This window comes from Maribacter spongiicola, assembly GCF_004364165.1.
Taxonomy (GTDB): domain Bacteria; phylum Bacteroidota; class Bacteroidia; order Flavobacteriales; family Flavobacteriaceae; genus Maribacter; species Maribacter spongiicola.
Window position 1 is genome coordinate 692,057 of the sequence record NZ_SOAY01000011.1, and the last position, 57,671, is coordinate 749,727.

General features: G+C 34.0%; 54 protein-coding genes (2 of these 54 running past the window's edge). 39 read left to right on the top strand and 15 right to left on the bottom strand.

The window, feature by feature from the left end:
- Nucleotides 1-619, bottom strand: partial view of a vWA domain-containing protein gene (locus CLV90_RS11270; protein WP_133687577.1) — the 5' portion only. The gene continues 473 nt to the left of window position 1, outside the view; the window shows 619 of its 1,092 coding nt (coding positions 1-619); its start codon is at nt 617-619; its stop codon lies beyond the left edge, outside the window.
- A gap of 210 nt (nt 620-829) precedes the next feature.
- Here CLV90_RS11270 and CLV90_RS11275 point away from each other — a divergent pair, with 210 nt between their 5' ends.
- The 3 genes from CLV90_RS11275 to CLV90_RS11285 are packed head-to-tail and all read left to right on the top strand — an operon-like array spanning nt 830 to nt 3,556.
- On the top strand, nt 830-1,840 hold the full coding sequence (locus tag CLV90_RS11275; protein ID WP_133687578.1) for an XdhC family protein: 1,011 nt from the start codon (nt 830-832) through the stop codon (nt 1,838-1,840).
- A complete protein-coding gene (locus tag CLV90_RS11280; RefSeq protein WP_133687579.1) occupies nt 1,837-2,463 on the top strand; it encodes a nucleotidyltransferase family protein in 627 nt (208 codons plus the stop codon). The genes CLV90_RS11275 and CLV90_RS11280 overlap by 4 nt, the downstream gene beginning before the upstream one ends.
- Nucleotide 2,464: 1 nt before the next feature.
- Complete coding sequence (locus CLV90_RS11285; protein ID WP_133687580.1) at nt 2,465-3,556, top strand: amidohydrolase family protein; 1,092 nt, start codon at nt 2,465-2,467, stop codon at nt 3,554-3,556.
- 1 nt (nt 3,557) lies between these two features.
- Here the strand turns inward: CLV90_RS11285 and CLV90_RS19270 are convergent, their stop codons facing one another.
- Nucleotides 3,558-3,704 (bottom strand): hypothetical protein, encoded by a 147-nt coding sequence (locus CLV90_RS19270; protein WP_166638571.1) that lies wholly within the window; start codon nt 3,702-3,704, stop codon nt 3,558-3,560.
- A 145-nt stretch (nt 3,705-3,849) separates the two neighbouring features.
- Between CLV90_RS19270 and CLV90_RS11290 the strand changes: the two genes are divergently transcribed.
- Both CLV90_RS11290 and CLV90_RS11295 read left to right on the top strand, forming a co-directional pair.
- A complete protein-coding gene (locus tag CLV90_RS11290) occupies nt 3,850-4,338 on the top strand; it encodes an RNA polymerase sigma factor (RefSeq protein WP_133687581.1) in 489 nt (162 codons plus the stop codon).
- Nucleotides 4,339-4,340: 2 nt separating this feature from the next.
- A complete protein-coding gene (locus tag CLV90_RS11295) occupies nt 4,341-4,940 on the top strand; it encodes a hypothetical protein (protein ID WP_133687582.1) in 600 nt (199 codons plus the stop codon).
- Nucleotides 4,941-4,945: 5 nt separating this feature from the next.
- On the opposite strand, the gene CLV90_RS11300 is transcribed toward CLV90_RS11295, so the two are convergent.
- Entirely contained in the window at nt 4,946-5,575 is a 630-nt protein-coding gene (locus tag CLV90_RS11300; protein WP_133687583.1) for a GntR family transcriptional regulator, read from the bottom strand.
- A gap of 1,444 nt (nt 5,576-7,019) precedes the next feature.
- Between CLV90_RS11300 and CLV90_RS11305 the strand changes: the two genes are divergently transcribed.
- Both CLV90_RS11305 and CLV90_RS11310 read left to right on the top strand, forming a co-directional pair.
- Nucleotides 7,020-7,478 carry a cold-shock protein gene (locus CLV90_RS11305; RefSeq protein WP_027067021.1) on the top strand — a complete coding sequence of 153 codons (459 nt, stop codon included), beginning with the start codon at nt 7,020-7,022 and terminating at the stop codon, nt 7,476-7,478.
- A 15-nt stretch (nt 7,479-7,493) separates the two neighbouring features.
- Nucleotides 7,494-8,441 (top strand): EamA family transporter, encoded by a 948-nt coding sequence (locus tag CLV90_RS11310; protein ID WP_133687584.1) that lies wholly within the window; start codon nt 7,494-7,496, stop codon nt 8,439-8,441.
- Here the strand turns inward: CLV90_RS11310 and CLV90_RS11315 are convergent.
- Nucleotides 8,422-9,006, bottom strand: a complete 585-nt coding sequence (locus CLV90_RS11315) for a pseudouridine synthase (protein ID WP_133687585.1) — start codon at nt 9,004-9,006, stop codon at nt 8,422-8,424. The genes CLV90_RS11310 and CLV90_RS11315 overlap by 20 nt on opposite strands.
- A 120-nt stretch (nt 9,007-9,126) precedes the next feature.
- On the opposite strand from CLV90_RS11315, the gene CLV90_RS11320 reads away from it, so the two are divergent.
- The gene (locus CLV90_RS11320) at nt 9,127-10,680 is read left to right on the top strand and encodes a DEAD/DEAH box helicase (protein ID WP_133687586.1); all 1,554 of its coding nucleotides are present in this window, start codon (nt 9,127-9,129) and stop codon (nt 10,678-10,680) included.
- 94 nt (nt 10,681-10,774) lie between these two features.
- On the opposite strand, the gene CLV90_RS11325 is transcribed toward CLV90_RS11320, so the two are convergent.
- The 5 genes from CLV90_RS11325 to CLV90_RS11340 form a co-directional block, all read right to left on the bottom strand.
- Nucleotides 10,775-11,161 carry a hypothetical protein gene (locus CLV90_RS11325; protein WP_133687587.1) on the bottom strand — a complete coding sequence of 129 codons (387 nt, stop codon included), beginning with the start codon at nt 11,159-11,161 and terminating at the stop codon, nt 10,775-10,777.
- A 63-nt stretch (nt 11,162-11,224) separates the two neighbouring features.
- The gene (locus tag CLV90_RS11330; RefSeq protein ID WP_133687588.1) at nt 11,225-11,758 is read right to left on the bottom strand and encodes a carboxymuconolactone decarboxylase family protein; all 534 of its coding nucleotides are present in this window, start codon (nt 11,756-11,758) and stop codon (nt 11,225-11,227) included.
- Between the two features lie 120 nt (nt 11,759-11,878).
- A complete protein-coding gene (locus CLV90_RS19275; RefSeq protein WP_166638572.1) occupies nt 11,879-12,055 on the bottom strand; it encodes a hypothetical protein in 177 nt (58 codons plus the stop codon).
- Nucleotides 12,056-12,145: 90 nt separating this feature from the next.
- Complete coding sequence (locus CLV90_RS11335; RefSeq protein ID WP_133687589.1) at nt 12,146-12,988, bottom strand: helix-turn-helix domain-containing protein; 843 nt, start codon at nt 12,986-12,988, stop codon at nt 12,146-12,148.
- Between the two features lie 79 nt (nt 12,989-13,067).
- Nucleotides 13,068-15,320, bottom strand: a complete 2,253-nt coding sequence (locus tag CLV90_RS11340; RefSeq protein ID WP_133687590.1) for a TonB-dependent receptor — start codon at nt 15,318-15,320, stop codon at nt 13,068-13,070.
- 210 nt (nt 15,321-15,530) lie between these two features.
- Between CLV90_RS11340 and CLV90_RS11345 the strand changes: the two genes are divergently transcribed.
- Nucleotides 15,531-16,631 (top strand): alkene reductase, encoded by a 1,101-nt coding sequence (locus tag CLV90_RS11345; protein WP_133687591.1) that lies wholly within the window; start codon nt 15,531-15,533, stop codon nt 16,629-16,631.
- Nucleotides 16,632-16,688: 57 nt separating this feature from the next.
- Here CLV90_RS11345 and CLV90_RS11350 read toward each other — a convergent pair whose 3' ends face one another.
- Entirely contained in the window at nt 16,689-16,970 is a 282-nt protein-coding gene (locus CLV90_RS11350) for a hypothetical protein (RefSeq protein WP_133687592.1), read from the bottom strand.
- Nucleotides 16,971-17,172: 202 nt separating this feature from the next.
- Between CLV90_RS11350 and CLV90_RS11355 the strand changes: the two genes are divergently transcribed.
- From CLV90_RS11355 to CLV90_RS11375, 5 genes are all read left to right on the top strand, one after another.
- Nucleotides 17,173-17,796: an SDR family oxidoreductase gene (locus CLV90_RS11355; protein ID WP_133687593.1), complete on the top strand. Its 624-nt coding sequence runs from the start codon at nt 17,173-17,175 to the stop codon at nt 17,794-17,796.
- A 138-nt stretch (nt 17,797-17,934) separates the two neighbouring features.
- Entirely contained in the window at nt 17,935-18,435 is a 501-nt protein-coding gene (locus CLV90_RS11360) for a pyridoxamine 5'-phosphate oxidase family protein (protein ID WP_133687594.1), read from the top strand.
- Nucleotides 18,436-18,538: 103 nt separating this feature from the next.
- A complete protein-coding gene (locus CLV90_RS11365; RefSeq protein ID WP_133687595.1) occupies nt 18,539-19,729 on the top strand; it encodes a PQQ-dependent sugar dehydrogenase in 1,191 nt (396 codons plus the stop codon).
- 121 nt (nt 19,730-19,850) lie between these two features.
- Nucleotides 19,851-20,750: a sugar phosphate isomerase/epimerase family protein gene (locus CLV90_RS11370; protein WP_208295122.1), complete on the top strand. Its 900-nt coding sequence runs from the start codon at nt 19,851-19,853 to the stop codon at nt 20,748-20,750.
- Nucleotides 20,751-20,755: 5 nt separating this feature from the next.
- Nucleotides 20,756-21,595 (top strand): aminotransferase class IV, encoded by an 840-nt coding sequence (locus tag CLV90_RS11375; RefSeq protein WP_133687596.1) that lies wholly within the window; start codon nt 20,756-20,758, stop codon nt 21,593-21,595.
- Between the two features lie 4 nt (nt 21,596-21,599).
- Here CLV90_RS11375 and CLV90_RS11380 read toward each other — a convergent pair whose 3' ends face one another.
- Complete coding sequence (locus tag CLV90_RS11380; RefSeq protein WP_133687597.1) at nt 21,600-22,442, bottom strand: hypothetical protein; 843 nt, start codon at nt 22,440-22,442, stop codon at nt 21,600-21,602.
- 321 nt (nt 22,443-22,763) lie between these two features.
- Between CLV90_RS11380 and CLV90_RS11385 the strand changes: the two genes are divergently transcribed.
- A complete protein-coding gene (locus tag CLV90_RS11385) occupies nt 22,764-22,955 on the top strand; it encodes a cold-shock protein (RefSeq protein ID WP_027067037.1) in 192 nt (63 codons plus the stop codon).
- A 57-nt stretch (nt 22,956-23,012) separates the two neighbouring features.
- On the opposite strand, the gene CLV90_RS11390 is transcribed toward CLV90_RS11385, so the two are convergent.
- Nucleotides 23,013-23,768: a helix-turn-helix domain-containing protein gene (locus CLV90_RS11390; RefSeq protein WP_133687598.1), complete on the bottom strand. Its 756-nt coding sequence runs from the start codon at nt 23,766-23,768 to the stop codon at nt 23,013-23,015.
- 242 nt (nt 23,769-24,010) lie between these two features.
- Here CLV90_RS11390 and CLV90_RS11395 point away from each other — a divergent pair, with 242 nt between their 5' ends.
- From CLV90_RS11395 to CLV90_RS11470, 16 genes are all read left to right on the top strand, one after another.
- Complete coding sequence (locus CLV90_RS11395) at nt 24,011-24,406, top strand: type III secretion system chaperone family protein (protein ID WP_133687599.1); 396 nt, start codon at nt 24,011-24,013, stop codon at nt 24,404-24,406.
- Nucleotides 24,407-24,418: 12 nt separating this feature from the next.
- Entirely contained in the window at nt 24,419-25,132 is a 714-nt protein-coding gene (locus tag CLV90_RS11400) for a PspA/IM30 family protein (protein ID WP_133687600.1), read from the top strand.
- A gap of 74 nt (nt 25,133-25,206) precedes the next feature.
- Nucleotides 25,207-25,848, top strand: coding sequence for a hypothetical protein (locus CLV90_RS11405; protein ID WP_407943383.1), 642 nt, complete (start codon nt 25,207-25,209; stop codon nt 25,846-25,848).
- 7 nt (nt 25,849-25,855) lie between these two features.
- Nucleotides 25,856-27,922, top strand: a complete 2,067-nt coding sequence (locus CLV90_RS11410; protein ID WP_133687602.1) for an SPFH domain-containing protein — start codon at nt 25,856-25,858, stop codon at nt 27,920-27,922.
- A 158-nt stretch (nt 27,923-28,080) separates the two neighbouring features.
- Nucleotides 28,081-32,970 carry a DNA repair ATPase gene (locus CLV90_RS11415; protein ID WP_133687603.1) on the top strand — a complete coding sequence of 1,630 codons (4,890 nt, stop codon included), beginning with the start codon at nt 28,081-28,083 and terminating at the stop codon, nt 32,968-32,970.
- Between the two features lie 96 nt (nt 32,971-33,066).
- A complete protein-coding gene (locus tag CLV90_RS11420) occupies nt 33,067-33,513 on the top strand; it encodes a KTSC domain-containing protein (RefSeq protein ID WP_133687604.1) in 447 nt (148 codons plus the stop codon).
- A 31-nt stretch (nt 33,514-33,544) separates the two neighbouring features.
- Nucleotides 33,545-34,846 (top strand): DEAD/DEAH box helicase, encoded by a 1,302-nt coding sequence (locus tag CLV90_RS11425; RefSeq protein WP_133687605.1) that lies wholly within the window; start codon nt 33,545-33,547, stop codon nt 34,844-34,846.
- Nucleotides 34,847-34,883: 37 nt separating this feature from the next.
- On the top strand, nt 34,884-36,434 hold the full coding sequence (locus CLV90_RS11430) for an SDR family NAD(P)-dependent oxidoreductase (protein ID WP_133687978.1): 1,551 nt from the start codon (nt 34,884-34,886) through the stop codon (nt 36,432-36,434).
- 37 nt (nt 36,435-36,471) lie between these two features.
- Complete coding sequence (locus CLV90_RS11435) at nt 36,472-37,407, top strand: DUF1963 domain-containing protein (protein WP_133687606.1); 936 nt, start codon at nt 36,472-36,474, stop codon at nt 37,405-37,407.
- A gap of 281 nt (nt 37,408-37,688) precedes the next feature.
- Complete coding sequence (locus CLV90_RS11440) at nt 37,689-39,578, top strand: hypothetical protein (RefSeq protein WP_133687607.1); 1,890 nt, start codon at nt 37,689-37,691, stop codon at nt 39,576-39,578.
- Between the two features lie 3 nt (nt 39,579-39,581).
- Entirely contained in the window at nt 39,582-40,415 is an 834-nt protein-coding gene (locus CLV90_RS11445; RefSeq protein WP_133687608.1) for a DUF2490 domain-containing protein, read from the top strand.
- 21 nt (nt 40,416-40,436) lie between these two features.
- Nucleotides 40,437-41,273, top strand: a complete 837-nt coding sequence (locus CLV90_RS11450; RefSeq protein WP_133687609.1) for an MORN repeat-containing protein — start codon at nt 40,437-40,439, stop codon at nt 41,271-41,273.
- A gap of 169 nt (nt 41,274-41,442) precedes the next feature.
- Entirely contained in the window at nt 41,443-44,433 is a 2,991-nt protein-coding gene (locus CLV90_RS11455) for a WD40/YVTN/BNR-like repeat-containing protein (protein ID WP_133687610.1), read from the top strand.
- Between the two features lie 134 nt (nt 44,434-44,567).
- Nucleotides 44,568-45,074 (top strand): GreA/GreB family elongation factor, encoded by a 507-nt coding sequence (locus tag CLV90_RS11460; RefSeq protein WP_133687611.1) that lies wholly within the window; start codon nt 44,568-44,570, stop codon nt 45,072-45,074.
- A 163-nt stretch (nt 45,075-45,237) separates the two neighbouring features.
- Complete coding sequence (locus CLV90_RS11465) at nt 45,238-47,364, top strand: catalase (RefSeq protein WP_133687612.1); 2,127 nt, start codon at nt 45,238-45,240, stop codon at nt 47,362-47,364.
- 137 nt (nt 47,365-47,501) lie between these two features.
- Nucleotides 47,502-48,140: a fasciclin domain-containing protein gene (locus CLV90_RS11470; protein WP_133687613.1), complete on the top strand. Its 639-nt coding sequence runs from the start codon at nt 47,502-47,504 to the stop codon at nt 48,138-48,140.
- A gap of 68 nt (nt 48,141-48,208) precedes the next feature.
- Here the strand turns inward: CLV90_RS11470 and CLV90_RS11475 are convergent, their stop codons facing one another.
- The 3 genes from CLV90_RS11475 to CLV90_RS11485 form a co-directional block, all read right to left on the bottom strand.
- Nucleotides 48,209-48,766, bottom strand: coding sequence for a DUF4494 domain-containing protein (locus tag CLV90_RS11475; protein ID WP_133687614.1), 558 nt, complete (start codon nt 48,764-48,766; stop codon nt 48,209-48,211).
- Nucleotides 48,767-48,933: 167 nt separating this feature from the next.
- Nucleotides 48,934-49,608 carry a LytR/AlgR family response regulator transcription factor gene (locus CLV90_RS11480; protein ID WP_133687615.1) on the bottom strand — a complete coding sequence of 225 codons (675 nt, stop codon included), beginning with the start codon at nt 49,606-49,608 and terminating at the stop codon, nt 48,934-48,936.
- Nucleotides 49,601-50,677, bottom strand: a complete 1,077-nt coding sequence (locus CLV90_RS11485) for a sensor histidine kinase (protein ID WP_133687616.1) — start codon at nt 50,675-50,677, stop codon at nt 49,601-49,603. The genes CLV90_RS11480 and CLV90_RS11485 overlap by 8 nt, the downstream gene beginning before the upstream one ends.
- A 190-nt stretch (nt 50,678-50,867) precedes the next feature.
- On the opposite strand from CLV90_RS11485, the gene CLV90_RS11490 reads away from it, so the two are divergent.
- From CLV90_RS11490 to mddA, 8 genes are all read left to right on the top strand, one after another.
- Nucleotides 50,868-51,149 carry a CREC-EF hand family protein gene (locus CLV90_RS11490; protein ID WP_133687617.1) on the top strand — a complete coding sequence of 94 codons (282 nt, stop codon included), beginning with the start codon at nt 50,868-50,870 and terminating at the stop codon, nt 51,147-51,149.
- A gap of 27 nt (nt 51,150-51,176) precedes the next feature.
- Nucleotides 51,177-52,655: a CotH kinase family protein gene (locus tag CLV90_RS11495; protein ID WP_243835393.1), complete on the top strand. Its 1,479-nt coding sequence runs from the start codon at nt 51,177-51,179 to the stop codon at nt 52,653-52,655.
- Nucleotides 52,656-52,747: 92 nt separating this feature from the next.
- Complete coding sequence (locus CLV90_RS11500; protein ID WP_133687618.1) at nt 52,748-53,500, top strand: hypothetical protein; 753 nt, start codon at nt 52,748-52,750, stop codon at nt 53,498-53,500.
- A gap of 211 nt (nt 53,501-53,711) precedes the next feature.
- Entirely contained in the window at nt 53,712-54,491 is a 780-nt protein-coding gene (locus tag CLV90_RS11505; protein WP_133687619.1) for a YHYH protein, read from the top strand.
- Nucleotides 54,492-54,494: 3 nt separating this feature from the next.
- Entirely contained in the window at nt 54,495-55,115 is a 621-nt protein-coding gene (locus CLV90_RS11510; RefSeq protein WP_133687620.1) for a toxin-antitoxin system YwqK family antitoxin, read from the top strand.
- Complete coding sequence (locus tag CLV90_RS11515) at nt 55,112-55,786, top strand: SCO family protein (protein ID WP_133687621.1); 675 nt, start codon at nt 55,112-55,114, stop codon at nt 55,784-55,786. The genes CLV90_RS11510 and CLV90_RS11515 overlap by 4 nt, the downstream gene beginning before the upstream one ends.
- Before the next feature lie 202 nt (nt 55,787-55,988).
- A complete protein-coding gene (locus CLV90_RS11520; protein WP_243835395.1) occupies nt 55,989-57,047 on the top strand; it encodes a nickel-binding protein in 1,059 nt (352 codons plus the stop codon).
- A gap of 118 nt (nt 57,048-57,165) precedes the next feature.
- Nucleotides 57,166-57,671: the 5' portion of a methanethiol S-methyltransferase gene (gene mddA, locus CLV90_RS11525; protein WP_133687623.1), read on the top strand. The gene runs 271 nt beyond the window's last position; the window shows 506 of its 777 coding nt (coding positions 1-506); the start codon lies at nt 57,166-57,168; the stop codon falls past the right edge of the window.

The following is a 57,671-nucleotide window of genomic DNA, read 5'->3' on the forward strand; positions in this document are numbered from 1 at the left end:
TAGATGGGTCATTACTAATATCATTGGTAATACCATCAACAGCATCTTTAAGTTCTGCTCTTGAGGATGTCAATGCATTTAATAAATGAAGCTCGTCTTCTCCATCAAACCAGTAAATAGCCATTTTTACAGACTCTTGTGGGGTAGATGGCATAACTGCATCAATAAAACTTGTTGATGCTAACTTCAACTCATCTAAACTACTGCTCAATACGCTATTACTTAAATCTAATACCAATAGAGTATTGTTAGAAAATATCTGCGAGTTCGGGGAAATACGTGCCGATGATTCTGACGTAGATATGGTTTTAAAACAATCGTCGTTTCTGCCTTGCTCGTAAATGGTGAATTGATTTGCTGTTAAACCCGGAACCGGATTACCGCCTGTATCCGATACTCTAAAGAAGATAGATACTTTACCTGGTAGTGTGGTATATTGTTCTTGAATAGATAAAACTAACTCTCCATCTTCAAGTCCTAAACAATCATCAACTTCAGTTCCTTTTCCTAAGCCATCGCCTGTAATCAAATCCAAATTCACATCATCATCTGCATTGCCACAAGAAAAAAGTAGTGTTAAGATAAATAACACACTAAAGGACTTCAAAAAATTTTTCATATTAATTAATTATAGGTTCAACTAGCAGAACGGACAAAGTTTATTTAAATTATGGGGATTAAAAAAATAAATGTTAAAGATTGTTAAAGCGGAAACTGATCCTTTACTTAACTTATCAATTGTCCTATATTTCCTTAGGTTCAAGACATATACACTTTAGAAATATTAGCCTTAATTTTACTAAATTAGAAGGTGTAAAAACTAGTATCAATGACCCATGAATTTAAGAAAATTATAAAAGAATATATCATAGCTGCATCTGCAAATATAAAATGCGTTTTGGCAACTGTAGTCGATTTAGATGGGTCTTCGTATCGTAAGCCTGGTGTACGCATGCTTATTCGTGAAGATGATGTTATGATAGGTGCGGTCAGTGGTGGCTGTGTTGAGAAAGAAGTATTGTTTCAGGCACAATCTGTTTTTGAAAATCAAACCGCAAAATTAATGACCTATGATGGTCGATTTAGATTAGGCTGTGAAGGTATTTTATACATATTGTTAGAATCTTTTTCCCCAAACGAAGCGCTCATTGAAGATTTTAACTCCGTTATTAAAAATCGTCAATCTTTTGAGCTTCGTACCTCATATGAAAAGGAATATGGTATTTTGGACGGATATGGCAGCTTTATAAACCTTTCTTCCAAGTCCTACACTTTTAATAAAAATACCAAAGAACAGTCAAAGGCTTTAGTCTTTACTCAATTCATGGAACCGTGCCAACGCTTATTATTAATAGGAGGAGAGCATGACGCTGTTCAATTGGCACATTTCGGATTAAGTATGGGTTGGGAAGTTAATGTTGCCGTAACTCCGAAAGAAAATAAATCAATTTCAGATTTTCCTGGCATTGATGCTTTACTGGACTGTGAACCCGAAGATTTTCCGGTTGAAACAATAGACAAGAATACAGCCATTCTCTTAATGACACATAGTTATGTTAAAGATTTAAAGTATTTAATGATGCTTAAAAATAGCAGTCCGACCTATTTGGGAGTATTAGGACCAATAAAACGCAGAGAAAAATTGTTGTCAGAATTGCTGGAGCATGATATGGATATTGATTTAGATTTTATAGAAGGTATTCACGGACCGGCAGGATTGAATATTGGTGCTGAAACTCCGCAAGAAATAGCAATATCAATTCTTGCAGAAATTTTAACCGTTATTCGTAAAACAAAACCGGTAATGTTGAAAGACAGATTGAAACCAATTCATAATTGAAAACAAATTTAGATATAGCAGTACTAATTATGGCAGCTGGCGCCTCTAGAAGAATGGATGGCATCAAGCAATTAATGCCTTGGAGAGATTCTAACTTCTTATTAGAAACCATTAAAACTGTTCAAAATACCAATGCAAAATCATTGCATGTTGTCTTAGGCTCAAACGCTGATTTTATTACTACTCAGTGTAGTTTAGAAGAAAAAAATATAGATATTATCGTTAATGCAAATTGGGAAAACGGTTTGGGTGATAGCATAGCACACGGAGTTAAAATTTTACTTCAGCAAAGACCTGCCTTAGACGGAGTCTTAATTTGCCTTGCTGATCAGCCTTTATTGAGTTTTGAATATTTAAATTCCTTAATTGCAGAGTTCATAAAACATCCATCAAAAATTATAGCTACAAACTATGGTAAAAAGGTAGGTGTACCTGCATTGTTTCCTAAATTGCTTTTTGAAGAGTTGTCTGTATTGAAAGGAGATTTCGGTGCTAAGGAAATTCTAAACAATAAAAGCAATGTAATTATCTCATTAGACGCGGCAGATCAAATTGCTGATGTAGACACAAGCCTAGAATACCAAAATCTTATAAATAGAACCAATAACACGCTTAATTCGTAATATGATCAAATTAAAATATACATTCATTGTCCTTCTAACTACCTTACTATTCTCTCCATTACTAGCCCAAGAAATGGGTTTTGAAGAATATAATCCGACATCTACCTTGGTTGTGCCCGGTGGTGAAATCACAAAAGCAAAATTCCCTTTTATAGATGTACATAGCCATCAACGAGATATGTCAGTTAAGGCTTTAAATGGATTAATTTCTCATATGGATGCTATGAACGAAGCGATAATGGTGAACTTGAGCGGAAGGTCTGGTGAAAGTCTTAAAGAGAAAATTGATAATATTAATAAAAGCTATCCAAATAGATTTGTTGTCTTTGCCAATGTAGATTTTGAAGGAGCAAAAGATATGGAATGGGGAAAACAGGCTGCTGCCCAATTAGAACAAGACATAAAGAATGGAGCTAAAGGTTTAAAGATTTTTAAAAGCTTAGGATTACGAAATAAGGATGCAGCCGGTAATCGCTTGGCAATAGATGATTCTCGTTTGGATCCTATTTGGGCTAAATGTGCTGAAATGGGTGTACCAGTATTAATACATGCTGCAGATCCAAAGTCCTTCTGGGATGATATGGATTCAGATAACGAACGTTGGTTAGAATTAAAAACGCACCCTAGAAGAAAACGGTCAGCTACAGACCCTGCGCCATTCGAACAAATTATTCAAGAACAACATAACGTGTTCAAAAAACATCCGAATACCAAATTTATAAATGCTCACATGGGTTGGCATGCGAATAACCTTGAAAAACTAGGTGAGTTATTAGATGAAATGCCAAATATGAATGTGGGTATATCTGCTGTTATCGCAGAACTTGGTAGGCAACCGCAAAATGCTAGAGCCTTTTTTATTAAATATCAAGACAGGGTCTTATTCGGAAAAGATAGTTGGAAACCAGAAGAGTTTCCTACATATTTTAGGGTATTGGAAAGCAACGATGAATATTTTCCGTATTACAAGAAATATCATGCTTTTTGGTCAATGTATGGCTTGAACCTACCTGACGATGTGTTGAGAAAATTGTACTATAAAAATGCCCTAAACCTTATTCCTGGATTAGATACATCGTTATTTGAAAAGTAGATTATACTTTTTTAAGTACTACCGTTTCTGCCTTAACAGGAATATCTTTTACATCTTGAAAAATGCCGCATGATACTTGCTTTTTAGCTAGTGCTGGGGTATTTTTTCTTTTTGTCAAAGCCTCAATTTCTGGATTTAAAAACTGCATATCAGAATATTTTTTTAATAAAACGCACATATTCACCTCATGTTGTATGAGTTAGGGTTATTTTACTCTAATTTAAAAAAGAATTTACATTGAAGTGTGACAAATTATATAAATCTCATACTAATGGGTAAATAGGTTTTTATAAATGCAAAAAGAAGCAGTCTTTACTGATTTAATACGAGCGCATCAGGCGCTATTATATAAGGTGACTTCAATTTACACCGATAATAAAGAGGATCAAGAAGATTTGTTTCAAGAAATTGTCTACCAACTATGGAAGTATTTTGACTCGTTTCGTAACGATTCAAAAATAACAACTTGGATGTATCGTGTAGCGATGAATACAGCAATCACATTTATCAAGAAAAAAAAGAGAAGACCAGATTCCGTTCCCATTGCAGATATTTTTATCAAGCAATCAGATACTAATAATGATACTTATGAAGAGCGATTGCGATTGCTATATCAGCATCTAAAACATCTAAATACCTTAGAAAAAGGACTCATTTTTCTTTTACTTGAGGGTAAAAGCTATAAAGAGATAGCACAAATTACAGGACTAAACGATAGTAATGTAGGCACTAGAATATCTCGAATTAAGAAAAAATTAAAAACTAACATGACAAAGCATTAATCATGGAACTAGAAGAACTACAGTCTGCATGGACACAAATGAGCGATGAACTCAATCATCAAAAAAAATTGACGAACCAAATAATATTAGATATGACAAAGCAGAAATATCAAAATAAATTCTCAACCATTACCAAATACGAAACCTTAGGTGCCTTAGTTTGTTTTGCTATAGCATTATTTGTGCTGCTAAACTTTGGTAAATTAGATACCTGGTATTTACAGATTTGCGGAGTACTTACCCTTTCTTTTCTAATTGTGTTACCTGCAATGGTGCTTATAACTTTAAAAAGAATAAAAAATATAGATATTTTAAAAGGGACTTATAAAGAAAATTTAAAGTTTTACTTGAAGACAAAGAATAGACTTTTAAGATTGCAACAAATTGGTATAGCAGTTGGTTTTATTGGACTATTATTTATAGTTCCGGTAACATCTAAAATTATCTCGAACAAGAATGTATTTTTAACCAACTTAAAAACAGAACAATACGTAGTATTTGCTTTAACATTAATAGTAATGGTGTTTTTCTGTAGATGGGCATATAAAGGATACCTTAAAGTAACACAATCTGCCCAAGAGTTGATACAAGAATTAGAGTAAATTCTCTATTCAGTAAGTTTCTTTTGAACGTAATTTAAAATTAACATCCAATTCATTTTTAATAGGAGGGAAGCTGTCGGCACATTGTCATCGGCAATTGCTGAAATAATAGAATCATGTTGATTATCAGATTTATTGTAGAAAGAATCATCATTTGTAAAAGCACGTTCATAAAAAAAGATGCGTGTCTTTAAGTCATGAAGAATTTTAAGCGCCAATTTGTTTTTATAACCTTGGGTCAATAATCTATGAAATTCTAAATCAGCCTGAATTCTATCGATAGCATTTGTTGCATTTTCAAAAACCTCTTGTTGATTTTTTAAATTAACGATATCTTCTTGACTAAACTCCGTATTTTCAATAGCCATCACCTCTAAGTTCGCTACTAGTTCATACAATTCTTCTGCCTCTTCAACATCAAGTTCAGCTATTATGAATCCTCTATTGGGTATCGCCTTAATAATATGTGCTTGTTGCAACTGTGTTAACGCCTCTCGTATTGGAGTTACGCTAACATTCAAATGACGTGCAAGTGCAGCTAAGTTGATGGTTTTACCTGTTTTCAAATTTCCCGTAATCATCTCTGACAACAAGTAATCGCGCACTTGATCTCTTAAATTTATTTTAACCAGCATACTTCAAATATAATATATCGTATACGATTATAACCAAATTACAGCGTATTTAGTGCCTTAATTATCTACAAAATATGCATGTAAAAAAGATATGAATGATGAATTCATATCTCTTATACTATTTAGTATGCTAAATGTCTTTCAATAGATAATAGCTTTCTCTGCTTGTCTTTTATAGCATTTAATAACTTATACTTGGCAGAAGTTATAGGTAATATTTTTTGAAAATTTTTCATGATGTTCGTTTTTAGGTTCGATGATTAGCCGAGTGATTGATGAATGTTTGTTGTAATAAACTTAATGGGTATGATTTCTTGATGATGCCCATTGTACTCTTTTACTATTCTTAAAACTTGAAAAGAATGAATTTCTTCTTGTTTCTGTCGGTGTGTTTCTGATAAAAGTTCTCATGATGTTTGTTTTTAGGTTCGGTGATTAGCCGAGTGATTGATGAATGTTTGTTGTAATTATTTTAATGAGTATGATTTCTCGATGATGCCCATTGTACTCTTTTACTGTTCTTAAAACTTGAAAAGAATGAATTTCTTCTTGTTTCTGTCGGTGTGTTTCTGATAAAAGTTCTCATAATGTTTGTTTTTAGGTTCGGTGATTAGCCGAGTGATTGATGAATAATTATTGTAACTATTTTAATGAGTATGATTTCTTGATGATGCCCATTGTACTCTTTTACTGTTCTTAAAACTTGAAAAGAATGAATTTCTTCTTGTTTCTGTCGGTGTGTTTCTGATGAAAGTTCTCATAATGTTTGTTTTTATTTTCGGTGATTAGCCGAGTGATTGATGAATGTTTGTTGTAATTAATTTAATGCGTATGATTTCTTGATGATGCCCATTGTACTCTTTTACTGTTCTTAAAACTTGAAAAGAATGAATTTCTTCTTGTTTCTGTCGGTGTGTTTCTGATAAAAGTTCTCATGACGTTTGTTTTTAAATTGCTGATTAATAATTTTCTTATACTTACAAGACGAGGGTATTTGAAATTTGTTACAGTACTATGCATAAAAAGGTACTATTTTTAACAAAATTCATTCTACATAATACTCTAACTATATGTTTTTTAGCTTATTAAGCACTATTAGAATTATTCCATTTTAACAATAATTCTACTAATAGAATAAAAATTAAAACGATTAGAGTATAAGAGGAGCGTGTAAATTCTAGAATTATGGTATGTAATAAGATATAAATCTGAGTTATAAATTATCTCTATTAAAAGATTAATAGAATGAGTCATTATAATGCTAAATAATTGAAATACAAATCATATCTTTGTAGAACTTTAAAGGGATGCAGATGATTCTTGCAATGACCTTACAACAAATAGGATAATTAGTTTTACTCAAAAAACTTACCATTTGTTTTACATGTCACCACGTATTTCAATTCCTTTACTGCAAAATCTATTATTATCATTAAAATTACGAATGGCAAAATCGCAACAAACATTTAATAAAACTGAAAAAGAAAAAAAACGCTTAAAAAAGCGTGAAGAAAAGAAGAAAAAAATGCTTGCTCGTAAAGCAGCTGCAAAAGAAAGTGGTACTTCTGGTATTCCACTTGCTTATGTAGATTTCAACGGAAACTTGGTAGATACTCCGCCAGATCCGGCAATGAAAGTCGAAATTGAGGCAGAAGATATCGTTTTAGGTATTCCAAAGAAAGAAGAAGGTGATGTGGAAGAATTCGATCCAGTAAGAAACGGTAAAGTTTCTTTCTTCGATACTACAAAAGGATTTGGTTTCATTATAGACGCTGAGAACAACGAAAAGTACTTCGTTCACGTTAGTGGCCTTATCGATGAGATTATGGAAAACGATAAAGTATCTTACGAGTTAGAAAAAGGCATGAAAGGTATGAACGCCGTTCGTGTAAAGAAAATTTAGTTTTAAAGATTTTTAATGGCGAAAATGCAACGTAACACCATTCTGGTAGTATTGTCATTTTTCGCCATTTATTTCATATGGGGATCTACCTATTTATGGAATAAAATAGCAGTAACCGAATTGCCTGCCTTTATGTTGGCGGGCATTCGTTTTGTTATTGCTGGTAGTCTAATTTTTGTTATCTCAAAAGTATTAGGCTTTTCTCTGAAAATTACAAAGCTACAATTCAAGAATACCTTTCTTGCAGGCTTTCTATTTCTAACTTTTGGAAATGGAGTAGTAGTATGGGCTCTTAAGTTTGTAGATAGTGGCTTTGCGGCTCTAGAGGTATCTGCCCAGCCGCTAGTGGTTTTATTAATGATGCGTGTATTTCAAGGCAAAAAAATTCAACCAATGTCAATTGTAGGTGTAATTCTTGGTGTCGCAGGTATTAATCTTTTAGTGGGTCAGAAAGAAATAATTGCACAAGACGGAGCGATTTTAGGAATGGTCCTAATTTTTCTTTGTATGCTGAGCTGGTCTTATGGCAGTTTGTTTGTCGGTAGTGCCGAGTTACCCAAAAATTTCTTTGTAAATACGGGATACCAAATGCTTACCAGTGGATTTTCACTTTTAATCATAAGCTTAGTTTTAGGTGAACAATGGTCTTCTCCGGTTACATGGAGCACCCCTGTTCTTTGGTCTATGTCGTTGTTGATTATTTTTGGTAGCATCGTAACCTTTACCGCCTTCAATTACTTACTACGCATTGTATCGCCAGAAAAAGTAGCTACTTCTTCATATGTAAACCCGATTATTGCGATGATTCTGGGTTGGTATTTTTTAAATGAAGATATCACCATTCAATCAGCCATTGCATCTGTTGTGCTACTAACCGGTGTTTACTTTATTAATACCAAAAAGAGTTTGACTATTTTCTCTAGATTTTCAGGAAAACGGATTCCTAAAGCGCCGGCAGAGTAATTTCAATAGGAGTTACACCTCTAGGATTCATTTTATCTAGGAGAATTGTACCGATGCGAACACGAATTAACCGAACGGTGGGGAACCCTACGTACGCTGTCATTTTACGAACTTGTCTAAATTTACCTTCTTTAATAATTATGCGAACCCACGATGTGGGTCTATGCCTACCAATTCGCAATGCTAGATCAGCATCTGGCAGTGATGGAAAATGGTCTAAAATTGTTATTTCACAAGGCTTTGTTATGTATTTCTTGCCGAATATTCCAATGGGTACTCCATTAGTAATTTTTTTAATTGCATCTGGAGTGATTAAGCCATCAAGTTGGGCTAAATATTCTTTTTCTATCCCTGAGCTATTTATGGTGTCGCTCAACTTTCCATCCGTAGTCATCAATAATAAACCCTCAGATTTTTCATCTAATCTACCAATTGGCATTATTCCATCCGGAAAATTATAAAGCTCACTCAAAAATGTTTTTTTTCGAAGCTGTCGATCTTCTCCAGAGCTCATCTGACTCAACATTGCAAAGGGTTTGTAGATTTTAAAATGGCTGTGTTGCATTAATTTTACCGTTTACGGTTTATTTTGATGACATATGGTCGCAAAAGATACCCTTTTTAACGCATGAATTAGTAATCTACTATAGAGAATGTTACCTTTGTACCCTCCAGAGAAGATTTTATGCAAGAGACAGTTTTTGAATTACAAGATAGAAAAACCGATAAGGAACTTTACAGCTATCAACAAGGAGCAATTCAACAAATTTTTGATAAGTTCGATTCAGAACGAGAAGACTATCACCTACTATATCAACTACCGACCGGTGGTGGTAAAACAGTGATTTTTTCTGAAATGGTACGTCAGTATTTAAAAAACCACAACAAGAAAGTTTTGGTAATGACACACCGTATAGAACTCTGTAACCAGACTTCTGAGATGCTAACAAGTTTTGGCGTTGTAAATAAAGTGGTCAATAGTAAAGCAAATCTTGATGACCATGAACGCTATAGCTGCTATGTAGCCATGGTAGAAACCCTAAACAATAGGTTGAACGATGATCAATTAGATATTTCTGATGTTGGTCTTGTTATTATTGATGAAGCTCACTATAATTCTTTTACAAAACTATTCAAATTTTTTGAAAATTCTTTTGTTCTTGGTGTTACGGCAACCCCGTTAAGTTCGAACAAAGATTTGCCAATGAACAAAAACTATGATGAGCTTATACCAGGCGAAACCATAGAAAATTTAATAGCCAATGATTTCTTGGCAAGGGCAGAGGTATTTCAGTATGACATGGGACTTACATCTCTTGAAATTGGTTCTAATGGTGATTACACCGTAAAATCATCTGCTGATTTATATACGAGTCCGGCAATGCTGAACAAGCTTTTAGAAGCGTACACTAAGCATTCTAAGAATAAGAAGACATTGATTTTCAACAATGGTATCGAAACTTCTATTCAAGTTTACCATACTTTTCATGCTGCAGGTTTAAATATTCGGCACCTTGATAATACCGCTACTAAAAAACAGCGTAAGCAAATACTAAAATGGTTTAAGGAAACACCTGATGCTATTCTAACATCGGTTAGTATTTTAACTACTGGTTTTGATGAACCTACTATTGATACTATTATTTTAAACAGAGCAACAAAATCACTAACACTTTACTACCAAATGATCGGTAGGGGTTCTAGGATTTTGAATAACAAATCGAAATTTACCGTTATAGATTTAGGTAACAACCTTTATCGTTTTGGACCATGGGGTGCAGATTTAGATTGGGGAGCTATATTCAAGTCTCCGAACTTCTACATGGACCGTATTAAAGATGATGAGGATATTGAGAGTGATTTCAAACTTGAGCTTTCTGATGAAGTTAAAGAAGAATTTAAAAACTCTAAAGAAACTTATTTCGATATTAAAGAAACCTACGAAACAGCAACGTTTGCAGGGGAATCTTCTAAAGTTGTTTTAGAACGCTCTATCGCTCACCATGCATATATGTGTATCGAAAACAGCGAAGATGTTTATGATGCATTAGCTTTAGCTAAATTATTAAAAGAAGATATTGACAATCGTATTCATGTATACGGAAAATGTATTAGTAAGAGTACCTACAATTTCTTAAGCTGGTTAAAAGATGATTATCAAAAGAAATTAAACGCCTACTTGCGTGAGAATTTTGATACGGTTTTTGAAGAAATTCACGGGCATCCGCCAGAAGATTAATAAAAAAAAATAGTTTTCTATTTCCATAGATATTATAAAAACGAAAAGGGCTGTTCTTTAAGAACAGCCCTTTTTATCTATAGCTAATTACTTCTTATTCAACAATAAGACTGTATTGCGGAGTTGGGTTTAAAGGACAGAAATATACATATTCACCTTTTTCCAGTTTCGTTTCTTTAGAATGACCTACAGTGTTATTTTTAACCGCGGCAGTTACATATGCAGTCTGAATGTGATTTTCTGGTTTAGAGGCATCTTTACCTTTTTTAACCAGTACCAAACCAACATCTTTACCTACATTGTTATTTGCAACATCGAAAACATAAGTTCCTTCGCTAACAGTAATTGATTTCTGTGTAAACTCGCCAGTTGTTTGCTCTAACGCAATCTTCTTAACTGGTTGCTTCATCATTTTATCTTGAGCGTTTGCGCTAAATGAGAATGCTAATACGATAACTAAAATTGATACTACTTTTTTCATGTGTTTAAAATTTAAAGGCTTTTGCCAAATGGATAGATTACTATTAATTGTTTGTGAAATTATTTATAATGATGGAGCTACAGGAAAATCTACTGGTACCCGTGTAGTGCTATGTATGTAGTTCGATATTGTTTTATCACCAACTAAGGAGAGGGTGTCTATTAAATTCGCTTTTGTATAGCCTGCTGCAAAATAGTTTTCTAAAACTTTTTCATCTGTACGCCCTCTATTTTCAGTAACATTTTTTGCTAACTGTGCCAATGCATCTAATTTGGTATTGAAGGAAGCTTTACCTGCTCTAAGTTCAAGAATTTGCTCGTCATTGAACCCGTTCATTTTACCAATTGCTGTATGTGCAGATAAACAGTAGATACAGTTGTTTACTTGACTAACTGCTAGGTTTACTACCTCTTTTTCTTTAGCTGACAATGATGTTTTAGCATTGGCAAAATTTAAATAGTTTTCTAAGGCTGTATCACTATTTGCGTAGGTTGCATATAAGTTTGGCACAAAGCCTAAAGCTTTTTTTAGGTTATCGAAAATTGCTTGATTGTTTTCACTTACTTCTTCCCTTGTTGGTACATTAAATGTGCTCATTATTTTATTTTTAAATGTTAATATGTATTTATTTGTTTTACTAATAATCTGATACAAAGGTATATTTAGAATGATGTTCTAATCATGTAGAGACTTCCTTTCTACATGTCAATTTTTCCTTTACATAAAAGAACTGAATGCTTTAGTTAATTTTGAAGAGCTATCAGAATCACAGTAGTAATCTGACAAATGGTTATGATGACAATGTTTTTCTACATTGATAGCACTAGTAACCACCGCCTTTTTAGACGTAAATATTTCTATTAAATTGAAGATTGATTTGTGTTTTAAATTCATGTCTTTGTTGTTTTATTTCTATACTACAAAGATCTAGTTATTACGAATCTTAAAACGGGCAATATCACCCAAGGTGTTGTCGATATTTCCCTAAAATGACTTTTTGAGTTGTTTTTTAAAATCTGATGGAGATTGTTGTGTCTGGTTTTTAAAAAGACGACTTAGATGCGAGGCATCATCGAAACCAATTTCATACGCTATTTCTTTTGCTGTCTTATCGGTATAGATAAGTAACCGCTTTGCCTCAAGAATTATTCTCTCATGAATTATTTGTAGGGGAGTGGTATTAAATTTAGAAAAGGTATTAGATAAGGTTTTAGGAGATTTAAATAATTTGTCCGCATAGAACGAAACTGAATGTTCTAACTTGTAATGCTCTTCGACCAATAAATTGAATCCTCTTAGTAAATCTACTTTTATATCGTTGGCAGTTTCACTGAACCCTTCCTTAGCTTTAAGTAATCTTGTGCTCATAATCATAAAGCGAGCCATGAGCATACGCAGCATTTCTGCTTGTATAGTGTCTTCGGTTTCTAACTCATCAACAAATACCTCGTGCAAGGTATCAAATTTTCGCTGTTCTTTTTCGCCTAAATCTATAACAGGTATGTGGGCATTACCGAAAAATAATAATCCGGCACAACTTACTTCTTGATCATGGTCTTTAATGCAATAGAACTCTCTGTTGAATTGATAGACAATTAAATTTCTACCTTCAGTGTAATGCAAAAACTGAATAGGGGTCAATGCTAATAAGCTATGTTCAGATATCGTATAAGGAACACCATCTACTTCTATTGAAGCCTTTTGAGTAGTGGTTCTAATAAAAATATAAATACCGACTTGCTTTGGTTTTCTATAAGGTTCTAATAATAATTCATTACCAATTTTGAGTAATCCACCAGTACTAAAATCTTTAAAAACTTCTTGCATGATGCCTTGGTCTAAAAAAAGGTTGATTCATTACAGACGTAATAAATCAACCTTTATACTTTTTTAAGCAATAGTTTTCTTAAAACCGCACAGAAACCTTTCCCCTTAAATAAAACGGAGTACCGGGAGTAAAATGAATTTCTTCTACTGATGCAGTTTCATTGAATAATCTACTTTCTGTAGCAAATTGCGTTTCGTTCCATTCGGTGTCAAATAAATTCTCGACAATTACACCAACTGTCCAGTTTTTGATATGGTAGTTTAGATTTAAATCGGTTACGAAATAGCCCTCCGCAACAATACTATTATCTTCATTCGCAGCTCTATCACCTAAATACCTATAATTAAGGTTTCCAGAAAAATTACCGATATCGCTAAAAGATAATCCGCCAACAGCTGTAAAATCTGGTGCTAGCGGAATGTAATCTTCGCCATCTGCTTCTTCTGTACTTCTAGCATACGTATAGTTTACATCACTATATAAATATAACCAATCTAAAACTTGGTAACGACCACCAACTTCGACACCAACTCTTCTGGTTTTTCCACTTGGCTCAACAATACCAGCATCACCAACATATACAAATTCTTGATCTAAGAACAGTCCCCATAATGTTGCATTAAGTACTAGTTTATCTATTGGCTTAATGATAGTTCCGAAATCTACACCATATGCTTTTGGCAATACATCTCGACCTTCATTTGCTGTAACTACACGCGCATCGTTTGAGTGAAAACCTATCCCTGTCTTCAAGAATAATTGCCAATTTCTATTTACAGCATATATAGTATTTAATTTAGGACTTACAACTGCTTTACTTTCGCTTTTGTTATCATACAACACGCTCATTTTATTCTCATATTCAAAATTGAAATAGTCTAAACGTACGGACGGATTAAAAGTCCAGTTCCCTGTTTTGTACTCTCCATTTACAAATCCATAGATATTTGTTTCATCAAGATCACCAAATGCATATTGCTCTAGAGAGGTTTTTCTATTTAAGGTGTGCTCTAAAGTAACATCATCTACATTATCATTTCTAAACCCGATTCCTGTAGCATATTTGAATCTATTATCAGTACCTACCGCTATATCAATCTGTTCAAAAACAGTTTCAGCACCCATTATGGTTCTATCTTCATACTGTCGTATTTGGTCTCCATTAACAGGGTCATCTAAAAAGAAAGTGAAGTTTGAAAACAACTCAAAATCGTACTTGCTTACAAAAGCGCGTGTCTTTAAAAATTGATCTTCACCTAAAAATTTAGTATGATTCAACATTAAGTTCGTTCTACTTGTTTGTCCGCCCTCGGTATCATCAATAGCTCCAAAACGACCTATTATATTTTGATCTATTGCGCGTTGTGGCACCTGACCAGAGGCATCCCACTTACTTTGAAAATGCGAAGCGGTTAATGTCAATTCCTCTTTTCCTATATCCTTATAATTATAGCGACCTAGAATATTTACACGGTTAAAATTCTGTGGAGAATCAAAAGGTCCGTCGGTTAAATAAATCTCTGAGGCTAAATACGCATCACTTTTACTACTTTCTAAAATATTGAAAAGCCCAACAAATCGATTGGTATTAAACTGACCAGACTCGTAAGAGACCATACTTTTATCAACGCTTTTCTTAAGGCTTAAATCGACATATCCTGCTGTGTTAAAATCTCCTTTATCAGCATAATAAGGTCCTTTTCCGAAGTTAATATTATCTATCGTTTCCGGTATAACAAAGTGTAAATCAGCATACCCTTGCCCATGGGCATGAGACACCATGTTTACTGGCATACCATCCACACTAATTGCGACATCTGTACCGTGATCAACATCAAATCCTCTTAAAAAAATCTGTTCTGCTTTACCGCCACCAGCATGCTGACCAATTAATAGTCCGGGTACTTTACGTAGTATTTCCTGCGAGGATTTTACGGGATCGTTTTGTACATCTATATTCACAAATCTTGTCATGGCATCTACCTTAGAAACAACTACTACTTGATCTAAATTGATACTTGATTCTTCTAACATTATATTTACCCCTTCATCAAAATGGTTTTGATTTACAACTAATATAAACGTCTTATAACCCAAGTTAGAGAAATAAACGGAATCATTTACAGCTGTTGACGGGAGTGAAAATGCGCCTGATAAATTAGTATGGCTATGTTGTCCTGATGTTTGATTAAATATACCGACATTCTCTAAAGCAATGCCTTCTTTATCGGTTACAATACCTTTTAGATTTTGTGCTTCTACAACATTTGATGCAATTAGTACAAACGTAAATACAAAAAGCTTTAATGCCCAATTATAGCTATAATTCATAAAATAAAATTTAGATAAGGTTGTCTTTTACAGTACCTACGATAAAAAACAAGATTGGTTTTATATTTTTTAGAAAACGGCAAAACTAATTTATATAGCCATAGTTCAAAGTAATTTATGCTTTATAGCAATCTTTTTTTGGTAAGAGTCAAAAAGCCCCATTTAATAGTGAGATCTTTGTGACATAAACAAAACATTTTACACGCACATATGAGCAATCAAGCATTATTAACCCCGTTTCATAAAAATATCAACTTAAAAAATCGTGTCGCAATGGCACCTATGACTCGAAGCAGAGCTGCAAATGAAGGGAATGTACCTACCGAAGATTTACATGTACCTTATTACACTCAAAGAGCATCTGCAGGATTAATTATTACCGAAGGTTCGCAGGTTTCTAAAGATGCAGTAGGTTACATTAATACTGCAGGTATATATTCTAAAGAACAGGTAGAAGGCTGGAAAAAAGTAACAAAATCCGTTCATTATAAAGGCGGAAAAATTTTTATTCAATTGTGGCATGTTGGACGTATGTCTCACCCAGATTTTCATAATGGGGAATTGCCATTAGCTCCTTCAGCTTTAAACCCGAATGCGAAATCATTCACACCAGAAGGGTTTAAAGATACAGTGACCCCTAAAGCAATGACTACAGCAGACATTAAACAAACGGTTGAAGATTTTAAAAATGCCGCTATCAATGCAGTTGAGGCAGGATTTGACGGAGTAGAAATTCATTCTTCCAACGGCTATTTATTTCACCAGTTTTTTAATGGTACTTCTAATAACAGAACAGATGAATATGGTGGGGATATGGAAAATAGAACTCGCTTCTTTTTCGAAGTTTTAGATGCTATGAAAGCCGTAATTCCACAAGAAAAAATAGGAGCTCGATTCAATCCGTCGTTGAACGGTATGTTCGGCATCACTTTAGATGAAGAAACGATACCAACTTTCGAATATATTATTAAGAAACTCAATGATTACGACTTAGCTTACGTTCATTTATCTGAGCCATTTAATGACGTTTCTAATGTACCATTTGCTGTTGAACATATAGCGAAGCATTTTAGACCTCTTTATAATGGAACTTTAATGATTAACGCTGGTTTTGATCAAGATTCTGGCAATAAAGTTATTGAAGAAGGCAACGCAGATTTAGTTGCATTTGGTAAGCCATTTATTTCTAATCCGGATTTGGTTGAGCGTTTTGGGCATAATTACCCACTTGCAGAATGGGATGAAGATACTTTTTATACTCCAGGCAAAGAAGGTTATATAGATTATCCAGAATATGATGAAGCAAACTAGGACTTAAAAAATAAAAGATAAATAAAAAGCAGCCAAAGGCTGCTTTTTATATTATTACTATCTAATAGTATCGGTGTCTTGCTCTAAATTTTCATTTTCGCCTCCACCTTGACTATATAGTTGATTCTCCTCATCTTTTAGGTTCATTTTATTTTTTGGTAAATTTCGACCAGGCACATCTAAATCTTTACCTGCAAAATCTACATCATTCTCTCTTTCATTTAACTGATCATCATCTCCACCATCTGTTCGTGTATTTTTTGTCTTTTCTCCTAATGCAGATAAATCTTGTTCTGTAATATCAGAATTATATTCCGCTTTTTTATTTTCACTTTCCATAAAATTTTTTTAAAGTATTAAAGGCATAAGGTATAGGTACTACATCTTTTTCATTATCGCTTTCCAATAATATTCATGCTCTTTTAAAATAATATGAATAGTACATGTGGGTTTATTTACATAAAAGTAATCGTGCTAAGAAAAAATGGTAAAGCATCAATGTTGATTGCGGTATTTCACCATCTTGCAATAAAAATAAGACATGGAAAATATATTAGTAGCCGGAGCCAACGGTACAACCGGAAAAAAAATAGTAAACCTTTTAAAGAACTCTCAATATTTTCAACCTATAGCAATGGTTCGGAAAGAAAAGCAAAAAGAACAGTTTGAAAAAGAAAGCATAAAAACAGTGCTTGGTGATTTAGAAAAGGATTTATCGCATACTGTAGAAAATATAGATAAGGTAATTTTTGCTGCTGGTTCTGGTGGTAAAAAAGTGGTCGAAGTAGATCAAGAGGGAGCTAAAAATCTAATTAATGCTTCCAAAAAAGCAAATATCAAAAAGTTTGTAATGCTTAGTTCAATGGGTGCAGATAACCCGGAAGAAGCAAGTGACCTTAAAGATTATTTAAAAGCAAAACATAATGCTGACGAATATTTAAAATCAGCTAATTTAAAATATGCTATTGTTAGACCTGGCTCATTAACAAATGAGGTAGGCACTGGTAAAATTGAACTTCAATCTAAATTGAACAAAAAGGGTTCTATCACTAGAGATGACGTAGCGCAGACTTTGGTAAGGTCTTTACACGATGATGCCGCCATCAATTCAACTTTTGAAATTATACAAGGTGATACTTTAATTGGTAAAGCAATGGATGCTTAATAGCACAGCTGTAAAATTAATTAAGACCCATTATTGGGTCTTTTTTTTTGAATTAATATTTCCTTTTTTTGGAACAATAAGATGTTTCTGTTATTAGGCAAAAGAATGAAACTCGCCTTAATTTAGATTAAAAAAATTATGGCTACTAAACATCTATTTAATAAGAGCGCACAAGATAAAATCAAAGAATTAGCTGAAGCAATAGATTTTACAATGCTCGCGACCAATTTATCTAAAAGACCAATTCATGCAATACCTATGAGTACAAAAAAGGTTGATGAAAACGGAAATATTTGGTTTTTAAGTAATAAGCACAGCACACATAATGCAAATATTCATATAGATGAAGAAATTCACTTATTCTATGCTAAGGCAATGAGTATGGAATTTATGAATGTTTATGGCACTGCCGAAATTCTAGAGGATAGAAGTATCATATCAAAATTTTACCAAAAAAGTGATGACAACTGGTTCAATGGTGAAAACGACCCTAATATTACAGCTATAAAAGTGACACCAAAAGATGCACATTATTGGGATACTAAGAATAATATGCTAATTAGTCTTTTTAAAATGGGAATTGGCGCATTTACAGGTGAAAAACCAGATCTAGGCGAAGAGGGTAAATTAACCATATAAATATTCGATTAATAGGTGCTTTTACAATTACGTACATCTATATTTTAATACGTTAGAAACTAAAGCTTGTTGCGTATCTTCGTAATAAACTAAATAACTAATTATGAAAATTTCATTTTTAAAGATAACTATGGCGCTCGCCGTAGTAATATCTCTAAATTCTTGTAAAGAGGAAAAAAAAGAAAATAAAGATAGTGCGGTTAAAGAGATAGAACTTGACAGTACCGATTTGGCATTGTTAGATTTAAACTTACCTGAAGGATTTAAAATTGAAGTTTATGCTAGGGGAGTAGATGGTGCTCGTTCTATGGCTATGGGTGATAACGGGACGCTATTTGTTGGTACACGCACAGAAAATAACGTGTATGCGATACAAGATACTGATGGAGATTTTAAAGCTGATAACATTATTGTTTTAGATACGATGGAAGTTCCTAATGGTATCGCCATGAGAAACGGAGATTTGTATGTTGCTCAAGTGGGTAGCTTATGGAAATATCTGAATATTGAAGAGCAGATTGGTGGCGAATTAGAAAAAGAATTGATTTATGATGATTTTCCGACGGAATTTCACCATGGATGGAAATATATAGCCTTCGGGCCAGATGACAAGCTTTATGTTCCTGTTGGGGCACCTTGTAACATTTGTAATAAGACGGATGAAGATGAACGCTTTGCAACTATCTCAAGAATGGATCCTGACGGTAGTAATCGTGAAATTTATGCTAGAGGAGTTAGAAACTCTGTCGGATTCACTTGGCATCCTGATACGAAACAGATGTGGTTTACAGATAATGGTCGCGACATGTTAGGTGACGATATTCCGCCTTGCGAACTAAATACAGTTACCGAAGCCGGTCAGCATTTCGGTTATCCTTTTTGCCATGGTGGTATTGTTAAAGATCCAGAATTTGGAGATTTACACCCTTGTTCAGATTTTGTAGATCCTGCTTTGCAGTTAGACGCTCACGTTGCCCCACTTGGTATTAAGTTTTATACTGGCGCTATGTTCCCTGCAGAATATACGGGTAAAGCTTTCATTGCAGAACACGGTTCTTGGAACAGAAGTAAGAAAGTGGGTTATAGAATAATGATGGTTGATATCCAAGATGGTGAAGCAATTAGTACTGAACCTTTTATAGATGGTTGGTTAGACGAAGTAGCTCAAAAAGCAACAGGAAGACCTGTAGATATATTAATGCTAAAAGATGGATCAATGTTGATTTCAGATGATTTTGGCGACGCCATATATCGAGTTTCTTACAGCGAAACTGCTGTGGCTAGTAACCAGTAGATTTACAAACGCAATAGAATAAAAAGCAGCCTTTAAGGCTGCTTTTTTGTTTATAATATGTTCAATTTCTTTATGCAAACCTTATATTTATAATCCGTATTTATTTAATTGCTATATCATCATGAACGACTCAAATTCTCGCAGAACATTTTTAAAACAAACCGGTGTGCTTTCGGTAAGTTCTGTACTTCCATTATCTGTATTACCGATGGATTATAAATATAAAATGGGTTTGCAATTGTTCACCATTCGCGATGCAATGGCGAAGGATCCAATCGGGAGTATTAAATATGCACGTGAAATAGGGTATGTTGACGGGGAAATTTATGGATATGATGGTGAGAACGACACCTATTACGGTATAAACTCTAAGGAATTTAAAAAACAGATCGATGATTTAGATTTTACTATTTCTAGCGGACACTACGATTTTTCTAGTCACTTTAATGAGCCTATAGAAAAGCTCGAACGTTATGTAGACCAATGCATAAAAGGTGCTATCACCCTAAATAGCGCATACATTACATGGCCATGGTTGGCACCAGAATATCGTACAATTGAAAGTTTTAAAATATTAAAGGATAAATTAAATGTAATAGGGGAACAAGTAACCAATGCAGGTTTGCAATTCGCATATCACAATCACGATTTTGAATTTACAGACCATAATGGTGAGCAAGGCTATGATATTATTTTATCTGGCACAGATGCAAATTTGGTAAAACTACAGATGGATATGTACTGGGTTGAGCATTCTGCAAATAAGAGTCCGGCTGAATTAATTGCCGAAAATCCTGGTCGCTATGTTATGTGGCATATTAAAGATATGGACAAAGTAACTCGCGATTATTCTGAAATGGGTAATGGATCTATTGATTACAAAAGTATGTTATCATCTATTAAAAAAGATGATTTACAATATTACTATATAGAGCAAGGTGGTAATTTTGCAGAAAACGCTATGCAGAGTATTTCTGATAGCGCTACCTACTTCAAAAAACATCTTCAACGTTATTTATAAGTTTTATGAGTTATCCTGATAAAGTATATCTAAACGGAAGTATTGTAAATTCTGGAGATGCTAAAATATCTGTTTTCGATCGCGGATTTATTTTCGGTGATGGATTATATGAAGTGATGGTTCAGATAAACGGTAGGTTCTTTTATGAAAAAGAACACCTAGCCCGCTTACAATCGGGACTCCAAAAAATTAATATTGAGTTTTGTGTTAGCTCACTTAAAAATGAAATTATTGGTTTATTAAAAGCAGCAGCGCTATCAGATAAAGATTGCTTGCTGTACATTCAAATTACTAGGGGTGTAGCACCAAGACAACATTCATTTCCTGCACATATAAAACCAACGGTTATGATGTATGCGGTACCAAAAGTGTTACCCGAAATAAATACTATAAATGCCCATGTAATTACTAGAAATGATTTTAGATGGTCTCGCTGCGATATTAAAATGACCTCACTTTTAGGTAATGTAATGTTGAATGAAGAAGCCATGCAATATGAATGTTTTGAGACAATTCTACATAGAAATGGCGTTTTCACAGAGGCATCTCACAGCAATCTGTTTTTTGTAAAAAATGGGGTAGTATACACACATCCGGCAGATGAGTATATTCTTAATGGTATTACTAGAATTGTAGTAATCGAGCTTTGTCACTCTTTAGGTATAGAAATTAAAGAAATACCTCTTGCAACAGAAGAAATCAACACAATTGATGAGGCGTTCTTGACAGGTACGAGTACACAGATTGCTGCGATTCAAAAAATTGATAATCATTTACTATTTAAAGGAAATGAAAAAGGCCCCGTAACGCAAAGATTACAAGAGGCCTTTTTAAAACTTAAATAAGATTCTAGTCTACTTTAAAATAGGTGAAGAATTCATCTGCATCTTTAATTTCCATTAGATCTAAAATATAGCATACTTCACTTAAATCAGAAAAATCAAGTCCGCCTTCAGCAACACTTTCATTTAAATATCTGCCATCTTTTCCGTTATACTTGTTTCCTAAACGAATAGCGGTATTCCAAACTTTGGTTAAATGTTCATCGTTTAACTTTGATTCCCAATCTACCTTACCATCAGACTTTAATCCTGGCGTACCATTACCCACTTCATTACCATCTGCAATTTTATGGTAATCTGTAACCGTTTTTGTATACATAAGTTTAACAGGTTTAGTAACCGACTCGTTCCAATCGCTATGCTGAACCACATTAACACTTTCTCTTGTTTTAATCGAAATATCCTTTCTTGACAACTCCTTAACCCATTCTGACGTGAAATCTGATTGTCCCGCTTCTGCCACCCAAATAGAACCACCATTTTCAATGATTTTTAATGCCTTAGTTACCACTTTATCTACCGAAGCTTTCCATTCTTTATCTGCATCTAACCAATTTTTACCGAAGACCATTGGCATTAATTCGTTTGGTGGCACATATAAACCTTCTTGAATGCCATAAGTACCTGCAACAGCAAGATAATTTAGGTTCTTATAATCTGGGTGATTTAGTAGCGTAGCGAAACCAGCTGCGGTATGTAAATCGTCAATATCAGTTTTGCAGTCTAATTGCACTAGCAATAAGTCTTTTTCCATATCGAATGCTGCTTTTTGGGCATTTACTCCAATACTGAAGAGTAGGGCACATGCTAAGCCTGATATTATTTTATGTACACTGATTACTTTTTTCATTTTAAAAAATTTGAGTTGATTGACATGTTTTTTCTACTAAAGTATCAATTATTAACTTTATTATCATAGAATATATAGCCACGCTAACCAGGCAAATTTTGATTTTAATAGAAACCCATTCACATTAAAAGGTGAAAATGTGACGCTATGAGGTTATTAGCTGCTTAAAAAAAGTGAGAATTAACTTAATTATACTCAAAACAAGCAAAAACTCTTAAAATATTCACAAAATATTGATTTAAAATAAGTTTAAACCCTGTTTGTCAACTATTGGCGTCATCTTTGCAGCTTAATAAGTATTATAAATTAAATTACATTACAATGAGTAAAGGAACAGTAAAATTTTTCAATGACACAAAAGGATTCGGTTTTATCACTGAAGAGGGAGTTGAAAAAGACCACTTTGTACACATTTCAGGTTTAATCGACGAAATTCGTGAAGGCGATGAAGTTGAATTCGAACTTAAAGAAGGTAACAAAGGATTAAACGCAGTGAACGTTAAAGTTATCTAAGACATATATACTTTCAAGTTTAAGAAAAAGCTCTTCAGAAATGAAGAGCTTTTTTATTTATCGCTCATTTTTAAGTCTATCGAAATCTTTTTCTAATTGAAATAGTTTTTCTTCTAAATTAAAGTTGGTCTCTGGTAATCTGTGATAGAACACATACCTAACGCGCCACATCTCTTTTATTTCTTTAGATTGCAATTCCACATCATCTACATTTTTGTGCTCGGCACGTAAAACATAACTATCATTGGTTATAAATAATCTTCTTAGAATGATGTTTTTATCTGTAATTACAAAAACAAGTGTTCCATTATTTAATTTTGAGTAAACCGATGGTGGAATCAATTCGCCAATCGCTATATCTTTTGGAAACATCCCCAATTCGTTCTTGCTCATTTCTAAATTCTGTACGGTGTAAGCCCGAAATTTCTTATCAGGATTTATCGGTAGTGACAAAAATGGTAAGTCTTGAATGTAAGAATCCTTATTATAATACTTAATATAATCGTTCTGATTTAAGGTCGTAATACAAGGTACTTTTATAAAAAATTCTTGCTCACCCAAATCTTGCTCGACAGTTAAATTTCCTTTAAATTTTAATAAATTATTTACCGTTAATTCTGTTGTTAATAGGTCATCTATAGGAATGCTAAAATAATTAGCAATTTTTATTATTGTTTCTAATTTAGGCTCACTTCTTCCTTCTTCATAAGCACCTAAAGTACCTCTCTTAAGCTCAAAGAGCTCTGCAAACGCCTGCTGACTAAGACCTTTTAAACTTCTTATCTTCCTAATGTTTTTTCCGAAGTATGACATTTTTTTGCTAATTTAATTTGCAATTGATAAAAATATAATTATATTTGTCTAACAAAATTAGCAATAATTATTCAAATTGCTATTATTTTGAGCCAGTATTTTTTATTAACCGAATTTAAAACACAATATTATGTTCATCGTAATTGTTTACATTTTAGCGTTCCTAATCTCATTTTAAAAAATCACTCCAATAATATGTTGTATTATTGAATTTAAGAAACCACCTACATAAACCAACACATATGAAAAACCATTTTAATATAACCAGAGATTATCTTCTTGAATTAAACTTTAATATCGTTAAGGAAAATAGAGCAGACGGAATTTTAGTGGTGGCCAAAGAAGATTCCGGAATTAAAAATCTCATTTTAGGGGTTTCGCCACCGATATTGATAATGGAACAATTTATATTCTCTGTCCATAATCAATCTGAAAAAATCTTCAGAAACTTACTCCAGAAGAATCGAGATATTATACATGGAGCATTTGTTTTAGACGAGACCGCAACCCGTGTCATTTTTAGAGATACATTACAAATCGAGAATATGGATTTAAACGAATTTGAGGCCAGCCTTAATTCTTTAAGCTTATTAATGAGTGAATACTCAGATCAAATAATTGAATTTTCTAAATATTAAAAATAAAAAATCATGAATATATTTAAAAGACTATTTAAAATAGGAGAGGCTGAAACCAATTCAGCGATTGACAAAATGGAAGACCCTATAAAAATGACTGAACAGGGCATTAGGGACATGAAATTAGACCTAGAAAAAAGTTTAGAGGCACTTGCACAAGTAAAAGCACTTGCCATTCGTTCTAAGAACGATCAAGACGTATATAAGAACAAAGCAAAAGAGTATCAAGACAAAGCCATTATCATTCTAAAAAAAGCGAACAGCGGTGAAATGGATGCTGCCGAAGCAGACAGACTTGCAAAAGAAGCTTTGATGCAAAAAGAAACTAATGAAAAGCAATTAGAAGCTACCCAAACAGAAACCGAAAAATTTGAAGCTAATGTTAGTCAGATGCAAGGCAATGTCGAAGCTTTAAAAGCCAACATCGGTAATTGGGAAAATGAGCTTAAAACGCTTAAAGCGCGTGTTAAGGTAAGTAACGCAACCAAAAATTTAAACAAGCAAATGGCTGAATTAGATAGTACTGGTACAGTGTCAATGCTTGAAAGAATGAAAGAGAAAATTGCACAAGAAGAAGCTTTGGCCGAGGCATATGGCGATATAGCAAAATCAAGTAAATCAATAGATGATGAACTTGACAAAGCTGCTGATACCACTGATGCCGTGGCAGATGATGAGCTTCAAAAGTTAAAAGAACAGTTAGGGTTTAATAAAACCAAAAAATAAAAAATTTGAATCAACTAATAGACATATTATTTTCTGAGGTAAATATCACGCTAACATTATTGCTGATAGTTCTTATGGTATACTGGATTATTACCATGATAGGCGGTCTTGATTTCGATATAGACGTTGATGTCGATATTGATGTAGATGCAGATATAGACCTAGACTCTGGAATAGAAGGTGGTAATCTTGATTTTGAAGATATCTCCAATACCGAAGTCAATCAAGATGATGTATTGGGCAAAAGGCGAAGACCACTTAAATGGTGGCAAATTTTCCTTATCTATTTCAACTTCGTGGGTCTGCCTTTCATGTTCACGTTCACGTGCTGGATATTTGTTTGGTGGTTGATAACGACGATCTTAACTACTTTGACGTTTACCTATGATAATTTTATTGGCTTCATTATAATGATAGCAGCTCTTTTTCCGGCTTTGTTCGTCAATAAATTGTTTACCACTCCGTTTAAGGGCTTTTTTAAGCAATTGAACAAAGATGGTGATGCACCAGTAGATTTTTTAGGTCGAGAAGCAATTTTATTATCTAACATCAGTGAAGACAAAATGGGTAATGCAGAAGTGAAAGCAGAAGGTAACAGTCATTCAATTTACGTTAAGTCTTTAGACAAAAAGCCATTAACATATGGTAGTACGGTTTTAATCATTAAAAGATCTGCGGATCATACATACTTTTTAGTTCAATCATATAATCAATAAATCATTTATGGAATCCATCTTTTCAATTATCGGTATAGGTCTAGGGATTATCCTCTTCCTTATCATCGTTTATTTTGCAATTATTGCAATGTTCTACAAAAAAGTTCATCAAGGTCAAGCCTTGGTAAGAACCGGATTTGGAGGAACTAAAGTAGCAACCGACAAAGGTCTTTACGTTGTACCAGTATTTCATAGGGTCGAAATAATGGATATTTCTGTGAAGAAAATTCAAATCGAAAGACTCGCAACGGAAGGACTTATTTGTAAGGATAACATGCGTGCCGATATAAAAGTGGCATTCTTTGTTAGAGTAAACAATGAAGTTGATTTTATTAAAAAAGTAGCACAAACTATTGGTGTTCAACGAGCATCTCGTCAAGAAACATTAGAAGAACTTTTTGAAGCTAAATTTTCTGAGGCTTTAAAAACAGTTGGTAAAAAGTTTGATTTCATTCAATTATACGAGGCTCGTAGAGAGTTTAGAGATGAAATTGTAGATATCATCGGTACAGACCTTAATGGGTATACTTTAGAAGATTGTGCTATTGATTATCTAGAACAAACCGCTGTTGCGCACTTAAAAGCTGATAATATTCTTGATGCAGAAGGTATCAAAAAAATCAACGATTTAACTGCCGCTCAAAATGTGCAGTCAAACCTTATCAAGCGCGATGAGGAAAAAACCATTCGTAAGCAAGATGTTGAAGCACGTGAAGCTATTCTAGAACTTGATAAGCAATTAGCTGAAAAAGAAGAACAGCAAAAAAGAGAGATTGCGAATATAAAATCTCGTGAAGAATCTGAAACTTTAAAAGTAGCTGAAGAAGAATTGTTAAAGTCAGAAACTGCACGTATTGCAACTCGCGAAAAAGTGAAAGTTGCCGAAGAAAACATGGAGCGTCAAATTATTGTTGCTTTAAAGAATAAACAACGTACCGATGCTGTTGAAACGGAAAGAGTTGAAAAAGACAGACTTTTAGAGGCTACAGAAAGAGAAAGAGTAGTTACTCTTGCACAGATTGAAAAGGAGAAGGTAGTTGAAGTTGAGAAGAAGAACATTCAAGATGTTATTCGCGATCGTGTTACTCTAGAAAAAGGGGTAGTGGAAGAGCAAGAAAACATGAAAGACATTCAAGCTTTTAAAACTGCCGATAGAGATAAGCAAGTAAAAATTACTATTGCAGAAGCGAATGCGCAAGAAGACCTAATTAAAACGATTAAGGCCGCAGAAGCTCAAAAAGAAGCTGCTAAGCAAAAAGCTGAAGAGATTAATATAGAAGCTTTAGCACATAAAGAAGCTAGTGAAAAAGAAGCCGAGGCTCGTAAGATCTTAGCGGAAGCTCAAGCAAAAGAAGAAGCAACTGTGGGTATGTCTGAAGCGCAAGTGATGCATGCTAAAGCTGATGCCTACGAACGTGAAGGAATTGTACAAGCAATTATCATCGAGAAAAAAGCAAAAGCTGAGGCTGTAGGTATTGAAGCTAAGGCAGAAGCGAAACGCAAAGACGGATTGGCAGAAGCTGCTGTTATTAAAGAAAAAGCTTTAGCAGATGCCGCTGGTATAGAAGAGAAAGCTAATGCGATGAAGAAATTAGATGGCGTTGGTAAAGAGCACGAAGAATTTAAATTACGTTTAGATAAAGAACTACAAGTAGATCTTGCCCATATCAATATTCAGAAAGATATAGCAGATGCTCAGGCACAAGTTATTGGTGATGCATTAAAAGCTGCTAAAATTGATATTGTTGGTGGTGAAACAATGTTCTTTGATCAAATTATCGGACAAATTACCAGAGCTAAAGGCTATGATAGATTGGTAGCAAACAGCACGAACATACAAGATGTAAAAGATGCTATTTTAGGTAGTGATGATGTTAAAGGCAACTTATTGGAGAAGGTAAAAGAATTCGCTGATAAATACGGAATTTCATCTGAAGATCTTAAAAATGTAACTATTGCCAATTTACTGATGGACTTAAAAGCAAAGTCCAACGATAATGAAGAGCAAACACTTTTTAGCAACCTATTTAATCTTGCAAAAGGATTAGGTATGGGCGATAAAAAGCTGAAGTAAACTACACCTGAGGTAAGTCCACAAAATATTCTTGAGTGAATAACTGTGAAATTTTGTGGCAAACCTTGAAGTGTTAACATCCCTATTATCGATTAAGAGCTTTGAAATGAGTGATTTAAAGTAAATTATTAATGTAATATTAAAGTCTAGTTACTTTTATGGCAGAAGAATCCCGAACAGACAAAACGGAAGAACATATTTTAGATGGTGGTACTTATGATGTAATTAAGAATCGTCTGCAGAAGCAGAAAGAATTATTACAGAGTAAGCTCATCGAACTAAATAATGATAGAAAAACCGTATTCGGCTCATTAGAAACAAAACTTATTGCAAATGCCAGAATCAATACAGAAAACAACTGTATTGCACGCGACATTGTTTCTTTTGGTGATACTTGTTTGTTCGGGTACAATGTTCATTTCGGACTCAGAACCGAGATTACTATTAAAGACGTTTTTAGTAGTTTCACTTTTACAGACAACAGTTTTAAAGCTGCTAGTCTTGATTTTTTAGAAGATGAAACTTTCAAAACAGATTTTACCAACTTATATAAATACTATAGAAATACGATATTTTCCAATTTTGCCATCATCGGAAATTATCTTCTTATGGTTTTTCAGTTAAGCGAAAGTCCAACTGATATTAAGACCTTTAAATGGTTATTGGTCGATAATGCTTTAAAATATATTGATAACCGTAGTGAACAAGAATACCGATTTCCGGTTCAACAAGAATTTAAATGGCAAGAAGCTACACGAGATATGCAACGTTATGGTGTTCATCCTCATGTATCTATCAAAGACCGTGTTTTTGTAGAAACTATTGGTGGTGATCTTACCATAAAAATTGAAGATAATACTGCTGAAGGCAAAGGTATTTTAGATGAACCTGTAGAGTACGCTGATCAAACTCTTGATGATGGTCAGTATCGTTTTGGAGATTTGGGTAATCTCTTAATATTAGAAATAAAACCGTTTCAAGAATCGCCTCGCTACTTTGTATTTAATGACAAAATGAAGGAGGTTCAGAAAATTGAATCCGTTAAAAATGCCTGTATTTTATTGCCAGATGACCAGGGAATTATTTTCCCAACGGGCTATTATTTACAAACAGGGGAGTATCACATTTTTGATAATTCCATTCCCAATGTAAAATTTCAGGAACGTATTGTTTCCCCGAACGGAGAAGATTTTTTATATGTTTTTTATTCTGCTGCCGAAGGGCTTTATAACCTTATGTCTTATAACATCATAAGTCAGGTTATTAAAACTCCTATCATTTGCAACGGATTTACCATTTTAAAAAATGGTGAGCTTTGTTACTTTAAAACAGAACAAGAGCAAACCAAACATCATGTCGTTCAAATTTGGCAAACTCCTTATTTAAAAGGAGATTACGTGCCTTCTCAACATGAAGATACACTGCTATATAAAATCGGGAATAAAGATATTGTAAAAGCTATGGCAGAAGTCAATAGCTTAATTACATTGTTAAATAAAAACGATAATTACGCCGGATTATATAGTGATATTGCAAAGTTCTCGAAAGATATACTAGATGCGTATTATTGGCTGCCTGAGCCAGATACACATCAATTAAACGAGCCTATTGAAGAAATCAATAAAGCATCTAACGCTGCTATTGATGAGTTTGAAAAGGTAGTACAACTTCGTAAAAACGCTCAAAATCAGTCTAAATTAATACAGAAAAACTCAGAAGAGTTATTTAGTAAAATTAAAAGTACCTCATTTAAAAGTATAGATGAGTTTGTCGCATTACTTACAAGATTGCGATTTTTAAGAGGCGAAGCTATTTCACTAAAAGAAGTGAGGTATATTGATGTAGAGTATTTAGAGGCACTCGAGATACAAATAGCAGAACAGACGAAGAAAATATCTGAACGTTGTGTTCAATTTCTTTTGAATCCGAATGCGCTACAACCGTATCACAATGCTTTAAACGAAAAGAAGGAGTTTATTGCCAAGGTTGAAAAAGTAATTGAAGCCAAAGAGAAAGAAGAAGAAATTAATAAAATCAGTGCCGATCTTGAAATGTTGATCGATATTGTTTCTAATTTAGACATTGAAGACACTGCGCATTCCACCAAAATAATCGATGATATTTCATTGATTTTCTCTACTATAAATGAGCTAAAAGCTGCTTTAAAAAACAAGAGAAATTCTCTTGGTATATCTGAAGCCAAGGCAGAGTTTGCCGCTCAGTTAAAATTGATTGATCAAAGTATCATCAATTATTTAGATATGGCATCTACACCAGAAAAGTGTGATGAATATCAAACAAAAACATCTATTCAATTAGAAGAGCTTGAGGGTAAATTCACCGATTTTGAAGAGTTTATTGAAACTATCATTGAAAAGAGAGAAGAGGTATATGCTGCTTTTGATGCTAGAAAAAATTCTTTAATTGAAAAGCGGAATAAAAAATCTAGTGCATTAGCAAATGCATCTGGCAGAATACTAAAAGGTGTTCAGAAAAAGGCACAGAGTTTTAATTCTGCTGTTGAAATCAATGGTTATTTCGCTTCAGATTTAATGATCAATAAGCTTCGCGATATTATTGCTCAATTGCAAGAGCTTGATGATAGCGGTAAAGCAGAAGAGATTGAAACCCAGTTAAAGACTGCTAGAGAAGATGCCCTTAGAAAGCTAAAAGACAAACTAGATCTTTATGAAGACGGTGACAGTGTAATTCGATTAGGAAAACACAAATTCGGAGTTAATAAGCAACAGTTAGACTTAACTATTGTTTTTCATAATAATGTACTTAACTATCATTTGACAGGTACCGATTTTTACAAGGAGCTGAACAATGAAGCGTTCGTTAAAAATCGCCATCTGTGGGATCAAGAATACGTTTCGGAAACCGATGACATATATCGTGCTGCATATTTAGCATATAAAATATTTACAAATTTCACTGAAGATGATTTGCTTCCGCTAAGTGAAGAAGAGCTTTTGAAAGTTGTTCAAGAACAAAGTAAAAATGATTATTCTGAAGGTTATATCAAAGGTGTTCATGATGTAGATGCATCAAGAATATTAAGGCTTTTAGTACATAAACACCATGAACTAGACTTGCTGACATACCGACCAGAAATTCGTGGTTATGCCCAATTTTTCTGGAATGATTTAGATAAGGATGTAAAAGATGAATTGGACCAAGGTTTAAAAGCCGCTGGTGAGGTTCTACAATACTTCCCAGAATCTAAAGAGTATACTTCCATCATAGAAGAATTACAAAAGAAAATAGAAGTTTTTGCAGAAGAAACAAAGTTGTTCGATGCGCTTTTAAGCACAGATATTGCCGAATATTTATTTGAAGAGTTAAAATCAGATTCTGAATTTGTTTATAGTGGCTTTGCTATTCAATTAAAAGATGAGTTTTTAAAATTGCTTAAATCTCAACAGGCAGATTTAAAGTTTAAGAAAAGTGTTGAAGAAGCTCCTAAACTTGCTTCTAAAATTCGTTTGGTAAAACAATGGGTTGGTGCATTTTTAAAATCTAAAAAATATATTGAAAACACAATTGACAGTAACAGATATGTAAATGAAATTGTTGGTGCAATTTTATTTAGAGATGAATCTGCATCTAAAATTAAAGCGGTTTCGCCAAATGAAGTTTTAAAGGACTTAAGAGGGTCCCATGCTACTATTGTTGAAGGAATCTATTCGTTTAATTATCATGATTTTATAGCTAGGTTGAATTTATTTCTGTCAGATGAAGTTCCTGCTTTTCTAAAATTTAAAAAGACAAAGCTTGAAATCACCGAGAAATTAAAGACCGATTTAAAGTTAGAAGAGTTTAAGCCAAGAGTGCTTACCTCTTTCGTACGTAATAAATTGATTGATGAAGTTTATCTTCCAATTTTCGGGAATAATTTAGCCAAACAGTTGGGTACAGTAGGTGCAAACAAACGTACCGATAGAATGGGTATGCTGCTGTTGATATCTCCACCGGGTTACGGTAAAACTACCTTGATGGAATATATAGCTAATAGACTTGGTTTAATTTTCGTTAAGATTAACGGACCAGCAATTGGTCATGAAGTAACTAATGTTGATCCTGCTTCTGCAAAGAATAGTGCTGCTCGAGAAGAACTTAAAAAGCTGAATCTTGCTTTTGAAATGGGAAACAACGTAATGCTTTATATTGATGATATTCAACATTGTAATCCGGAGTTTCTACAGAAATTCATTTCCCTATCAGATGGTACTCGTAAAATAGAAGGTGTTTATGAAGGTCAGCCAAAAACCTACGATTTACGCGGTAAAAAATTCTGCGTTATTATGGCGGGTAACCCGTATACGGAAAGCGGAGAGAAATTTCAGATTCCAGATATGTTAGCCAACCGTGCCGATATTTACAATCTTGGTGATATTATAGGTGAGACTGAACATTTGTTCAGATTAAGTCTTATTGAAAATTCACTTACAGCAAATCCTATTTTACAAGAATTGGCTAGTAAAGAATTTGAAGATGTGTATACTTTGGTAGAACAAATTGAGTCTAAATCTGATGAAGGTCAACTTATAGGAAACCATTCTAGTCAAGAAGTGGAAGAATATAAAAAGGTATTGGAGAAGGTATTACGGGTTAGGGATGTATTGTTAAAAGTAAATGCTACATACATTAAAAGTGCTGCCATGCAAGATGAATACCGTACGGAGCCTTCTTTCAAACTTCAAGGTTCTTATAGAGATATGAATAAATTGGTAGCTCAGATAGTTCCTATAATGAATGAAAAAGAACTAAACACCATGTTACGTTCACATTACGAGAACGAAGCACAAACTTTAACCGGCTCTGCCGAAGCTAATTTACTAAAGTACAATGAGTTAATAGGTAATCTTTCAACAGAAGAAAATACACGTTGGAGTGCTATTAAAGAACAATTTATAAAAAATAATAAGCTAAAAGGATTTGGTAATGCTAATGAAATGGCACAAGTGCTTTCTCAAATGATGGAATTTTCTGAAAATTTAGCAGGTATTAAATCTGTTCTTGAAAAAGGTCTCAATAACGAGTAGCTATCAACAAGCGGTTATTTTTTTCTTTTATTACTGAATTTCAAGCTTTCACGTCAAAATAAAGATGTAGTTTTGCACCCGCAAAAAAGCTGTATTATGAAGCGCATTAATGAATACAAGAAACTCTTCGGGGTTGAAAAAGAGATTGAACTTAAAGCACTTAAGTCCACGTATAGAGGTTTAGTAAAAGAATGGCACCCAGACAAGTTTCAAGAAGGTGATGAAAAAAGAGAAGAAGCTGAAGTTCAAAGTCGTCGTATTATTGACGGATACCACTTCCTAGTAAGTATCGCTCCTGAAACTAAAGAGGCTAACAAAGAGATGTACAACGAATCTATTAACTCTGGTGTTGCCGATTTTCAGCATAATGGTTTGGTATTAGAAGTTACTTTTGTTGATGGTGCTACGTATGAGTATTTCGGCGTAACAAAGCCTATTTTTCAGAAAATGATCAATTCTAACAAATTGAACAGATTTGCGAAAAGAAGTATTTTTCCAAATTATTTGTACAGAAAATCGAAACGTGACCTTCAAGAGGCATAATCATATATAAATTAATGGTTATTAAAGACGCATGAAAAATCAAGAAGAGATTTTATCAAAATTGAATATTGATGCGTTAAATCCGATGCAAGAGAGCGCGTTAGATGCTATCTCGTCATCAAATAATACCATATTACTTTCCCCGACCGGTACAGGAAAAACATTAGCTTTTCTTTTACCGGTTTTAGATTTTTTAGACCATGACAATCCTGAAGTTCAGGTATTGATTCTAGTTCCTTCTCGCGAATTGGCTATTCAGATAGAACAAGTTATTCGGAATATGGGTACTGGTTTTAAGGTAAATGCCATTTATGGTGGTAGGGCGATGTCTAAAGACAAGATAGAACTCAAACATACACCTGCGATTTTAATTGGTACTCCTGGTAGAATTCTAGACCATTTTATGGCAGACCGTTTTACTAAGGACCATATTAAAACATTGGTTCTTGACGAATTCGATAAGTCTTTAGAAGTCGGCTTTGAAGAGGAGATGAGTGAAATTCTAGCGGAATTACCAAATCTTAAAAAACGTATTCTAACTTCTGCGACTGAAGGTGTTAAGATTCCGAAGTTCGTGGGTATGGAAAATCCGAAGCGTGTCAACTTTTTAAATAAAGTTACGCCGTCACAACTTACGATTAGCACTGTTATTTCTGAAGATAAAGACAAGTTGAAATCACTTGTACAATTATTGAAATATATAGGTGAAGAACCTGGTATTATCTTTTGTAATTTTAAGGATAGTATTGATAGTGTTAGTGATTATTTAAGTCAGAAACGCATTCAGCACGAGTGCTTTTCTGGTGGTATGGAACAGAAAGACCGAGAGCGTGCTTTAATCAAATTTAGAAATGGTAGTAGTCGTATTTTAGTTGCTACAGATTTAGCTGCTAGGGGAATTGATATTCCCGAATTAAATTTCATCATTCATTACGAATTACCACACCGTACTGAAGAGTTTACCCATCGTAATGGTAGAACCGCTCGTGTAAATGAAGCAGGAACAGCCTATGTTTTACAGTGGGATCAAGAATCTTTACCTCCTTTTATAAAGAAGTCTAAACCTATAAACATCGGTAAAACAAATACCTTAGGAGATCCTCTTTGGGAAACCTTATTTATTTCTGGCGGAAGAAAAGATAAGATATCTAAAGGTGATATTGCGGGACTTTTCTTTAAGCAAGGCGGATTAATAAAAGAACAGTTAGGTGCTATTGAACTAAAGCAAGATTGTGCTTTTGTATCAGTGCCTAAAAGTAAATCAGACAAGCTTGTAAGCGAATTAAACAACTCCCGATTAAAAAAGAAAAAAGTGCGTATTACCGTACTTTAATCATAGTTAGTATTTTTGCCCTTTTTAAGGTAGTATGATGAAGGATAAACAACAAGAGAACGAAACTGAAATCGATTTAACCGAGATTGAAAGTTGTATTGAAATTTTAAATCGTTTGGTAACCGATACCAATCAAATATTTGAAATTCCTGAAGATAGAAGAATTGCCTTAATTAAAGTTGCTGGTCAGTTATCTCGCCCAAACAAGCAAGAGTTTGCTAAACGGGTTAAAGATGCCAAACGTAACGAAAAAAGAAAGCAAGCTGTTCGCGATAAGCATGCTCGTAAAGAAACTGGAATTCGTAGTGCTCGTGAAGCTCATGTATTTGTTGCTCCAAAATTACTACCTGCAGCTGAGCTGGCAAGTAAAGATTTACCAGAACTAACAACTCCTCGTAATTGCTACGTTTGTAAAGCGGAATTTACCAAGCTTCATCACTTCTACGATACTATGTGTACCGACTGTGGTGATTTCAATTATGCGAAAAGATTTCAAAATGCCAATGTAAAAGGTCAAGTTGCGGTGATTACCGGATCTCGTTTGAAAATTGGTTATCATATAACGCTAATGTTGCTGCGTGGTGGAGCAACGGTGATTGCAACCACACGTTTTCCTGTAGATTCTGCACTTCGCTTTTCTAAAGAAGAAGATTTTATGGAGTGGGGGCACCGACTTAAAATTCACGGTTTAGATTTAAGACATATACCTAGTGTTGAGATTTTTTGCAATTTTATTGAGCAGCAATACGATAAATTAGATATTCTTATTAATAATGCTGCACAAACTGTTCGAAGGCCTGCAGGTTTCTACCATCACTTAATGGAGAATGAAGAGCGCGAGTTTTCTTCATTGCCGAAATTTGCTCAAATGGTTTTAAGTGATCATGAAAGTTGTTTAGATCAATTAAAATCGTTCAGTAGCAAAGCTTCTCCGAATCAAAATATGCCAGTTACTTGGCACGGTCCAGAACCTGGTATTGGTTTACGAGCTTCTGCAAAGCTATCTCAAATACCTTATAGTTTTGATAATGCTTTGGTTGCGCAAGAAGTTTTTCCTACGGGAGAATTAGATGCCGATTTACAACAGGTAGATTTACGTAAAACCAATAGCTGGCGCTTAAAGCTAGGTGAGATAGAAACTACTGAAATGATTGAAGTTCAGTTGGTAAATTCTGTTGCTCCCTTTGTACTTTGTAATCGTTTGGCTGAGTTGATGAAGAAAGAGAATACAGGTCAAAAGCATATTATTAACGTTACCGCGATGGAAGGCAAATTCCACCGTTTCTTCAAAGAATCGCGTCATCCACATACCAATATGGCGAAAGCTGCTTTGAATATGTTGACACATACGGCTGCAGGAGAATTGGCGAAAGACGGAATTTTCATGAATGCTGTCGATACAGGTTGGGTAACAGATGAAGACCCTGCAGAATTGGCAAAAAAGAAACAAGAAGTTCACGATTTTCAGCCTCCTTTAGATATTGTTGATGGTGCTGCTAGGGTAATGGATCCGTTATTTGACGGTATTAATACTGGAAAACATTGGTCTGGTAAATTTTTAAAGGATTACTTCCCAATTGATTGGTAAAAAAATACTTTCATTTTTGTGAAAAACGCGTCTTTAAATGAGTAAAAGAAATAATAGCTACCTTTATATAGTCATTTTTTTATGTTCCATTATGGGTAACAGTCAAGACAACTTGAATAAAATCAAGAATGAAATACTAGCCTCAGATTTTAATATTCCTTATAGCTGTAAAATAGAAATTTGCGAATTAATTCAGCCAACTGTAGGTGTTAAAACAATAGCCAAAGATGATAAGGAAATTAATATAGGCTTATCAAAGATTGGAGGTAAACCCGATTTACCGAGTAACTTTGATTGGCCCAAAATGGACAATGAGTTCCTTACTTTTTGTGCTCAATATAACCTAGAGGAAATCAATATCTATGATGTTTCTAACGGATTACCGCCTAGCGGAATAATTTATGTTTTTATCTATATTGACAAAGAATGGTTAGGCTTCTTAAATAAGAAAAATTCATATAAAGTTATTTTTCAAGAAAACTCAGATAATTTAATTAGAACAGAATTTCCTATTAGTTACTTCAGTGAAGGAATTTTTGAACCTTATAAGATTGAATATTTTGAATCTTATACCATGCCTGATGATGAGAGCATTATCTTGAAAAATTTTCAAGACAGTTATGAAGATTTTCATAATTTCTATCATTCAACTTATGAATATATAGAACATTTAACTGAGTTAGATGTAGATGATTTTAATCAAGTTTTAGGGTATGACCGCTCTATTCAATCAACTGTGATGTTTGATTTTGCCGAAAGGGAATTAGAAATTTCTTCGCTAAGTGAATGGAAATTAAAACAAACTGAAATTTTGGAATTATCGAAAAAATATAAATTACTTCTTCAACTTGAAACAGACGGCAACAGCTTAGATAGGTTTGGAGGCAGTTCAACTATATATTTTGGAATTGAGCCTGAAGATTTAAAAAAGAAGAATTTCGATAACGTTATTATGGCTTTTCAGGGTACTTGATATCAATATTTAAATAATATTGCTTTATAACTTTGATACCAATTAATAACTTAAGTCTTTTATCAAATGCATTTTCTTAATATTATTGAAACTTACGTAATTTTTACAGCTTTTATTACTTCATTCTCAATTGTTTAGAAACCTTTAATAAATAGTTGAAATTTCTACGTTTCATATTTACTAGTCTGAATCTATTTTCGTTTTTTTGCGGGATGATTAGGCTAACTATCAAAGTATTACTACAATTTCTTGCATTTATAGTTGTCGGAATTTCTATTCCGATGAATGCTCAAGAAACACAAACGTACAACGGACCTCTACAAATAGGTAAGTATAACGGCAAGGCAACATATTCATATAAACTGATTGACAACGACACTGTACTTCATGGCGATTTTACGGTACTGCGTTCAAATCTTCAAGAACTTTTAGAGAAGCAAGATTATTCCTTTCAATTTAAAGGTGCTTTCGTTGACGGTACCGCAAATGGACCTTGGAAATTTCAATTCGGAGAATTCAATTCTAAAAGTCAGTCAGAGGTCATAGATTACCAATACCGTGTTCTAGTTAGCGGAATTCAGAAATCTGCCGCTGGAAAAATCCAAATGGGTAAACCCAATGGTAAATGGACCATTTTAGAAGAACAAATTGAAAATTCTGAAATATCTAGCACCCTATTTAAAAGTGTAATAACTTTTGATAACGGCGTGCCACAACAGAACTTTAGTATTAATAATGAAAACTATACGCTGGTTGGCAGGTTTTTACGAGATGGCTTAGCTCATGACGAATGGTCGTTGTTTCCTGCTAACGGAATGGACCAATCTGAAAGCTGGTATTTTAAAGATGGTATTCTTCAATCTATTAGAGTTGATGATGATAATGACCATAAAACTATAAAAGCATACCAAGCATATAATGGTGAAACTAAGGTGATCAATCTTGATGCTGGATATATTAAAGCTTTAGAAATTCAATTTTCTCAAGTAGATGTTGATATACTTCACCATAACAGTTTGCCTGAACTTCTAAAACAAAATGCTGCACGTTACCAAGAAGTAGACGGCATTCTATCTGAACTGGGTAAGTCAGAATTTCTTCCAGAATTTAAAGTTAAGGTACCTTATTACCCCTTAGATTCTTTAGAAGTTCGAAAGGTTGATAGCATCGTATCCTATTATAAAAAAGCAAATGAATTAAGTGAATCTATACTACACAATTCGCAATTGAATATTCTAAGATTATCTGATACCAATACAGCATATCAATATAATACAGTGCTTCAGTTAAAGGAAAATTATCTTAAACCGATTCAAGAAATAGTAAGTTATGATTCTTTGGGTATCCTAGAATATACATCGCAAGAGCAACTGGTCAATCACGTTTTTGCAAATGGAATGCCAAAATCTGAAATGGATATAGAGATGCAAGTTGATAGTGTTTCTTCATCCAAATCATATACTATTCCAACAACTTCCTTAACTAAGTCTTCAAATTCAAATATCGAAAATATTGAAGCTGTTGCTAAAATGGGTTATGACGGTATTCTAGCAATTGCCAATGAAGTAAAAGAAACGCTGGCTCAAGAAAAACGACAGAATGAGTTGGCGAGTTTAGAAGAGGAAATCATATTGCAAAACGATTCACTTGTCTCTTTTATTGAAGCCACAAAAGATAGTATTCCATTAAAATATGCCAATTCCTTACAACAAATTAAATCATTTGCAAACACAACGCTAAACGATTACTCAAAAGTGAAATCTGCTCAAAACAGATTAACTGCAGCTAGAAGCACCGTTAAATGTCTTGAAAATTTAAACGATTTATCAAGTACAGTTTCACAAATGCCGGCATACCAAACCACTATAGAAGAAAGTTATACTGACAGAATTTGGAATCCGTTTATGGCAACATTGATGGATGAGGATATTAAAAAGAGAATAACAGCAGCCTATTCTAAAATTTTAGAACCTTACTTCATAACAGAAATCGAAAAACACTTATCGTGTGAAACCATTAAAGATCTAAACAACACTATTACCGCTACGTATATAAAGGTGCTAGAACTAAAAGATCAAGACACCAAAAAACTGGAACGGAAGCTTAAGAAAGAAAAAGACCCCATTGCCATATTAGAATTGTTGAATGTACAAAACACTACAAAGGAATAGCCTATGAAAACGTTTCGTACATATATAACTAATTTAGTGTTCTTTGTCTTGTTTGCAGTTGTTTTTCAAGGATTAGCACAAGAAAAAGAACCAGTAGAATTACCAGAATATTCGAAATATAAAGATTTAGGTACCAAAACCTGGATCAATACTTACGGGAATATTAGAATAGGCAAACGCTTATTTTGGGATGCACAAACACACCTTAGATTAGAGGAAACAGAGGCTACTCCGTTTTTTGGGCAAGTAGCACAAGTATATAACAGACATGCTATTGGGTATATACACTCCAAGTATTTTAATGTAAGATTAGGCGGAGTGTTACGTTTAAACTTCAATACAGACGAAGCTTCTACAGATCGTAATTTAGTACCTGAATGGCGTATTTGGCACCAGTATCAATTTGCACAGTCATTGGCAAGTATGATGATTTATCACCGTATTCGTATTGAACATCGTTGGACACAAAGTTTTGTGGAGAATAGTGAATATATATTTAGAAACCGATGGAGGTATATGTTCAGAATGAAAATTCCTTTGAACGATCACAAGTTAAAACCTAAGACATTGTACATTGCACCAGAGGCTGAATTAATCATGCAAAGTGGTAAAGCCGTTGTCGCTAGCCCTATGGAAGATTTACGATTAACAACAACCTTAGGTTATATTCTTACACCAAGATTAACTGTTGCAGCAGGCGCCATGTATTCTCAGGGTCAAGATTTAAAAAATGGCGGTTATTACAAGCAAAGTTGGGCAATGCGTTTTCACGTATATTACTCACCAGATTTTAGAAAGGTAAAAAACAAACTTCCAGAAATTCATTTAACGGACTAGAGGTTTTTCAATTAGAAAAGGATGAAGAAAAAGGATATAACATTGTATGGTCTGTTAGCCATCATATCTATATTAGCTGTTTATTTTGGTATTAAATCGAATACATTACAAAATGAAATAGGGGAGAGCAGCAAGGCAAAAAAAGAGTTAGATGTTCTAGTAACCGGTAATAAAAAATTGGTAGCCATCGATTCTGTTTTGATGCGAGGCGATTATAATAGAGCGATTGAATCTTACAATACTACTTTACAGAATCATGAGGAATTGAATACAGTAATTCCATTACGTATTGCGCTAGCTCAAAAGCTTATGCAGAAGGATTTAAAAAGTAATTCTGAAAAATTAAATGAAGAAGTTTCTATCGATTCTATTGCGAATGCCCCAGTTAGTCAAAGTCAAATTAGAAGTATTGATTCTCTAAATTTTGCATTAGAGAAAGCACGTGTGCAATTAAGTAATATGCGTAAGCAACTTAATAACAAATCGTTCGGTGAATATCTTAGTTTTACTAGTAAAAAAGGAACTGCTTTGCACTATGTTGGTCAAGTTAAAAACAACAAAGCCAATGGTATTGGTATTGCCGTACTTGAAACGGGCAGTAGATACGAAGGCGAATGGAAAGATAATCTGCGCGAAGGCAATGGTACTTTTTATTGGGCCGATGGTCAATATTATATAGGCAGCTATAAAAATGACATGCGAAATGGAGAAGGAACTTATTTTTGGCCTAACGGTGAAAAATATAAAGGGCAGTGGAAAGATGACAAGCGCAATGGCAAAGGTATTTTTCATAAGAAAGAGGGCTCTGTTATAAGTGGCATTTGGGAAAATGACAAACTTAAAGAAGCGGATAAGTAACCAACACCATTCTACAGCACTATTTTACATAAATTTCCGCGATGAGATTACGTCAAATCTCAATATGAAATTCTCAAATTAAGAAAATCGTAAAAATCATCTTGAACGTATGTTTTACGTAATCGTTTAAGTAACTTTAGGTCTTAACCAAACTATTACTCAAACCTAAATGAAATCGTTCTTTCGTTACCTCGCCGTTGCATCGTTTGTATGCATTTCTTCTTCTCTTTTTTCACAAGATTTTTCAGCATTCGAGTATCGGACTATTGGACCATCGCGAGGTGGTCGTGTTACTACGGTAACAGGTACGCCTGTTTTACCTGGTACTTTTTACTTGGGCGCCTCTGGTGCCGGAGTATGGAAAACTGATGATTACGGAACATCATGGAATAATATTTCTGACGGATTTTTTGATACGCCGTCTATTGGTGCAATTGAAGTAGCTCTTAATGACCCTAATATTGTTTATGTGGGAACTGGTTCTGATGGATTACGCAGTAATATCATCAGCGGGAAAGGGGTTTATAAATCTATAGATGCTGGAAAAACTTGGGACCATATCGGACTTGCGAAAGCCGGACAGATCGGTGCCGTAGAAATCGATCCTACCAATAGTAATATCGTTTGGGTAGCTGCAATTGGTGATGCATTCAAAGCAAATGAAGAACGTGGTATCTATAAAACTATTGATGGTGGCGTTTCTTGGGAAAAGATGTTGCATATTTCTAACACGACCGGATTCGCAGATTTAGAATTATTACCAGGTAACCCAAATGTGGTTTATGCAGCCGCATGGAAAGCCCAGCGTACACCTTGGACCATAATTTCTGGTGGAGAAAATAGTGAGGGCGGAATCTATAAATCTGTCAACGGAGGTAAAGATTGGACAAAATTAGAAACTGGTTTACCTAAAGGATTAATCGGAAAAATAGATTTAGCAGTGTCTGCGGTAGATTCAAGTATTCTGTATGCCGTTATTGAAGCTCCTGGTGATGAAGGTGGCGTTTATAAATCAGAAGATCAAGGAAAGACCTTTGTGCAAACATCTAGTAACGAAGGCTTGGTAAACAGACCGTTTTACTACACTAATATAGAATTGGACCCTACCAATCCTGATATTGTGTATTCTAATGCTAATCCGTTATTGAAATCTATTGATGGGGGTAAAAACTGGGCGATGATGTCAGTACCTCATGGTGATAATCATGATATATGGTTAAATCCAAATAATCCTGAGTTATTGATTCAATGTAATGATGGTGGTGCCAATGTTTCGCATAATGGTGGTAAAACATGGTCTTCACAATTCAATCAGCCTACGGCAGAAATATATCAAGTTGCAGTAGATGACCAATATCCCTATTGGATTTATGGTGCTCAGCAAGATAATACTACGATTGCCATACCAAGTTCAGCTCCAAGCGGAACTTCTGCACAAGGCACACAAGTTATGATAGAAGTGGGCGGTTGCGAAACCGGTCCGTCAATACCAAAACCGGGCAATCATAATATCGTTTATAATAACTGTAAAGGTCGTTTTAGTGTTTATAACAAGATTACAGGCGTAGGCAGGGAATATTCTATTGGAGCTTCTAATATTTACGGACATAACCCTAAAGATTTAAAATATCGCTTTCAGCGTGTAGCTCCCATTCATGTTTCTCCCCACGATCCAGATGTTGTATATATGGGCTCGCAGTTTGTACATAAAACGAGGAATGACGGAGTAATATGGGAAACAATTTCTCCAGATTTAACCGCTTTTGAAGCTGATAAGCAAGTGAATTCCGGTAGCCCGATTACTAGAGATATTACGGGTGAAGAATATTACAGTACGATTTATTCCATCCGTGAGTCAAAAATTCAGAAAGATCTTATTTGGACAGGTTCCAATGACGGTGTGGTTTCGTTAACGCAAGATGGCGGTCAAACTTGGACAACTGTTACACCAAAGAAAATGCTGAAAGGTGCTAGAATAGAATCAATTGAGCCATCACAATTTGATGCTGCCAAAGCCTATATTTCTGTGGATAGACATTTATTAGGAGATGCTACTCCGTATTTCTATAAAACTGAAGATTATGGTAAAACATGGGAGTTATTGACTAACGGAATTCCGTCTGACTATACCAGTAAAGTATTACGTGAAGACCCAGAAACAGCGGGACTTCTATATGCCGGTACAGAATACGGAATGTTTGTTTCTTTTAATGATGGACAAAAATGGGAGGCATTTCAACAGAACCTACCTGTTACCCCAATTACAGATATTGCTATCAACAGAGGTGATCTGGTTTTAAGCACTATGGGACGCGGATTTTGGGTATTGGATAATATTACTTCATTAAGAAATCCGGCAATCGCAACTTTAAAAGACACTCCTATTTTGTTTCAACCAGATAATACTATTAGATATCGTTCGCCACGAGGTTCTGGCGATTTTCCAAATTATCCTTCAACCGGAGTATTAATAGATTACTATCTACCAAAAGAAGGTAAGAATGAAGTTCGGTTAGAAATTTTAGATGCTAACAAAAAATCAATAGCCACTATAGTTAGTGATTCAACCAAAGTGAAATCTACTAAAGAAGAAGTGGATAATATGAGTCTTAGCATGTCTTTCAGCTACTTTGATACAAAACTAGAAACTAAAAAAGGTATCAATAGATTTCAATGGAATATGCTTCAAAAAGGAGCGTGGAGCGATAAAGAATCTAGAAGTTATAAAAACGGACCAATGGTACCACCGGGAACCTATATCGCTAAACTAACCGTAGGTAAGGAAACGTTTGAGCAGCCATTTGAAATTTTGGTCGACCCTAGACTAGCAGAAGAAGGGATTGATGAAAAGATTATTGCTGACCACCTAGCTTTTGAAAACAAAGTATTGGATTTACTGACCGAAGCCAGAAAATTTCAATCGGAATTAGAAGCAGAAATCAAGAAAAGTACGGGAGATAAAAAACAATCTTTAGAGACCGTTTTAAAAGCTATAAAGAATGAAGAAGGTGCTTATCCGCAACAAATGCTAGTACCACAAATAGCCTATCTATCTTACATTGTTGGTGGTGCCGATAAAATACCTGGCAACGAAGAAGTAGAGCGTTTAAAAGACCTACAGCAGCAATTGACGACATTAAAATCCCAAGCTGCATTGTAGCTTTTAAATTTTCACATTATAACCGCTTCGTTGAACTATTAGATTTTTGACAAAATTCTTTGAGATAATTATTTAATGAATGTCATTAATACTATCTGTACATCTGTTTTAAGTTTACTTAAAACTAAAATGTAATGAGCAGAGGGTTTGTTAAAGAAGAAGATCAGGAAGAAATACCGATGGTGCCACCAAGGGCAGATTTACCCAATGGAGCAGTTAATTATGTTACTCAAATAGGGTATAATAATTTATTGGAAGAAAGAAATGATTTATCGCTTGAAAAAGAATCTTTACAACACGACAACGAAAAAGAAAGACGTATTGCTAGTAATTTAATCAATGCTAAATTACAATTACTGAATGAGCGTATTGCAAATGCAAAAATTGTAGCATTAAATGAACAACCTCAGAATGAGGTTCGTTTTGGTGCAACGGTAACAGTAATAATTGATAATGCTGAAACATCACAACAATTTCAAATCGTTGGTGTTGATGAAGCAAACATAGCAAAAGGTAAAATATCGTTTCTATCACCGATTGCTCGAGTTTTAATATCTAAACATGTTGGTGATATTGCAACATTACAATTAGGTAATTTAAATCGTGAATTCAAAATTTTGAATATATCGTATACTAATTAGCTATCCATTTTAAATGCGCATATTAATTATGTTTTAATTCTTACGTCAGAAAAATAATTTTCTACCCATTTATTTCCGATAAAGCCCATTTTATATTTTTCACAGCTAATTGGTCGTTTTTAATACCAATAATTTTATTGGAACAATTGAAACATCCTACACAATGAAAAATGATAAATCAGCAAAAATTAAGGATTTAGAGAAATTCCAAAAAGACATGAACGGCAAAGCTTTGACTACAAACCAAGGCTTAAAAGTAAATGATACCAATAACAGTTTAAAATCTGGCGAGCGTGGGTCTACATTATTAGAAGACTTTCTGTTACGCGAAAAAATTACAAATTTTGACCATGAACGAATTCCAGAGCGAATTGTACATGCGCGTGGTAGTGCCGCACATGGATATTTTGAGCTTTACGAAAGTATAGAAGAGTACAGTAAAGCAGGTATTTTTACAGATACAAAACGTAAAACTCCCGTATTTGTCCGCTTTTCTACCGTTGCCGGTTCTAAAGGCTCACCTGATCTTGCCAGAGATGTTAGAGGATTTGCCGTAAAATTCTATACACAAGAAGGTACCTGGGATTTGGTAGGTAATAACATGCCTATTTTCTTTATACAGGATGCCATGAAGTTTCCAGATTTAATTCATTCCGTAAAACCGGAACCTAATAAAGAAATTCCACAAGCGGCATCTGCTCATGATACTTTTTATGATTTTGTTTCATTAACGACAGAAACTTTACACAATCATATTTGGGCAATGAGCGATAGGGCAATTCCTAGAAGTTTTAGAATGATGGAAGGTTTTGGGATTCATACTTTTAGATTGATCAATGATAAGGGAGAAGCACATTTTGTAAAATTTCATTGGAAACCAACTTTAGGCGTACACTCCGTTACTTGGGAAGAAGCCGTAAAGATTAATGGCGCAGATGCAGATTTTCACCGTAGAGATTTATGGGATGCTATTGAAGCGGGACAGTATCCAGAGTGGGAACTAGGGGTACAAATTGTTCCTGAAGCCGATGAACATAAATATGATTTCGATTTATTAGATCCAACGAAGTTGGTTCCAGAAGAAATGGTTCCGGTTAAAATCATTGGTAAAATGACTTTAAACAAAAATCCTGAGAACTTCTTTGCAGAAACAGAACAAGTAGCTTTTTTACCAGGACATATTGTGCCTGGTATCGATTTTACAAATGATCCATTATTACAAGGTAGATTGTTCTCTTACAGAGATACTCAGTTATCTCGTTTAGGGAGCCCTAATTTTCATCAAATTCCGATAAATCGTCCGGTTGTAGATACACATAACAATCAACGTGATGCTCACATGCAAATGGATATTCCAAAAGGGCAAACAGCTTATTTCCCAAATAGTTTAAGCGGCGGCTGTCCTCATTTATCCAAAATGGCAGAGGGTGCATTTCATTCTTATGAAGAACGAATAGATGCTAAAAAAATAAGAACCCGTAGCGAAAGTTTTAGTGATCATTTCTCTCAACCTGCATTATTTTATAGAAGTCTTGCCGATTGGGAAAAAGAACATGTTGCAGCGGCTTACACTTTTGAATTAGGAAAATGTAACCATGACCATATTAAACAACGTATGCTTTGGTTGATTTCTCAGATTGACGATGAGTTGGCTAAAACCGTTGCAGACGGATTGGGAATGGAAATTCCTAATGATATTGAACAGCCAATTAATCAAGCAATTGGTGCAGATGCCGATGTTAAAAAACATCAGCCCAGTAAAAAGAAAATCTATTTAGAAAAGTCAGAAGCGTTGAGCATGGCAAATACAAAGTTTGATAGCGTTGCAACAAGACAAATAGCTGTTCTTGCTGCAGATGGTTTTAGTTTGAAAAATTACAAGCCTATAAAAGAGGCCTTGGAAAAAGAAGGTGCTATAATGAAAATAGTTGCTCCTCATGGTGGTACTATTAAATGTGATCAAGGTGTTGCACATAAAGTTGATGCGGCTATTGCCACTACAGAAAGTGTTCTATTCGATGCTATTTATATTCCAGGTGGTGAAAAATCTGTAAAGGCACTAATGGAAAATGGAAAATATATAAAATTCATAAACGAAACTTTCAAGTATTGTAAAGCTATTGCTGTAGATAATGAAGGGGAAAAAGTATTAGACCAATCTTTTGTTTCGAATTTTAAAGAAGATGATAAAGCCATTCATATTAACGACTCGGCATCGAATTTTATTAAAAGTATAGCAAAACACAGAAATTGGGATCGAAGAGAACATTCAGACAAAGTACCAGTATAATTAAGATATTGCTCACGTTTATAAATCCATTGAAGGCTATATACTTCAATGCATTCTTTTAAATATTTGGGCATATCTCAAAGATATACTTGTTGTAGACAAGTTCATTTTTAATCATTAAATAAACATCAAAAATTATGAAAAATAGAAATATCAAACATTTAGTACTTATCGCCTTTGCTGCACTAGCTTTAGGTTCATGTAAAGATCAAGCAAAAATGGATGCTGATAAAAAAGCTATGGAAGAAAAAGTAGCCATGGAAGAAGCTAACGTTAAGGCTGAAGAAATGAAAGTGAAAGAGGAAGCCAAGCAAAAAGAAATGATGGCAACCAGTATTTCTGCAATAGCAAGTAACAATCCAGAACTGTCTACATTGGTTTCTGCAATTAAGGCTGCCAATTTAGATAAAATGCTCTCTGAACCTGGTAGTTACACGGTATTTGCTCCATCGAACAATGCTTTCGAAAAGCTACCTAAAAAAATGTCTATTGCTGAACTGGGTAAACCAGAGAACAAAGAGCTATTGACTCAAATATTACAATATCATGTAGTATCTGGAGTAATTACCAGCGATAAATTGGTAGAAGCTATTAAAGGGGCTAACGGCAAATATACCTTTACAACCGTTGGCGGTAAAGATATAACAGCTAGTCTTACAGGAGATAAAATTACTTTGAAGGATGAGAAGGGAAATAAAACAGAAGTTGTTTTAGGCAACGTAAAAGCATCAAACGGAGTAGTACACGTTATTAACGATGTGCTTTTAACGAAGTAAATAAAGAAAAAGCTTTGAAAAGAAAAGAGGACCAATATGGTCCTCTTTTTTATATTTTAAAATAGCAACTATTCTTCGCTGCTCATGACATCACTTAGCTCCAGCTCTTCATCCATAGTATTATCAACCGGTACGGAATCTTTTAATATGTTGAATTTTTCAACTCGTTCCATATCATCTTCTTCACCAGAGAAATAAGGGAATACATCCATAATTGGAGATTCTGATATAGAAGGTACAGAGTATTCTCCCATGGTATCTTTCATCACACTAATGGTATTGTCATAAGCTTCTTTAACGTCATTTGCCTGTATCAATAAATACATATTGGTTTTACGTTCTTTACCACTTTCTTCATCAAAAGCAATTAAAGATACTTTTGATTTAAACCAACGATCTGAATTTTCGAACGGATGAATTTCGGCAAAATTAGCCACCTTTATGTTCGTGATTTTAATTTCTTCGGTGTCACTTAAGTAAGCGGACATTTCTTCAGTAATTCTACTTTCTGCTTCTGTATAAGATATGGCATCGACCAAAAAAGGCTCTGTCTTTACCTTTAACATTCCTGAAGCTTCATCTAATTTTCTATATTTTATTTTACACTCGTACCAAGTTGCACTCATATTTTCCAGTTTTTTTGGGGTGCTAAATATACTTCTTAGTCATAGTTTGAAACACCAAAAAATGTAATAGATATTCACAATCTCAATTATAAAATTGTAGGTACCTAAAAATTAGATACTTATATAAAACTGAATATTGTAATTGTTTTTTGAAGAACTACATGTGCCTAAAACAATTCATCTTTAACCTTGTCATAATAAGAATCACTTACAGGTATAATAACATCAGAAAGTATTAAATCTCTACCCTTTAGTCCCGTTACGCTACTTTTATTGATGATATATGATCGATGAACCCTCATAAACATAGCACTCGGTAATTCTTGCTCTAGAGCCTTTAAACGTTGATTGCTTATGATTTTCTTATCAGCCATATAAAAGGTTACATACTCACTATCGCTGACGATGTACTGAATATCTTCATACTTTACCTTGTGCAAATCATAGCCCGATTTAATCGTAAATGCATCTGACTTTTCTACTATTTTATTGGTTTTCACCTTAGTTACCGCAGTAACAAAACGTTCGAAAGTTATGGGTTTTAAAAGGTAGTCCACGGCATTTAATTCATAGCCTTCTAATGCATATTGAGAGTATGCCGTGGTGAAAATTATCTTGGTATTGGAGTCGACCATTTTAGCAAAATCGGTTCCTTTTATCTCGGGCATTTGAATATCTAAAAACAAAAGATCAACTTGATGTTCTTTCATTAATTGTAATGCCTCTAACGGATTTTCAGCTTCGCCAACCAAATTTAAAAACCCTAATTTTTCAATATAAGTTTTCAGTAGCGCCCTAGCCAATTCTTCATCATCTACAACAATACAATTGATATTAGCCATTTAGTTCAAGTTTTAAATTTACCTTAAAAGCTTGCGAGGTTTCATTTATGGTCAATTGATGGCGATTAGGATATAATATCGCCAAACGCTTTTTTACATTCTCTATACCAATACCACCTACGTCGTCTTTTATTACTTTAAATTCTGGTTTACTATTCTCTAATTCAAAATCGATACTATTTTCGGTTGCATTAATTTTCAGATTGATAAAGGTGCCCGTTACTTTTTCAATATTACTGTGCTTTAAAGCATTTTCCAAAAAAGGAATCAATAACATAGGTACTATTTGAACATTTTGATTCTCAATTGAAAATGATGTCGTTATTGGGTATGTTTTACTACTCTTTAGTGAAAAAAGTTTTATGTAGTTCTCGATATAATCTATCTCTTTATAAAGAGGTACAATTTCTTGCTCGCACTCATATAACACATACCTGAGCATATCAGATAAATAACTAATGCTTTTTTGTGTTCGCCCTGAATCAATTGCAGAAAGGGCATAAATGTTATTCAGTGCATTAAATAGAAAATGAGGGTTAATCTGTGATTTCAACAGTTTTAACTCGGTCTGCAGTGCTTCATTTTTGTTGATGATTATTTCTTCTTCTTTACGTTTGGCAAATAAAAATATCTCTACCAATGTTGCAATTACATACGCTATTGCAATTAGTAATAAATTGATAAAAAAACGCGAAGGCGGTCTAGGATTTCCTAACAATGACTGACCATCTTCAAATCTAGGTCGAGGTCCCGGTCTAGCTCCAGGACCTGGCAACCTTCCCATTTCGCCCTCGATACCTGCCATAGAATCAGGTAATAATCTTGTTAAAATTAAGGTGATTACAAGAATTGTTACTATAGAGACTAAAGTAAATGCAACATACTTTTTTTTCAATAAAAGCTGTGGTATCGTATAGTATATTAGTATGGCAATGACCAATATTTGAAAGATTAACGCCATCCCATTCTCACCTGCAAACTGTAAATCACTACCACTAAATATCCATGCAGTTGCCCAGATAAGAAGCCATAAAGCTGCGTGAAATATAAAATTCTTATGTCTATTCATGACGCAAATAAAAGCATTAATATTTCAACCAACTACCGAAAACAAGGCGGTAAATAGGTCATAATAAAGTGCTGGTTGTTTGTTTACGGCCATTCACTTAAAAGTAAACGGCAATCACTTAATACGCTCATCTTGTATTGAAGATTCGTACATCTTTGCTAGCGAATTATTAATCATTAAAAATAAACATATGAAACGTAATACATTAAAAACAGGATTATTATTTGCGATGTTAGTTGCTTTTGGAACGGTAACCGTAAGTGCACAATCTAAAGGAGAAAGAAAAGAACCACCAACTATTACAGAGCTTTTAAAAGAACTGGATAAAGACGAAGACGGTCAGCTTTCAAAAGATGAAGTAAAAGGTCCTTTAAAAAATGATTTCGATAAAATTGATACTGATGAAGATGGATTTCTTACTAAAGAAGAATTAGAAAAGGCACCTAAACCAAAGGGAAGACCTAGAAACTAATTCAAATTAATCCTTAAAATTTAACACATGTGTTATAAAGATATGAAGTCTGTTTTTCCGATTGAAAAGCTATTATTTTTCTTATTTATTTCTGTTTTGATTGCCTGTAGCGATGATGACACTGTAACTAGTTCTAACGAGGATGAAGAAGAAATAGTTGAAGAGGAAGAAGTTAGCACTACTGTTGACGATACCGATTTTGAAGCTACAGATTGGACCACGGCAACTCATAGTAAAGATGCCGATCCAGATTTTGAAGAGGTATTTGAAGATAATGCCGTTAAACGCCTTGATATTGTTATTACAGAAGACCGTTGGAATAGTATGCTTGATAACATGACAGAACTTTATGGTTCTTTTGGTGCTTCTAGTCAAGGCGGACCTGGAGGTGGTGGCGGACCGGTTGGCGCTACAACAACCGATGAAGATCCGATTTTTGTTCCGGCAGAAGTATTCTATGAAGATAAAGAGTGGTATAGGGTAGGGGTTCGTTTTAAAGGTAATTCTAGCTTACAGTCTACTTGGCAATCTGGTAATTTGAAACTTTCACTTAAACTAGATTTTGATGAATTTGAAGATGATTATCCTCAAATTGATAATCAAAGGTTTTATGGCTTTAAAAAATTAAGCCTTAAAAATAATTACGATGATAAATCTATGCTTCGCGAAAAAGTGGCTGCAGATGTATTTCGTAGCGCTGGTTTAGCAGTTTCTAACACAGCATTTTACACGTTGTATGTTGATCATGGCGATGGACCTATTTATTTCGGACTGTACACACTCGTTGAAGAAGTTGACGATACTGTTATTGATGAACAATTTTCTGATGATGACGGCAACCTTTATAAGCCAGATGGTGATGCTGCAACCTTTGCTTCAGGTACATATGATGAAGATGAGTATGTTAAAAAGACTAATGAAGATGATGCCGATTTTTCTGATGTAGAAAGCCTATTGAATATTTTACATGATGCATCAAGAACAACAGATGCAGCAACTTGGAGGTCAAATTTAGATGCTGTACTCGACACAGATGTATATTTAAAGTATTTGGCTACCAATACAATCATTCAAAATTGGGATACCTATGGTAGAATGTCTCACAACTACTATCTATATGACAATCCGGATACAGGTAAATTAACGTGGATACCTTGGGACAATAACGAAGCTTTACAAGCTGGGAAACAACAAGGTGCTGCAGCGCTAGATTTTTCAAATATAACTGCATCTCAATGGCCACTAATATCATATTTGTATAGTGACGAGGTTTATCAAACCAAGTACGATGCATATGTTCAAGAAGTTATTGAAGGCGCGTTTAATGAAGCTACAATTCAAGCTTTATATTCTAACTATTCGACACTGGTTGAACCTTATGCAACTTCTGAAAACGCAGGTTATACATTTTTAAATTCTAGTGCAGATTTTCAAAATGCAATAAATGAACTTAATACACATGCTACTAGTAGAACAGCAGCAGTTAACAGTTATTTAAATAGATAATTTTTGTTGAAGTTAGCCCAAAGCTTCATGAGAAATCATGAAGCTTTTTTTTACAAATGAAGTCTATAAGACTTGTATTAAGATAACTGGTAATGGTATTATTCAGAAAAGTTAGAAATGAACTTATACGGTTAGAGAAGTTTAAAACTTATTTCATTTATGCACTTGGCGAAATAGTACTCATAGTACTAGGTCTTTTAATTGCTTGGAAAATTAATGACCTAAATGAAATTAGAAAAAACCGAATCGTAGAGGTAAAAATTTATAAAAGCTTAAGTCAAGAGCTAGACACGAATTTAATAGTTCTCGATAGTGCAATTGTAAGTTATACAAAGAGCATTCAAATGCAACATAATACTATAAATTATTTAGGCGATCAACCCCATGAATTAACCCAAGAAGCGAAGTCATTGATTGTCAATTTAAACTATGATAAAACCATTATAAGAAATGAAGCTATTAATTCAATAAATGTCACTAGTAAGTTTGAGTTTATTGAAAGTGAAACCCTTAAAGAGTTGATTGCCGCTTACCCTAATGACCTGGATAGCTTCAATAATCAACAAATTAAAATTGAGGCTGTTATTTCAGACCGGTTAAAGCCCCAAATAGAAAAATACATCTCTCTGATGGAGATCTTACCAACAAACACCTACAGCTATCAGCGTGTAAAAAACTACGGTATACAATCGAACTATCCAGATTTATTGGTGAGTAGAGAGTACCAAAACGGAGTAATAGATAGACTCTTACAGACTAAAAGTCAATTGGAAATAGCAAAAAACCTAAGAAGTAAAACTAAAACTATTGCCACGAAACTAAATCAAGAATTACACAGACCATAAATGCGTAGAATAAATTGAAAACCTAATTGTGCTTTTAGCTAAAAAACTGATTGAATTAAAACAAAAGTCGTTAACGGTAAATCATTAATCTGAAAGTTACTGGGTATTCGCTGAAAACTATGTCCTATTCACTGATTTGCACATTTTGGTGTGCGTTAAGTGCTTAGTATTGTATTGATTATAAATAGAAACTTAGCTCAAATTAAATATTATGAAAAAAAATAATTTAAAAAATGTACTCTCATTTCCCTTTGTTTTGGCATTGGCATTGATATCTGTAATCGCTTGTAGTAGTGACAGCGTAGATGATACTATTATCAGTGACGAATCTACTATAGAAGATGAAGAAGTAGTTACCGAATTACATGCTGCATATGCTGCATTTAATTCAGATGCCGTAACCGTTTATTTAGACGGCTCTGAAGTAGTTATCGAAACAACAGGTTTACCAAATCATGAAACAATTTATTGGGGTGAAGGTAATGCCTTGTATAGAGAAGAACCTGATGTTGACAAAACTCCAAGTATCATGTCTAGCAATAATAATGCGACAACGATTCGTATAGATGCAACTCCAAATTTAACAGGTAGCACCATTGAAACCGAATTAGGTACCATTGGTATCGCTGTAAGTGGTTCTTCATTATTTAATGATCAAGAAGGTGGTGGTCCTTTAGATGGTGCAGCAGGTAGTTTAGATTGGACGGGTGCTCATATTGGTCCTGGGGTTTATCACTATCATTTAGAGCCTGTAGCATTTTCAGATGATGATGAAAAATTAGTTGGTGTTTTATTAGATGGTGTTTTTATTTACGGTCGTAAGTGTAATTCTACAGGTGAATACCCAACTGATTTAGACGCTTCTGGCGGACATACTTCTACTACTCAGTATACTGATGGCGAAGAAGAATACCACTACCACATTATTAATGAATTGTATTCAACAACTGGTTCGTACTTAGCATTTGCAGGTCCTTACCAAGGATATTAAAATATGAAAAAGTTCCATTTCCATATCATTTATTTTATACTACTTTTTCAAGTCGGTTGTAAAAATACAGCTGAACCAGAAACTGTAGCCGAAGAAATTATAACGATAAAGGAAGAAACAAAATTTAAGGAAGAATTAGTCCTTAATCAACTTGAAGGAACTTGGTATTACAAAAACTCACCTTATGATGGTTATGCACTGACCTTACATGAAAATGGAACTTTAGCTGAGAAGGTGGGTTTTGTAAAAGGCAAAAGAGAGGGTGTTGCACAAAGATGGTCAGACACCGGTGTTTTACGAGTAAAATACCATTATAAAAATAATCGCTTAGAAGGTTCTTATAAAAGTTGGTGGGAGAATGGGCAGTTAGCGCAAGAAGCTACCTATGTTAATGGTAATATGGAGGGAGTAGAAAAAAAATGGTACTCAGATGGTCAATTGGCAAAAGAACGCCAGTTGATTAATGGAAAAGAAGAAGGTCTACAAAAAGCATGGTTGCAAAACGGAACCTTATACGTGAATTACGAGGCTAAAAACGGACGCATATTCGGATTAAAAAGAGCGAATTCTTGCTATCAATTAGAAGATGAAGTTGTTGTAAAATCAGAAAACGAATTATTATGAACAAGACAGTACTTTATATAGTTGCGATTCTAATGTTTACTGCTTGTAAACAAACGGTGAAAAAAGAAAACATAAAGGTTATAGAAAACAGTAGGGTAGAGTACTTGCCTTATTATAACGATGAATCTTTTACTCCGCATTGGATCACTCCTAATTCTGCAGAAGAGAAGCAATTTCACAAGATTCCCGATTTTAAGCTGGTTGATCAATTAGGTGATACATTGACGCAAAAGTCTTTTGATAATCAAATTTATATCACTGATTTCTTTTTTACGAGTTGCCCAGGTATTTGTTTGAAGATGACCAATAACATGACGAAAGTGCAAGAGGCGTTTTTAGATAATGATGAAGTTTCTATATTATCACATTCCGTAACTCCTTCAATAGATTCAGTTTCTGTTCTTAAAACATATGCTGAAAAGAACGGAGTTATAGATGCTAAATGGCATTTGGTTACAGGTGATAAAACTGAAATTTACAACTTAGGTAGAAACGAATATTTTGTAGAAAATGATTTAGGTATTCCTAAGGATATCAATGATTTTTTACACACAGAAAATTTTCTGTTGATTGATAAAAACAAGCACATAAGAGGTATTTATAATGGACTCAACCGAGCTTCGATAGCGCAATTGATTACAGATACTGAAACATTATTGAAAGAAATGTAATATCTACTAGCTTAGTTTTACGTTGAATACACTATATGATTGTATACCTAGTATTAGGTATATTAATGTTAAAAATTGCATTACAATCTATTAACAATCAATCCCCTATAAAAAAATACTTACTTTTATATGGCTTACAAAACATAATCCTCCGGTTTTTACGAGCAGTAACCTTGTAAAAAATACCAACATGCCCATATACATGGATAGACACGATGTGTCTCAAGGAGTAACCGCAGAGGATGTAGCAGATCTACATAATCAAGATTTAGTTGTTCAACATAAATATTGCTGTAAAGGTCTAAGCTATTGGTTCGACGAAGACCGTTCTACCGCATTTTGTTTAGTCGAAGCTCCAAATATGGAAGCGATTATAGAAATGCATACCAATTCACATGGTGATGTGCCTAACACTATAATTGAAGTCGATACTAGTATTGTCGAATCTTTTTTAGGACGCATTGAGGACCCATCCAAATCTCAAAAAAAAGAACTAAATATTGTCAATAATCCTGGTTTTCGAATTTTGGCTGTACTTAAATTTATGGATAGACAGTATTCAACTTCTCCGAAAAAAAGAGTACTAGAAAAAATAAAAAACATCATTGAAAAATATGCAGGTCGACTGATAGACAGTCATAAAGAATATTTGCTGATATCTTTTTCATCTACAACCAACGCACTACATGGTATTTTAGAATTGAAAAAGTATTATGTTCTAAATAAAAAAAGTGCAGAACAAATTCGTATTGGTATTGGTGCTGGCGTTCCCATTACCCAAAACCATGGTTTCTTTGAAGAAACGATTAAAACTGCCAAACGTTTAACTGATATTCAACATTCACACATTATTATAACTACTGAAGTTAAAGAGTTGTATGAAAGTGAAAATCAAAATAAAAAACTTGACCCTAATTTGTTTAAAACTTTACTTTTTCAAGAAGAAGAGTTTTTAAACGATGTTATGAATTATTTAGAAAGCGAATGGCAAAACCCCAATTTAGGTGTTGACGATTTTTGCTCTCATTTAGGGTTAAGTACTTCGCAACTTTATCGTAAAACCAAAAGTCTATTACAGACATCAACTAATAATTTAATTCAAAGTCATCGTTTAAATAAAGCGATTAAACTTCTACTAAAAAAGGACCGTAATATTTCTGAAGTAGCTTTTGAAACGGGTTTTAATAGTGCTGCGTATTTTACAAAATGTTTTCAAAAAAAATATAAAGTACTGCCATCTAATTACTTAAAGAGCATTTAAACATATTTTTTGTTCCTTTTTATACTGAACGAAATGTTATAGTGTTTGGTTGAAATGTAGAATTAACAATGAAAAAGCATGACTAGTTTTGGAATGTATAACCAAAACAAACAATGTCATGAAAAAAATCATCATCCTTATTTACGGTATTCTAGCTTACATCATTTTTCTATTCGCATTTCTATATGCAATTGGTTTCGTCAATAATTTATGGGTGCCAAAAAGTATAGATTCTGGTATTGAAATAAATTACATAAATGCGCTACTAATAAATATTGGTGTGCTCAGTGTTTTTGCTTTACAACATAGTATTATGGCAAGACCGTCTTTTAAAAAGTGGTGGATTAAAATAATTGGCAAGGCTGCGGAACGGAGCACCTATATTCTTTTATCAAGCTTGGCACTAATACTGATTTACTGGCAGTGGAAGCCTATGACCGCTGTGATATGGTCTGTTGATAATGTAATCTTAGCTACTATTGTTCAAGGTGTATTTTTTATGGGTTGGTTGATTGTTTTATTATCCACATTTATGATAAGCCATTTTGAACTTTTTGGTCTTACCCAGATTGTGGATAATCTAAAAAATAAGGTTACAAAAGAACCTTCATTTAGAGTAAATTA

What these genes read in the sequence shown, in the direction of transcription:
- CLV90_RS11275 (WP_133687578.1), top strand. Translation starts at nt 830, where the DNA reads ATGACCCATGAATTTAAGAAAATTATAAAAGAATATATCATAGCTGCA.
- CLV90_RS11285 (WP_133687580.1), top strand. Translation starts at nt 2,465, where the DNA reads ATGATCAAATTAAAATATACATTCATTGTCCTTCTAACTACCTTACTA.
- CLV90_RS19270 (WP_166638571.1), bottom strand. Translation starts at nt 3,704, where the DNA reads ATGCAGTTTTTAAATCCAGAAATTGAGGCTTTGACAAAAAGAAAAAAT.
- CLV90_RS11290 (WP_133687581.1), top strand. Translation starts at nt 3,850, where the DNA reads ATGCAAAAAGAAGCAGTCTTTACTGATTTAATACGAGCGCATCAGGCG.
- CLV90_RS11295 (WP_133687582.1), top strand. Translation starts at nt 4,341, where the DNA reads ATGGAACTAGAAGAACTACAGTCTGCATGGACACAAATGAGCGATGAA.
- CLV90_RS11300 (WP_133687583.1), bottom strand. Translation starts at nt 5,575, where the DNA reads ATGCTGGTTAAAATAAATTTAAGAGATCAAGTGCGCGATTACTTGTTG.
- CLV90_RS11305 (WP_027067021.1), top strand. Translation starts at nt 7,020, where the DNA reads ATGGCAAAATCGCAACAAACATTTAATAAAACTGAAAAAGAAAAAAAA.
- CLV90_RS11310 (WP_133687584.1), top strand. Translation starts at nt 7,494, where the DNA reads ATGGCGAAAATGCAACGTAACACCATTCTGGTAGTATTGTCATTTTTC.
- CLV90_RS11315 (WP_133687585.1), bottom strand. Translation starts at nt 9,006, where the DNA reads ATGCAACACAGCCATTTTAAAATCTACAAACCCTTTGCAATGTTGAGT.
- CLV90_RS11320 (WP_133687586.1), top strand. Translation starts at nt 9,127, where the DNA reads ATGCAAGAGACAGTTTTTGAATTACAAGATAGAAAAACCGATAAGGAA.
- CLV90_RS11325 (WP_133687587.1), bottom strand. Translation starts at nt 11,161, where the DNA reads ATGAAAAAAGTAGTATCAATTTTAGTTATCGTATTAGCATTCTCATTT.
- CLV90_RS11330 (WP_133687588.1), bottom strand. Translation starts at nt 11,758, where the DNA reads ATGAGCACATTTAATGTACCAACAAGGGAAGAAGTAAGTGAAAACAAT.
- CLV90_RS19275 (WP_166638572.1), bottom strand. Translation starts at nt 12,055, where the DNA reads ATGAATTTAAAACACAAATCAATCTTCAATTTAATAGAAATATTTACG.
- CLV90_RS11335 (WP_133687589.1), bottom strand. Translation starts at nt 12,988, where the DNA reads ATGCAAGAAGTTTTTAAAGATTTTAGTACTGGTGGATTACTCAAAATT.
- CLV90_RS11340 (WP_133687590.1), bottom strand. Translation starts at nt 15,320, where the DNA reads ATGAATTATAGCTATAATTGGGCATTAAAGCTTTTTGTATTTACGTTT.
- CLV90_RS11345 (WP_133687591.1), top strand. Translation starts at nt 15,531, where the DNA reads ATGAGCAATCAAGCATTATTAACCCCGTTTCATAAAAATATCAACTTA.
- CLV90_RS11350 (WP_133687592.1), bottom strand. Translation starts at nt 16,970, where the DNA reads ATGGAAAGTGAAAATAAAAAAGCGGAATATAATTCTGATATTACAGAA.
- CLV90_RS11355 (WP_133687593.1), top strand. Translation starts at nt 17,173, where the DNA reads ATGGAAAATATATTAGTAGCCGGAGCCAACGGTACAACCGGAAAAAAA.
- CLV90_RS11360 (WP_133687594.1), top strand. Translation starts at nt 17,935, where the DNA reads ATGGCTACTAAACATCTATTTAATAAGAGCGCACAAGATAAAATCAAA.
- CLV90_RS11365 (WP_133687595.1), top strand. Translation starts at nt 18,539, where the DNA reads ATGAAAATTTCATTTTTAAAGATAACTATGGCGCTCGCCGTAGTAATA.
- CLV90_RS11370 (WP_208295122.1), top strand. Translation starts at nt 19,851, where the DNA reads ATGAACGACTCAAATTCTCGCAGAACATTTTTAAAACAAACCGGTGTG.
- CLV90_RS11375 (WP_133687596.1), top strand. Translation starts at nt 20,756, where the DNA reads ATGAGTTATCCTGATAAAGTATATCTAAACGGAAGTATTGTAAATTCT.
- CLV90_RS11380 (WP_133687597.1), bottom strand. Translation starts at nt 22,442, where the DNA reads ATGAAAAAAGTAATCAGTGTACATAAAATAATATCAGGCTTAGCATGT.
- CLV90_RS11385 (WP_027067037.1), top strand. Translation starts at nt 22,764, where the DNA reads ATGAGTAAAGGAACAGTAAAATTTTTCAATGACACAAAAGGATTCGGT.
- CLV90_RS11390 (WP_133687598.1), bottom strand. Translation starts at nt 23,768, where the DNA reads ATGTCATACTTCGGAAAAAACATTAGGAAGATAAGAAGTTTAAAAGGT.
- CLV90_RS11395 (WP_133687599.1), top strand. Translation starts at nt 24,011, where the DNA reads ATGAAAAACCATTTTAATATAACCAGAGATTATCTTCTTGAATTAAAC.
- CLV90_RS11400 (WP_133687600.1), top strand. Translation starts at nt 24,419, where the DNA reads ATGAATATATTTAAAAGACTATTTAAAATAGGAGAGGCTGAAACCAAT.
- CLV90_RS11405 (WP_407943383.1), top strand. Translation starts at nt 25,207, where the DNA reads ATGGTATACTGGATTATTACCATGATAGGCGGTCTTGATTTCGATATA.
- CLV90_RS11410 (WP_133687602.1), top strand. Translation starts at nt 25,856, where the DNA reads ATGGAATCCATCTTTTCAATTATCGGTATAGGTCTAGGGATTATCCTC.
- CLV90_RS11415 (WP_133687603.1), top strand. Translation starts at nt 28,081, where the DNA reads ATGGCAGAAGAATCCCGAACAGACAAAACGGAAGAACATATTTTAGAT.
- CLV90_RS11420 (WP_133687604.1), top strand. Translation starts at nt 33,067, where the DNA reads ATGAAGCGCATTAATGAATACAAGAAACTCTTCGGGGTTGAAAAAGAG.
- CLV90_RS11425 (WP_133687605.1), top strand. Translation starts at nt 33,545, where the DNA reads ATGAAAAATCAAGAAGAGATTTTATCAAAATTGAATATTGATGCGTTA.
- CLV90_RS11430 (WP_133687978.1), top strand. Translation starts at nt 34,884, where the DNA reads ATGAAGGATAAACAACAAGAGAACGAAACTGAAATCGATTTAACCGAG.
- CLV90_RS11435 (WP_133687606.1), top strand. Translation starts at nt 36,472, where the DNA reads ATGAGTAAAAGAAATAATAGCTACCTTTATATAGTCATTTTTTTATGT.
- CLV90_RS11440 (WP_133687607.1), top strand. Translation starts at nt 37,689, where the DNA reads ATGAATGCTCAAGAAACACAAACGTACAACGGACCTCTACAAATAGGT.
- CLV90_RS11445 (WP_133687608.1), top strand. Translation starts at nt 39,582, where the DNA reads ATGAAAACGTTTCGTACATATATAACTAATTTAGTGTTCTTTGTCTTG.
- CLV90_RS11450 (WP_133687609.1), top strand. Translation starts at nt 40,437, where the DNA reads ATGAAGAAAAAGGATATAACATTGTATGGTCTGTTAGCCATCATATCT.
- CLV90_RS11455 (WP_133687610.1), top strand. Translation starts at nt 41,443, where the DNA reads ATGAAATCGTTCTTTCGTTACCTCGCCGTTGCATCGTTTGTATGCATT.
- CLV90_RS11460 (WP_133687611.1), top strand. Translation starts at nt 44,568, where the DNA reads ATGAGCAGAGGGTTTGTTAAAGAAGAAGATCAGGAAGAAATACCGATG.
- CLV90_RS11465 (WP_133687612.1), top strand. Translation starts at nt 45,238, where the DNA reads ATGAAAAATGATAAATCAGCAAAAATTAAGGATTTAGAGAAATTCCAA.
- CLV90_RS11470 (WP_133687613.1), top strand. Translation starts at nt 47,502, where the DNA reads ATGAAAAATAGAAATATCAAACATTTAGTACTTATCGCCTTTGCTGCA.
- CLV90_RS11475 (WP_133687614.1), bottom strand. Translation starts at nt 48,766, where the DNA reads ATGAGTGCAACTTGGTACGAGTGTAAAATAAAATATAGAAAATTAGAT.
- CLV90_RS11480 (WP_133687615.1), bottom strand. Translation starts at nt 49,608, where the DNA reads ATGGCTAATATCAATTGTATTGTTGTAGATGATGAAGAATTGGCTAGG.
- CLV90_RS11485 (WP_133687616.1), bottom strand. Translation starts at nt 50,677, where the DNA reads ATGAATAGACATAAGAATTTTATATTTCACGCAGCTTTATGGCTTCTT.
- CLV90_RS11490 (WP_133687617.1), top strand. Translation starts at nt 50,868, where the DNA reads ATGAAACGTAATACATTAAAAACAGGATTATTATTTGCGATGTTAGTT.
- CLV90_RS11495 (WP_243835393.1), top strand. Translation starts at nt 51,177, where the DNA reads ATGTGTTATAAAGATATGAAGTCTGTTTTTCCGATTGAAAAGCTATTA.
- CLV90_RS11500 (WP_133687618.1), top strand. Translation starts at nt 52,748, where the DNA reads ATGGTATTATTCAGAAAAGTTAGAAATGAACTTATACGGTTAGAGAAG.
- CLV90_RS11505 (WP_133687619.1), top strand. Translation starts at nt 53,712, where the DNA reads ATGAAAAAAAATAATTTAAAAAATGTACTCTCATTTCCCTTTGTTTTG.
- CLV90_RS11510 (WP_133687620.1), top strand. Translation starts at nt 54,495, where the DNA reads ATGAAAAAGTTCCATTTCCATATCATTTATTTTATACTACTTTTTCAA.
- CLV90_RS11515 (WP_133687621.1), top strand. Translation starts at nt 55,112, where the DNA reads ATGAACAAGACAGTACTTTATATAGTTGCGATTCTAATGTTTACTGCT.
- CLV90_RS11520 (WP_243835395.1), top strand. Translation starts at nt 55,989, where the DNA reads ATGGATAGACACGATGTGTCTCAAGGAGTAACCGCAGAGGATGTAGCA.